Source organism: Roseobacter sp. TSBP12 (assembly GCF_009129705.1).
In the GTDB taxonomy this organism is placed as follows: domain Bacteria; phylum Pseudomonadota; class Alphaproteobacteria; order Rhodobacterales; family Rhodobacteraceae; genus Celeribacter; species Celeribacter baekdonensis_A.
Genome location: NZ_PYIB01000029.1, coordinates 1 through 57,236, shown reverse-complemented (window position 1 = coordinate 57,236; position 57,236 = coordinate 1). Strand labels below are relative to the sequence as shown.

At 58.2% G+C, this 57,236-nt stretch carries 49 protein-coding genes and 6 pseudogenes (1 of these 55 running past the window's edge); 35 read left to right on the top strand and 20 right to left on the bottom strand.

The features are described from left to right. Positions 1–337: the 3' portion of a DUF1489 family protein gene (locus C8029_RS09805; protein ID WP_040402835.1), read on the top strand. The gene continues 83 nt to the left of window position 1, outside the view; 337 of the gene's 420 nt are visible here — the last part of the coding sequence; its start codon lies beyond the left edge, outside the window; it ends in the stop codon at positions 335–337. A gap of 25 nt (positions 338–362) precedes the next feature. On the opposite strand, the gene hisG is transcribed toward C8029_RS09805, so the two are convergent. From hisG to hisS, 3 genes are read right to left on the bottom strand one after another with little or no spacing between them, the layout of a single operon-like run. Next, entirely contained in the window at positions 363–1,061 is a 699-nt protein-coding gene (gene hisG, locus C8029_RS09800; protein ID WP_009573309.1) for an ATP phosphoribosyltransferase, read from the bottom strand. After that, positions 1,061–2,158 carry an ATP phosphoribosyltransferase regulatory subunit gene (locus C8029_RS09795; RefSeq protein ID WP_009573310.1) on the bottom strand — a complete coding sequence of 366 codons (1,098 nt, stop codon included), beginning with the start codon at positions 2,156–2,158 and terminating at the stop codon, positions 1,061–1,063. Before C8029_RS09795 ends, hisG begins: the two co-directional genes overlap by 1 nt. Further along, positions 2,158–3,657 (bottom strand): histidine--tRNA ligase, encoded by a 1,500-nt coding sequence (hisS, locus tag C8029_RS09790; RefSeq protein ID WP_152002829.1) that lies wholly within the window; start codon positions 3,655–3,657, stop codon positions 2,158–2,160. The genes C8029_RS09795 and hisS overlap by 1 nt, the downstream gene beginning before the upstream one ends. Positions 3,658–3,815: 158 nt before the next feature. On the opposite strand from hisS, the gene C8029_RS09785 reads away from it, so the two are divergent. Continuing rightward, entirely contained in the window at positions 3,816–4,028 is a 213-nt protein-coding gene (locus tag C8029_RS09785; RefSeq protein ID WP_009573312.1) for a SlyX family protein, read from the top strand. A gap of 44 nt (positions 4,029–4,072) precedes the next feature. Here C8029_RS09785 and C8029_RS09780 read toward each other — a convergent pair whose 3' ends face one another. Genes C8029_RS09780 through dnaE form a run of 3 tightly spaced genes read right to left on the bottom strand, consistent with a single transcriptional unit; the run spans position 4,073 to position 8,720 of the window. Beyond that, positions 4,073–5,206 (bottom strand): hypothetical protein, encoded by a 1,134-nt coding sequence (locus tag C8029_RS09780; protein ID WP_009573313.1) that lies wholly within the window; start codon positions 5,204–5,206, stop codon positions 4,073–4,075. Continuing rightward, the gene (locus C8029_RS23105) at positions 5,206–5,697 is read right to left on the bottom strand and encodes a single stranded DNA-binding domain-containing protein (protein WP_502707592.1); all 492 of its coding nucleotides are present in this window, start codon (positions 5,695–5,697) and stop codon (positions 5,206–5,208) included. The genes C8029_RS09780 and C8029_RS23105 overlap by 1 nt, the downstream gene beginning before the upstream one ends. Beyond that, the gene (gene dnaE, locus C8029_RS09775) at positions 5,673–8,720 is read right to left on the bottom strand and encodes a DNA polymerase III subunit alpha (RefSeq protein ID WP_502707591.1); all 3,048 of its coding nucleotides are present in this window, start codon (positions 8,718–8,720) and stop codon (positions 5,673–5,675) included. Before dnaE ends, C8029_RS23105 begins: the two co-directional genes overlap by 25 nt. Before the next feature lie 240 nt (positions 8,721–8,960). Between dnaE and xdhA the strand changes: the two genes are divergently transcribed. The 9 genes and pseudogenes from xdhA (at position 8,961) to C8029_RS09730 (ending at position 19,154) form a co-directional block, all read left to right on the top strand. Then, positions 8,961–10,322 (top strand): xanthine dehydrogenase small subunit, encoded by a 1,362-nt coding sequence (gene xdhA, locus C8029_RS09770; protein WP_152002828.1) that lies wholly within the window; start codon positions 8,961–8,963, stop codon positions 10,320–10,322. After that, positions 10,322–12,723: pseudogene (gene xdhB / locus C8029_RS09765) on the top strand (xanthine dehydrogenase molybdopterin binding subunit). Before xdhA ends, xdhB begins: the two are co-directional and overlap by 1 nt. Further along, the gene (xdhC, locus tag C8029_RS09760; RefSeq protein ID WP_009573317.1) at positions 12,720–13,643 is read left to right on the top strand and encodes a xanthine dehydrogenase accessory protein XdhC; all 924 of its coding nucleotides are present in this window, start codon (positions 12,720–12,722) and stop codon (positions 13,641–13,643) included. Before xdhB ends, xdhC begins: the two are co-directional and overlap by 4 nt. After that, the gene (locus C8029_RS09755) at positions 13,640–15,154 is read left to right on the top strand and encodes an ABC transporter ATP-binding protein (protein WP_009573318.1); all 1,515 of its coding nucleotides are present in this window, start codon (positions 13,640–13,642) and stop codon (positions 15,152–15,154) included. Before xdhC ends, C8029_RS09755 begins: the two co-directional genes overlap by 4 nt. Next, entirely contained in the window at positions 15,151–16,236 is a 1,086-nt protein-coding gene (locus C8029_RS09750; RefSeq protein WP_009573319.1) for an ABC transporter permease, read from the top strand. The genes C8029_RS09755 and C8029_RS09750 overlap by 4 nt, the downstream gene beginning before the upstream one ends. Further along, a complete protein-coding gene (locus tag C8029_RS09745; protein ID WP_009573320.1) occupies positions 16,236–16,550 on the top strand; it encodes a DUF2834 domain-containing protein in 315 nt (104 codons plus the stop codon). Before C8029_RS09750 ends, C8029_RS09745 begins: the two co-directional genes overlap by 1 nt. Continuing rightward, positions 16,550–17,479: an ABC transporter permease gene (locus C8029_RS09740; protein ID WP_152002827.1), complete on the top strand. Its 930-nt coding sequence runs from the start codon at positions 16,550–16,552 to the stop codon at positions 17,477–17,479. The genes C8029_RS09745 and C8029_RS09740 overlap by 1 nt, the downstream gene beginning before the upstream one ends. A gap of 54 nt (positions 17,480–17,533) precedes the next feature. After that, positions 17,534–18,616, top strand: a complete 1,083-nt coding sequence (locus C8029_RS09735) for a BMP family ABC transporter substrate-binding protein (RefSeq protein ID WP_152002826.1) — start codon at positions 17,534–17,536, stop codon at positions 18,614–18,616. A gap of 199 nt (positions 18,617–18,815) precedes the next feature. Beyond that, a complete protein-coding gene (locus C8029_RS09730) occupies positions 18,816–19,154 on the top strand; it encodes a carboxymuconolactone decarboxylase family protein (protein ID WP_009573323.1) in 339 nt (112 codons plus the stop codon). A 69-nt stretch (positions 19,155–19,223) separates the two neighbouring features. Here the strand turns inward: C8029_RS09730 and C8029_RS09725 are convergent, their stop codons facing one another. Beyond that, a complete protein-coding gene (locus tag C8029_RS09725) occupies positions 19,224–19,526 on the bottom strand; it encodes a hypothetical protein (protein WP_152002825.1) in 303 nt (100 codons plus the stop codon). 380 nt (positions 19,527–19,906) lie between these two features. Between C8029_RS09725 and panC the strand changes: the two genes are divergently transcribed. The 3 genes from panC to C8029_RS09710 all read left to right on the top strand — a co-directional run bounded on the left by panC (position 19,907) and on the right by C8029_RS09710 (position 22,916). Then, on the top strand, positions 19,907–20,755 hold the full coding sequence (gene panC, locus C8029_RS09720) for a pantoate--beta-alanine ligase (RefSeq protein ID WP_152002824.1): 849 nt from the start codon (positions 19,907–19,909) through the stop codon (positions 20,753–20,755). Positions 20,756–20,789: 34 nt separating this feature from the next. Further along, positions 20,790–21,614, top strand: a complete 825-nt coding sequence (panB, locus tag C8029_RS09715; RefSeq protein WP_009573326.1) for a 3-methyl-2-oxobutanoate hydroxymethyltransferase — start codon at positions 20,790–20,792, stop codon at positions 21,612–21,614. A 384-nt stretch (positions 21,615–21,998) separates the two neighbouring features. After that, positions 21,999–22,916 carry a pirin family protein gene (locus C8029_RS09710; protein WP_152002823.1) on the top strand — a complete coding sequence of 306 codons (918 nt, stop codon included), beginning with the start codon at positions 21,999–22,001 and terminating at the stop codon, positions 22,914–22,916. Positions 22,917–22,966: 50 nt separating this feature from the next. On the opposite strand, the pseudogene C8029_RS09705 reads toward C8029_RS09710, so the two are convergent. Beyond that, positions 22,967–23,952 (bottom strand): annotated as a pseudogene (locus C8029_RS09705) (2-hydroxyacid dehydrogenase). Positions 23,953–24,088: 136 nt separating this feature from the next. On the opposite strand from C8029_RS09705, the gene C8029_RS09700 reads away from it, so the two are divergent. The 3 genes from C8029_RS09700 to C8029_RS09690 are packed head-to-tail and all read left to right on the top strand — an operon-like array spanning position 24,089 to position 26,597. Further along, positions 24,089–24,688 (top strand): SH3 domain-containing protein, encoded by a 600-nt coding sequence (locus tag C8029_RS09700; RefSeq protein ID WP_009573329.1) that lies wholly within the window; start codon positions 24,089–24,091, stop codon positions 24,686–24,688. A 6-nt stretch (positions 24,689–24,694) separates the two neighbouring features. Beyond that, positions 24,695–25,684 carry a capsular polysaccharide export protein, LipB/KpsS family gene (locus C8029_RS09695; protein WP_009573330.1) on the top strand — a complete coding sequence of 330 codons (990 nt, stop codon included), beginning with the start codon at positions 24,695–24,697 and terminating at the stop codon, positions 25,682–25,684. A 34-nt stretch (positions 25,685–25,718) separates the two neighbouring features. Then, a complete protein-coding gene (locus C8029_RS09690) occupies positions 25,719–26,597 on the top strand; it encodes a cation diffusion facilitator family transporter (RefSeq protein WP_009573332.1) in 879 nt (292 codons plus the stop codon). Positions 26,598–26,602: 5 nt separating this feature from the next. Here the strand turns inward: C8029_RS09690 and C8029_RS09685 are convergent, their stop codons facing one another. The 5 genes and pseudogenes from C8029_RS09685 to C8029_RS09665 form a co-directional block, all read right to left on the bottom strand. After that, positions 26,603–28,624 carry a M3 family metallopeptidase gene (locus tag C8029_RS09685; RefSeq protein ID WP_009573334.1) on the bottom strand — a complete coding sequence of 674 codons (2,022 nt, stop codon included), beginning with the start codon at positions 28,622–28,624 and terminating at the stop codon, positions 26,603–26,605. A gap of 52 nt (positions 28,625–28,676) precedes the next feature. Further along, positions 28,677–29,716 (bottom strand): annotated as a pseudogene (locus tag C8029_RS09680) (HesA/MoeB/ThiF family protein). After that, positions 29,716–30,183 carry a dUTP diphosphatase gene (dut, locus tag C8029_RS09675; RefSeq protein WP_040402844.1) on the bottom strand — a complete coding sequence of 156 codons (468 nt, stop codon included), beginning with the start codon at positions 30,181–30,183 and terminating at the stop codon, positions 29,716–29,718. The pseudogene C8029_RS09680 and the gene dut overlap by 1 nt, the downstream one beginning before the upstream one ends. Before the next feature lie 22 nt (positions 30,184–30,205). After that, positions 30,206–31,417 carry a bifunctional phosphopantothenoylcysteine decarboxylase/phosphopantothenate--cysteine ligase CoaBC gene (gene coaBC / locus C8029_RS09670; RefSeq protein WP_009573339.1) on the bottom strand — a complete coding sequence of 404 codons (1,212 nt, stop codon included), beginning with the start codon at positions 31,415–31,417 and terminating at the stop codon, positions 30,206–30,208. A 122-nt stretch (positions 31,418–31,539) separates the two neighbouring features. After that, entirely contained in the window at positions 31,540–32,421 is an 882-nt protein-coding gene (locus C8029_RS09665; protein ID WP_009573340.1) for an RNA polymerase factor sigma-32, read from the bottom strand. 103 nt (positions 32,422–32,524) lie between these two features. On the opposite strand from C8029_RS09665, the gene cobU reads away from it, so the two are divergent. The 4 genes from cobU (at position 32,525) to C8029_RS09645 (ending at position 36,020) form a co-directional block, all read left to right on the top strand. After that, a complete protein-coding gene (gene cobU, locus C8029_RS09660; protein ID WP_339636992.1) occupies positions 32,525–33,079 on the top strand; it encodes a bifunctional adenosylcobinamide kinase/adenosylcobinamide-phosphate guanylyltransferase in 555 nt (184 codons plus the stop codon). Further along, positions 33,076–33,645, top strand: coding sequence for a histidine phosphatase family protein (locus C8029_RS09655; RefSeq protein ID WP_152002822.1), 570 nt, complete (start codon positions 33,076–33,078; stop codon positions 33,643–33,645). The genes cobU and C8029_RS09655 overlap by 4 nt, the downstream gene beginning before the upstream one ends. A 79-nt stretch (positions 33,646–33,724) precedes the next feature. Beyond that, on the top strand, positions 33,725–34,411 hold the full coding sequence (locus C8029_RS09650) for a glutathione S-transferase (protein WP_152002821.1): 687 nt from the start codon (positions 33,725–33,727) through the stop codon (positions 34,409–34,411). A 97-nt stretch (positions 34,412–34,508) separates the two neighbouring features. Next, positions 34,509–36,020, top strand: a complete 1,512-nt coding sequence (locus C8029_RS09645; protein ID WP_152002820.1) for a YifB family Mg chelatase-like AAA ATPase — start codon at positions 34,509–34,511, stop codon at positions 36,018–36,020. Here the strand turns inward: C8029_RS09645 and C8029_RS09640 are convergent. The 4 genes and pseudogenes from C8029_RS09640 to rsmI all read right to left on the bottom strand — a co-directional run bounded on the left by C8029_RS09640 (position 36,003) and on the right by rsmI (position 39,230). Then, complete coding sequence (locus C8029_RS09640) at positions 36,003–36,914, bottom strand: alpha/beta hydrolase (RefSeq protein ID WP_009573345.1); 912 nt, start codon at positions 36,912–36,914, stop codon at positions 36,003–36,005. The two genes, C8029_RS09645 and C8029_RS09640, sit on opposite strands and share 18 nt — an antisense overlap. After that, positions 36,911–37,864, bottom strand: coding sequence for a glutathione synthase (gene gshB, locus C8029_RS09635; protein WP_226946296.1), 954 nt, complete (start codon positions 37,862–37,864; stop codon positions 36,911–36,913). The genes C8029_RS09640 and gshB overlap by 4 nt, the downstream gene beginning before the upstream one ends. A gap of 92 nt (positions 37,865–37,956) precedes the next feature. Further along, entirely contained in the window at positions 37,957–38,352 is a 396-nt protein-coding gene (locus tag C8029_RS09630) for a YraN family protein (RefSeq protein WP_193217631.1), read from the bottom strand. Positions 38,353–38,361: 9 nt separating this feature from the next. Further along, a pseudogene (rsmI, locus tag C8029_RS09625) lies at positions 38,362–39,230 on the bottom strand (16S rRNA (cytidine(1402)-2'-O)-methyltransferase). 112 nt (positions 39,231–39,342) lie between these two features. On the opposite strand from rsmI, the gene C8029_RS09620 reads away from it, so the two are divergent. The 3 genes from C8029_RS09620 to murJ are packed head-to-tail and all read left to right on the top strand — an operon-like array spanning position 39,343 to position 44,853. Continuing rightward, complete coding sequence (locus C8029_RS09620; RefSeq protein ID WP_009573349.1) at positions 39,343–40,521, top strand: penicillin-binding protein activator; 1,179 nt, start codon at positions 39,343–39,345, stop codon at positions 40,519–40,521. Further along, positions 40,481–43,303 carry a [protein-PII] uridylyltransferase gene (locus tag C8029_RS09615; RefSeq protein WP_009573350.1) on the top strand — a complete coding sequence of 941 codons (2,823 nt, stop codon included), beginning with the start codon at positions 40,481–40,483 and terminating at the stop codon, positions 43,301–43,303. Before C8029_RS09620 ends, C8029_RS09615 begins: the two co-directional genes overlap by 41 nt. Beyond that, entirely contained in the window at positions 43,300–44,853 is a 1,554-nt protein-coding gene (murJ, locus tag C8029_RS09610) for a murein biosynthesis integral membrane protein MurJ (protein ID WP_152002819.1), read from the top strand. The genes C8029_RS09615 and murJ overlap by 4 nt, the downstream gene beginning before the upstream one ends. Before the next feature lie 14 nt (positions 44,854–44,867). Here murJ and C8029_RS09605 read toward each other — a convergent pair whose 3' ends face one another. Beyond that, the gene (locus C8029_RS09605) at positions 44,868–45,566 is read right to left on the bottom strand and encodes a rhomboid family intramembrane serine protease (protein ID WP_009573352.1); all 699 of its coding nucleotides are present in this window, start codon (positions 45,564–45,566) and stop codon (positions 44,868–44,870) included. 78 nt (positions 45,567–45,644) lie between these two features. Between C8029_RS09605 and trpS the strand changes: the two genes are divergently transcribed. Continuing rightward, positions 45,645–46,661: a tryptophan--tRNA ligase gene (gene trpS / locus C8029_RS09600; protein WP_009573353.1), complete on the top strand. Its 1,017-nt coding sequence runs from the start codon at positions 45,645–45,647 to the stop codon at positions 46,659–46,661. Between the two features lie 72 nt (positions 46,662–46,733). Here the strand turns inward: trpS and C8029_RS09595 are convergent, their stop codons facing one another. Continuing rightward, complete coding sequence (locus C8029_RS09595; RefSeq protein WP_009573354.1) at positions 46,734–47,318, bottom strand: L,D-transpeptidase; 585 nt, start codon at positions 47,316–47,318, stop codon at positions 46,734–46,736. A 383-nt stretch (positions 47,319–47,701) separates the two neighbouring features. On the opposite strand from C8029_RS09595, the gene C8029_RS09590 reads away from it, so the two are divergent. The 10 genes and pseudogenes from C8029_RS09590 to C8029_RS09545 all read left to right on the top strand — a co-directional run bounded on the left by C8029_RS09590 (position 47,702) and on the right by C8029_RS09545 (position 56,383). After that, positions 47,702–48,157, top strand: coding sequence for a universal stress protein (locus tag C8029_RS09590; RefSeq protein WP_009573355.1), 456 nt, complete (start codon positions 47,702–47,704; stop codon positions 48,155–48,157). Position 48,158: 1 nt separating this feature from the next. Beyond that, positions 48,159–48,638 carry a DUF2267 domain-containing protein gene (locus C8029_RS09585; RefSeq protein ID WP_152002818.1) on the top strand — a complete coding sequence of 160 codons (480 nt, stop codon included), beginning with the start codon at positions 48,159–48,161 and terminating at the stop codon, positions 48,636–48,638. Positions 48,639–48,733: 95 nt separating this feature from the next. Beyond that, positions 48,734–49,297, top strand: coding sequence for a NifU family protein (locus tag C8029_RS09580; RefSeq protein ID WP_074642619.1), 564 nt, complete (start codon positions 48,734–48,736; stop codon positions 49,295–49,297). A 9-nt stretch (positions 49,298–49,306) separates the two neighbouring features. Continuing rightward, positions 49,307–49,729 (top strand): GNAT family N-acetyltransferase, encoded by a 423-nt coding sequence (locus tag C8029_RS09575; protein WP_009573358.1) that lies wholly within the window; start codon positions 49,307–49,309, stop codon positions 49,727–49,729. Positions 49,730–49,935: 206 nt separating this feature from the next. After that, a pseudogene (locus C8029_RS09570) lies at positions 49,936–50,924 on the top strand (BMP family lipoprotein). Positions 50,925–50,937: 13 nt separating this feature from the next. Further along, positions 50,938–52,548 carry an ABC transporter ATP-binding protein gene (locus tag C8029_RS09565; protein ID WP_009573360.1) on the top strand — a complete coding sequence of 537 codons (1,611 nt, stop codon included), beginning with the start codon at positions 50,938–50,940 and terminating at the stop codon, positions 52,546–52,548. Beyond that, positions 52,545–53,641 (top strand): annotated as a pseudogene (locus tag C8029_RS09560) (ABC transporter permease). The gene C8029_RS09565 and the pseudogene C8029_RS09560 overlap by 4 nt, the downstream one beginning before the upstream one ends. 2 nt (positions 53,642–53,643) lie before the next feature. Continuing rightward, positions 53,644–54,606 (top strand): ABC transporter permease, encoded by a 963-nt coding sequence (locus C8029_RS09555; RefSeq protein ID WP_009573362.1) that lies wholly within the window; start codon positions 53,644–53,646, stop codon positions 54,604–54,606. Positions 54,607–54,728: 122 nt separating this feature from the next. Next, a complete protein-coding gene (locus tag C8029_RS09550) occupies positions 54,729–55,637 on the top strand; it encodes a sulfite exporter TauE/SafE family protein (protein WP_009573363.1) in 909 nt (302 codons plus the stop codon). Next, positions 55,634–56,383, top strand: a complete 750-nt coding sequence (locus C8029_RS09545; protein ID WP_152002817.1) for a TIGR02186 family protein — start codon at positions 55,634–55,636, stop codon at positions 56,381–56,383. Before C8029_RS09550 ends, C8029_RS09545 begins: the two co-directional genes overlap by 4 nt. Here the strand turns inward: C8029_RS09545 and C8029_RS09540 are convergent. After that, positions 56,384–57,236: ATP-binding domain-containing protein (locus tag C8029_RS09540; protein ID WP_193217630.1), on the bottom strand; the 853-nt coding region annotated here is incomplete at its 5' end.

Here is a 57,236-nt window from a genome sequence, read left to right as displayed (position 1 = left end):
CGGCGAGGCGCGCGGCCATGTCACGCGGATGTGGCCGAAACAAGAGGACGCGCTTTTGAATGGCGGGTCGCTTTATTGGGTCATCAAGGGCGTGATTCAGGCCCGTCAGCACGTCACTGGCCTCGAAGAAGTGATCGGCGCGGATGGCGTGCGGCGCTGTCGCATCGTCTTGGCCAAGCCTTTGATCCGCACCCAAAATGCCACCCGACGCCCGTTCCAAGGCTGGCGTTACCTCAAACCCGAAGACGCCCCCGCAGACCTGCCCAAGGGCCGCGAAAGCGAACAAGAATTGCCGCCAGAACTGGCACAAACCTTGGCCGAGATTGGATTGATTTGAAGCGTCTCAGGCGCAGGCCCCCGCCTCAGTCCCCCATCCCCAACATCTCTTTGAGCGCCACCATGGTTGCCCGCGTGTCATCAGACCAGGCGGCTGTGCGGCTTTTGAACAGGGTCGCTTGGGATTTATGCACCGGCTCGCAATTGAGAATTTTGAGGTGATTGGCGCGCAGAGTTTCGCCCGTTGACGTGATGTCAGCGATGGCTTCCGCAGTCAGGTTTTTCACCGTGCCTTCGGTCGCGCCTTGCGAATCAACCAGTTGATAATCGGCCACGCCGTTGGTTTTCAAAAACTCCCGCACGAGGTGGTGGTATTTGGTGGCAATGCGCATGCGAAAGCCATGACGGGCGCGAAAAGCGGCGGCGGCGGCGTCGAGATCGTCGAGCGTATCGACATCAACCCAGGCTTTCGGCACCGCGATGATCAGATCGGCATGACCAAATCCCATCGGTGCGATTTCGATCACCTTGCTGTCCCACGCGGCCAGTTTATCACGCACCAGATCGGAGCCTGTAACGCCCAAATGAATGCGCCCGGCCGCCAATTCACGCGGAATTTCAGAGGCGGACAACAGAACCAATTCCACTCCCTCAATGCCCTCAACCACGCCGGAATACTCGCGTTCAGCGCCCGCCCGCGACAGGGTCACCCCCGCCTGCGCGAACCATTCAAAAGTCTTTTCCATCAACCGGCCCTTGGAGGGCACGCCCAGTTTGACAACCATCACGCGTCTCCTTTCAGAGCCAACATCAAGCCGGGGCGCATCACCCCACCCACGGCCGGAATAGAGCGCCCCTGCCCCAAAACGGCGGTGAGCGCATCATAGCGCCCGCCGGTGGCCACGGGCGGCAAATCCGGGCGGCCTTCGGCGTAAAAGCCAAAGACAAACCCATCGTAATATTCCATCGAGGTGCGGCCATAGGAGGCCTCGAATTCGAGATGTTCGACATCGACACCACGCGCCGCCATCGCATCGGCGCGACGGCTCAACCGGATCACGGCCTCAGAGATCGCGGGCATATCCACCACGATGTCGCGCAACGCAGAAAGCACATTAGGCACGGTTTCTTTCAACGAAAGAATGTCGTCGAGCAGCTCAATTTCGGTCTCGGAAATTGACGGCTCATTGGCGTCTTCTTTCAACGCCAGAATACGCGCGTCAATCTCGGATTGGGTGCGCAAGCCGATAAAGGGCGCCTCAGCCTCCGCCAGATTGGCGGTCACACGTTCGAGGTTTTGCTGACGCAAATCTGTACCGCCCTCGGAAAACCGGGTCATCAGCGCGCGAAACCGGCGGGGCCGCCAGATGTGGCGCAACAGGGCCGCGCGTCGGCGTTCGGTGGTCTTAAGACCCCGCACGGCGGCCACCAGAATGCCAATGTCGCCTGTAGCAGCACGCAGATCATAGCCCGCAAGCGCATCGGAAAAAGCGGCAAAGACTTCGGCATCGGCATCGGCGGGATTGGCGCCGTCAAAGACCTCATAGCCGACCTGAATATACTCATTGGCGCGCTCGGGCATCACCTCTTGTTTGCGAAACACTTCGCCCGCATAGGTGTAACGCGCCGGTTCGGCGCCGTCCGACATATGGGCCTGCACCACGGGCACGGTAAAATCCGGGCGCAGCATCATTTCGCCGCGATCCGGGTCCGAGGTCATGTAAGCGCGGGCGCGGATATCTTCGCCGTAGAGGTCCAAAAGCACCTCTGCAGGCAGCAGAACATCCATCTCGACCGGATGCGCGCCCTTGGCCTCAAACCCCGATTTCAGGCGTGCGGCCTCGGCGCGCACGGCGGCTTTTGGAATGTCTGTACGGGGCATCAGGAATAGCCTTCAATGATTTCGCGCACCTTGGCGACCATCTCGCCACGGGGCACTTCGAATTGGTTCGGGCGATCTTTCCATTCCTCAAGCGAGGCGTTTTCCGCCAGTTTGGTGCCAAGGATCAGGTCCTTGATCTGCACCACGCCTTTGGCCTCTTCATCGCCACCTTGAATGATCGCCACCGGGCTCATCCGTTTGTCGGCGTATTTGAGTTGGTTGCCAAAATTCTTGGGATTGCCAAGGTAGACCTCGGCGCGAATGCCCGCTTGGCGCAATTCCGTGACCATCGCCATGTAATCATTCATCCGGTCGCGATCCATCACCGTGACCACAACCGGGCCTTGCGCGGTTGCACCCATCCGGCCCTTGGCGGTCAGTGCGGCCAAAAGCCGATCGACGCCGATGGACATGCCCGTGGCCGGGACCTCTTGGCCGGTAAAGCGTTTGACCAGATCGTCATAGCGACCGCCGCCCGCAACCGAACCAAAATCGCGCACCCGGCCTTTTTCATCTTCGATTTTAAAGGTCAGTTCGGCCTCATAAACCGGGCCAGTGTAATAGCCCAAGCCCCGCACAACCGCCGGATCAATCACGATACGATCCGCGCCGTAGCCCTGCCCGGCCAGAAGATTGGCGATCTGCCGCAGTTCATCAACGCCATCAATGCCGGTTTGTGCCCCTTCGACCAACGCGCCAAGACGCGCAATCGTCGCATCGTTGTCCGCTTGGCGACCGTTGACGAAGCCCAAGATCAGCTCGACCTGTGCACTCGTAAGACCTGCACCTTTGGTGAAATCGCCGCTTTCGTCTTTGCGGCCTTCGGTCAAAAGCGCCATAACGCCCTCGTCACCAAATTTGTCGTGCTTATCAATCGTACGCAACACGATGCCGCGCACATCAGAGAATTCCTCGGTGTCGGGCAGCCCTGCCGCCTCCAACACGCCGTCCAAAACCTTGCGGTTGTTGACGCGGATGATGTAATCGCCGCGGGGAATACCAACGGCCTCAAGCGTGTCCGACAGCATGGCGCAAATCTCGGCATCCGCGGCCACGGACGGCGCGCCCACCGTGTCCGCATCGCATTGATAAAACTGACGGAACCGCCCCGGACCGGGCTTTTCATTGCGCCACACCGGCCCCATCGCATAGCGGCGATAAGGCGATGGTAACTCATTGCGGTATTGCGCGGCCACGCGGGCCAAAGGCGCGGTCATGTCATAGCGCAGCGCCAGCCAATCGCCGGGCTTTTCCGCCTCGGGTTCCTCTTGCCAGGCAAAGACCCCCACATTCGGGCGATCCACATCGGGCAGGAATTTGCCAAGCGCCTCCACCGTCTCCACAGCCGAGGTTTCGAGCGCCTCAAAGCCGTAGAGATGATAGACCGCCGCAATCTGATCGAGCATGGCTTTGCGTTCGGTCACCTCGGTGCCAAAATAATCGCGAAAGCCTTTGGGCGTGATCGCCTTGGGGCGTGGGGTTTTCTTGGGCTTGGCCATGGCCTGTCCTTTACGTCTGTCACGGGATGCGGCATAGCCCACGGGGGCCAAAGGGGCAAGCCGGGGACCGCATCCGACGGGTGAAAACCGGGACAAACCGCCGTATCATTGGAACGCAGGTCAGATTACGTAATGATGACGTCACAGGGAGAGCCAGAATGAGCACTGAAAATCGCACCCTCGCGCTTGAGGAACAGGTCGCGCATCTGAGCAAAACGGTGGATGAACTGTCCGATATTGTCGCCCGGCAAGAACGTGAGATCGAAGTGATCGGCCGGCGTCTTGGGATGTTGATGCAGGCGGAGGCGGTGCGTCAGTCCGATGGCGAGGGCACCGTGGCCTTGGCCGATCAACGCCCACCACATTGGTAAAAATCATATTTCCCGAAGGAAAATGGAGCTGAATCTGACGCGCTTCAACGGATTTCTTCGGACATGACATCGCCATTGTGGAGCAACAGTTCCAGCCACCCTTTCGGCGCACCAAAGGTCGGATAGACCGACACAAAGGCCAGTTGTTTTTCCAAAAGCCCGACCTTATTCGCCGGGCAGCGTTGTTTGCGCTTCACGCCACAGGTTGCGGATTTGATCGCCTCATAGCTTTTGTCGGCCTTGGTCCATTCGCGGTCATTGCTCTCGGAATAGCGCAATACCTCATGTAGGTCGGCCGCCCCAAACATCACCAAAGCCGCCGTCACCTGACGCGGACAGCCATCGGCAAAGCCGGTGATAAACTGTGTCCTTGGCCCGGTGTTGGCCGGGTCGGTATCAAAAAGCCGCCAAACGGTCGCGCCCTCACGCGGGAACTGATCGACCTCGCGCCCCATGTTGCGTTTGTTGGCGCCGCACGCGATGCCAACCTCACCAAAGGGCAGGATCTCGCCGGGCTGTACCGTAGCCTTCGGTGAGTCATGGCTGGCTTTGGGCTTCAAAAATCCAAACAGCGGCTTGTTCGGCGCTGCAGAGACTGTGGGCGCTTGGATCTCAGGGGGGGCGCCAAGGGACTCGGGGGTCTCATCTGGCGCGCGAAGCACGGCGGGAACGCCATGCGTCTCTGGCCGCGCCACAAAGGATTCCGGTTCAGCGGGCGCAGCGGGGTGTTTCGGTTTCAAGAACGCAAAGAACCCGCCTGTTTTCGCCTCTTTGGTCACAGCAGATTTGGTCTCAGCCTCCTGCGTCTCTTCCGGCACCTCCAAAACCGCCGCCCCATCGACCGTCTCAGGCATCGCAATCAACGTCGCGCTCTGCTCGGGGGATGTGCCCGTCACCACCTCAATCTCGGTGCCGCTCAAAGGCGAGGCCTCGGGTGATGCAGGCTTCAAAAAGGCGAAAAGTCCCTTTGGCTGACCCGGCTTTTCACCAGTCTCGACGGTGTCCTCGGTTTCGGCGGCCTCTGCGGCGGCGGCAAAGGCACGGGACAATTGCGCCTGAGAGAGGCCAGCGGCGGGGACGTCCGTGTTCGAAATCGGCGGGTCTGTCGGGCTCTGAAGCTGACAGCCAGACAAGGCCACGCTGGCCGCCAGCACATAAACCGAAAGCCTCGCCGCCATCACAGATCCTCCACCATCACAACCCCGTCGAGCGATTTGATCGCTCCTTTGATTTCGGGCGTTATAACAAAGGACTGTGGAATGTCGATGTCCACTTCGTTGGGATAATCCGGCGCCATGATGCAAAAGGCCACAGCCCCGCGCGCCGGTTGCTTGGCTTCGCGGGTGGTGCGGGTCAACAGATCGCCGACCTGCGCAATCGCCACCACATCGTCACAGAAAATCCGCAAGCCCGCGCCCCCCGCATCGGCCACGACGGCTTCCATCGGACCGACCGAGCGAATGGTCGGGTCGAATTGGCCATCGTTGAACCGCCCTTCCAGCGTGACAACGACCTTATCCGTGGTTTCAAACACCTGTCTTGAGCTGTCGAAATCGTCTTTGCGCGGGAACATGGCGATGCCGGACAATTGCCCGGTGCTGTCGGAGATATTCATGCGGAAATAGCGCGTGCCTTTGCCCGATTTCATCTCGCGAAAGCCCGACACCATGACACCGACCTTGACGATGGCGGAGCTTCGGCCTCGGCCTTGGCTTGGGCATCAGCGATAGTGCCGATTTTCTTGCGTCTCAAAGCGCTGGCGTAGTCGTCCAACGGGTGACCGGAGAGGAAAAACCCGATGGCCTTTTGCTCTTCCATCAGTCGCTCAGAGGCCACCCAGTCGCTGACCGGGGACAGCCGCGGTTCGGGCAGGTCGTCACCCGCCTCGCCAAACAGCGACACCTGGTTCGAGGCCTTTTGGTCATGGATCGCAGCGGAATATTGCACCAAAGGATCGAGGCTCTCGAACACCCGGCGACGATTCGGGTCCAAAAGATCAAATGCGCCCGCCCGCGCCAGCATTTCCAACGGCCGCTTGCCAACCCGTTTCAAATCGACCCGGCGGGCAAAATCAAACAGGGTGACGAACGGCTTGCCCGCCTCCCGCGCCCGCACAATCAATTGCATCGCCTCGCCACCAACGTTTTTGAGCGCGCCCAGCGCGTAGACCAGTTTTTGATCGACCACATCGAACGTCGCCAAAGAGCGGTTCACGCAGGGCGGAATGATCTCGATCTCAAGGCCGCGGCGGACCTCTTCGGCATAGATCGCCAATTTGTCGGTGAGGTGAATATCGCAATTCATGACGCCGGCCATGAATTCAACAGGGTGGTTCGCCTTCAACCAGCCGGTTTGATAGGACACTACCGCATAGGCCGCCGCGTGGGATTTGTTGAAGCCGTAGTTGGCGAATTTTTCCAACAGGTCGAAGACTTCAGAGGCTTTTTTCTTATCGACGCCGTTTTGCGCCGCCCCCGCCTCGAATTTCGGGCGCTCGGCGTCCATCGCCTCTTTGATCTTTTTCCCCATGGCACGGCGCAACAAATCCGCACCGCCAAGCGAATAGCCCGCCATGACCTGAGCGATCTGCATCACCTGTTCCTGGTAGACGATGATGCCTTGGGTCTCGGCCAGAATGTGATCAATCGTCGGATGCACCGATTCCAATTTCTTGCGCCCGTGTTTCACGTCGCAGTAGGTCGGAATGTTTTCCATCGGACCGGGACGATAGAGCGCCACAAGCGCCACGATGTCCTCGATACAGGTCGGTTTCATCTGGCGCAGCGCGGTCATCATGCCCGAGCTCTCCACCTGAAACACCGCGACCGTTTTGGCGTCTGAATAGAGCTTATAGGTTTTGTCATCATCCAGCGGGATGAGGTTGATCTCATTTTCCGCGCCCTCGGGCGGCTCATAGAGCGTGGTGCCGTCGGCCGCGATGTGCAAAGGCCGACCCGATTTGAAAATCAGGTTCATCGCCGATTGGATCACGGTCAGGGTTTTGAGACCCAAAAAGTCAAATTTCACCAAACCAGCCTGTTCGACCCATTTCATATTGAACTGGGTCGCGGGCATGTCGGAGCGCGGATCTTGGTAAAGCGGCACCAATTCGTCAATTGGACGGTCGCCAATCACCACACCGGCCGCGTGGGTGGAGGCGTTGCGCAACAGGCCCTCGACCTGTTGGCCATAGGTCAAAAGCCGGTCGACGACCTCTTCGTTTTTGGCCTCTTCGCGCAGGCGCGGCTCGTCGATCAGCGCTTGGTGAATGGAGACGGGTTTGACTCCCTCCACCGGGATCAGTTTTGACAGGCGGTCCACCTGACCATAGGGCATTTGCAACACCCGACCGATGTCGCGCACGGCAGCTTTGGACAAAAGCGCACCAAAGGTGATGATCTGACCGACCTTGTCGCGACCGTATTTTTGCTGAACGTAGCGGATCACCTCTTCGCGGCGATCCATGCAAAAGTCGATGTCAAAGTCAGGCATCGACACACGTTCGGGATTCAAGAACCGTTCGAACAGCAAGGAATAGCGCAGCGGATCAAGATCGGTCACGGTCAGCACATAGGCGACGAGCGAGCCCGCCCCGGAGCCGCGACCCGGCCCCACCGGGATGCCTTGTTCTTTGCCCCATTTGATAAAATCCGCCACGATCAGAAAGTAGCCGGGAAAGCCCATCTGCTCGATGATGCCAAGCTCGAATTTCAGTCGCGCATCATATTCCTCGCGCGGGGCAGCGGGTTCGATCACCGCCAAACGGGCCTCAAGCCCCTCCCACGCCTGTTTGCGCAGCTCCTCGACCTCGTCATCGGCGAATTTCGGCAAAATCGGATCACGCTTATAGGCCTTGAACGCGCATCGTTTGGCGATTTCCACCGTATTTTCAATCGCTTCCGGCAGGTCGGCAAAGAGTGCGGCCATTTCCGCAGGGGATTTGAAATAATGCTGATCGGTCAGCCGCCGACGCGGCTCGGACTGGTCAACATAGGCCCCTTCCGCGATACAAATCAGCGCATCATGGGCCTCATACATCTCCGCTTTCGGGAAATAGACATCATTGGTCGCCACCAGGGGCAGACCCAAATCGTAGGCCCATTCCACGAAAGACCGCTCGGTTGCCCGCTCGGCCTCGGTGTGCTGACCATCTTCGCCCGGATGGCGTTGCAGCTCGACGTAAAGCCGGTTTGGATAAATCTCTTTGAAGCGCTGCAACAGCGCGCGGGCCTGTGGTTGGTGATGCTCGGTGATCATCCGCCCAATCGGGCCCAGTGCGCCGCCGGTGAGACAAATCACCCCCTCAGAATAGCGTTCCAACTCCTCCACCGTAACCTGCGGCAGGGCACCGTGTTTGTCGATGTAAAGGCAGGAATTGAGCTTCATCAGATGCTCATAGCCCTGCTCATTTTGCGCCAGCAACACGACCGGCGCCGGGGGTTTGGCTTTTTCGCCCGGCTCGCCTTCGGCAAAGGCCACATCCACCTGACAGCCAATGATCGGCTGAACCCCGGCACCTTTGGCGTATTCGGAAAACTCCAGCGCGCAAAACAGATTGTTGGTGTCGGTGACAGCCACCGCAGGCATGCCCATATCGGAGACCATGCCGCTTAATTTCTTAAGCCGCATTGCGCCTTCGAGAAGCGAATATTCGGTATGGACCCGAAGATGGATGAAGGAGGGACTGCTCATTTGTGGCATAAGCTAACGCATGGCGACAACCGCCGCCAAGTGCAAAACGCCTCTTGTCCACAGCTCATTCCACGGCCCCAAAGCGCTCAGTTTTTCACCAAACGTTCAAACTCTATGCAGGAGCAGCGTCGGAATCCCTTGCAAATTGCCGCTCATCCCGGTTTCCTTGGCCGGAAGGGCACGCGTTTTCCACCGCATCGGACGCGTCTGTCATAAAGAGAAAGCGGTAGGTCTGACACGATGGAGATCACTTTTCGGCTCAACGGCGAGATTGTTCGCACCCGCGAACCTGCAACCCGCACCTTACTGGATTACCTGCGCGAAGGGCGTGGCCTATGTGGCACCAAAGAGGGCTGCAACGAAGGCGATTGTGGGGCCTGCACCGTGATGGTCGAGGATGAAAGTGGCAAAAAGCCGCTGAACGCCTGTATCCTGTTCCTGCCGCAGCTTCACGGAAAATCCGTCACCACGGTCGAAGGCCTGTCCAAAGGCGACACGTTGCACCCGGTGCAAAGCGCGATGATCGAAGAACACGGCAGCCAATGCGGCTTTTGCACCCCCGGCTTTATCATGTCGATGGCCACGGCGCATGCGCGCGGCGAGACCAGCCACGAAGACATTCTTGCGGGCAATCTGTGTCGCTGTACCGGCTATGCGCCGATCCTGCGCGCCGCTCAAAAGGCCGAATCCGCACCTGTGCCCGAAGGGTTTGAGCATATCCCCTTTGCCGCGCCTGCCGTGGTACAGCGCCCGGAAACGGTGGACGAATTGGCCGCGCTCTACGCCCTGCGCCCCACTGCGTCCTTGATTGCCGGGGCCACCGATGTCGGGCTTTGGGTGACCAAACAGATGCGCGATTTGGACGAGGTGATTTTCCTGAACGGCGTCAGTGATCTCAAGGGCATCACCGAGACGGACGAGGCGCTTGAGATCAAAGCCATGACCCCCATCGCCGATTTGATCGCCCTGTTTAAACCCTATGCGCCCTCGCTGTCGGAGATGTTCCGCCGCTTTGCCTCGACCCAAGTCCGCGCCGCCGCCACTTTGGGCGGCAATATCGCCAACGGATCACCGATTGGCGACAGCCCGCCACCGCTGATTGCGGCAGGCGCATCCGTGACCCTGCGCAAAGGCGAGGATCAGCGCACAATTCCGCTCGAAGCCTTCTTTATCGCCTATGGCAAGCAGGACCGTCAGCCCTCTGAATTTGTCGAAAGCATCACCGTGCCCAAAGCTGGACTGGCCAATCTTGTCGTTTACAAGCTCTCGAAACGCTTCGACCAAGACATTTCCGCCGTCTGCGGCGCATTCAATATCGCGGTTGAGGACGGGATCGTTCGCAGCGCAGTGATCGCCTTTGGCGGCATGGCAGGCACCCCCGCGCGGGCCAGAACCGTTGAAGCGGCTTTGATCGGTCAGCCCTGGAATGAGGCCACGATTGCCGCCGCGCTGCCCGTCTTTGCCGAGGATTACACCCCGATGAGCGACATGCGCGCCTCTGCCGGTTATCGCCTGACAGCAGCGCAAAACATGCTGCGCCGGCTTTATGCCGAACGCTCCGGCCTCGCCACCTCGGTCCTCTCGATCAAGGAGGGCGTGTAATGTCTGTTGGGTCTTCCCATCCCCATGACGCCGCCCGCCTGCATGTCACGGGTCAGGCCCGCTATATTGATGACATCCCGCTGCCCGCAGGCACGCTGCATCTGGCCTTTGGACTTTCCTCAGTGGCCCACGGGGACATCACGGCGATGGACCTGTCGCGCGTGCGCGCCGCCCCCGGTGTGGTCCGCGTTTATACAGCGGAAGATTTTGGCGATCATATCCCCGATTGTTCGCCCTCTCTGGGGGATGAACCTCTGCTCACCGCCACCACTGTCCAATATATTGGCCAGCCGGTGTTCTTGGTGGTCGCGACCTCACATCATGCCGCGCGCAAAGCCGCCACGCTGGGCAAGATCATCTATGATGAGAAACCCGCGCTGTTTGGCTATGACGAGGCTCTGGCGGCGGAGAGCCGGTTTGAAGATGGCCCACGCATTTACAGCTGTGGTGACGCAGCCGAGGCGATCAAATCCGCCGCTCATGTGATCGAAGGCACGCTGCACATGGGCGGCCAAGAGCATTTCTACCTCGAAAGCCAGGCCGCCGCCGCCCTGCCACAAGAGGGCGGGGATATGGTGGTCTATGCCTCAACCCAACACCCGTCCGAAATCCAACACAAGGTCGCCCATGCGCTGCATGTCCCGATGCACGCGGTGCGGGTTGAAACCCGGCGGATGGGCGGCGGGTTTGGCGGCAAGGAATCACAGGGTAACTGGCTTGCCATCGCCTGCGCCATCGCCGCGCGCGACACGGGCAAGCCCTGTAAAATGCGCTATGACCGCGATGACGACATGATCATCACTGGCAAACGCCACGATTTCCGCATCTCCTATACCTGCGGATTTGATGAACACGGTCGCATAGAGGGCATCGAGTTTGTCCAGGTCACGCGGGCCGGATGGTCGATGGACCTGACCCTGCCCGTGGCTGATCGCGCCATGTTGCACGCGGACAACGCCTATTTCCTGCCCAACGCGCGGATTGAAAGCCATCGGTTGAAAACCAATTCGCAATCCAACACTGCCTATCGCGGCTTTGGCGGCCCGCAGGGCGTGTTGGGGATTGAGCGTGTGGTGGATCATATCGCGCACACGTTGGGCCGTGATCCGACCGAGGTGCGGCGGCTGAATTATTATGACGAAATGGTGGTTCCGACGGCGGGCGAAGGTCTGCCGGAAGATCATGTACTCTCGCTGGATGGCGATCCTTTGTCGCGTGGCGGTGCGGAGACGGACACCGGACATGGCGCCCATGCTGGCGGGCAACTCACGCCGCGCGGAAAGCTCACACCCTATGGTCAGGAGGTCGAGGATTTCATCCTTCATGCCATGACTGAACGGCTTTTGAAGGACGCCGATTATGCCGCGCGCAAAAAGGCGGTGGCGAAATGGAACGCCGAAAACCCGATCGTCAAAAAGGGCCTTGGGATTTCGCCGGTGAAATTCGGCATCTCCTTCACCCTCACCCACCTCAATCAGGCGGGCGCTTGGTGCATGTCTATAATGACGGTTCGATCCATATGAACCACGGTGGCACGGAAATGGGTCAGGGCCTGTTTCTCAAAGTCGCGCAGGTCGCCGCTCAGGTCTTTGGCGTCTCGGTCGAGACCGTCAAAATCACCGCCACAGACACCGGCAAAGTCCCCAACACCTCCGCCACCGCCGCCTCGTCTGGCACCGATTTGAACGGCATGGCGGTCAAGAACGCCTGTGACGCGATCCGCACGCGGATTGAGGTGTTTATCCTTGAACGGTTTGGCGAAAGCGAGGTCACATGGGCCGAGGGACGTGTGCGCTTTGGCCCTCATGACATGGCATTCTCGGAGATCGTCAGCCTCGCCTATATGAACCGTGTCAGCCTGTCCTCGACCGGATTTTACAAAACGCCAAAGATCGAATGGGACCGGATTGCGGGCAAGGGGCGACCGTTTTTCTACTTTGCCCATGGCATTGCGATCACAGAAGTGGCGCTCGACACGCTCACCGGCGAAAACCGCATTTTGCGCGCTGATATTTTGCATGACGCGGGCGCATCGCTCAATCCCGCAATTGACAAAGGTCAGATCGAGGGCGGCTATGTACAGGGTGCAGGATGGTTGACCACCGAGGAATTGTGGTGGGATGCCAAGGGGTTGCTGAAAACCCACGCGCCCTCCACCTATAAAATCCCCGCCTGCTCTGACGCGCCCGACGTGTTCAACGTCGCCCTTTGGGAGGGGCGCAACCGAGAAGATACGATTTATCGCTCCAAAGCGGTGGGTGAGCCGCCGTTTATGTTGGGCATTTCGGCGTTCTTGGCGCTCTCGGATGCCTGCGCCGCCTGTGGGCCGAACTATCCGGCACTCAACGCCCCCGCCACCCCCGAAGAGTTGCTCAACGCCATCGCGCGAGCCCGCGGATGAGTTTTGATCGCGACGCTTTGGCCCAAGCCATCGCCCAACATGGGCGGGTGGCGCGGGTGGTTGTGGCCGAGGTCCAAGGCTCTGCCCCGCGCGAGGTTGGCGCGGCAATGTTGGTTTGGGCCACGCCGGAGGGGTTTGGCCAATCGGGCACGATTGGCGGTGGAACATTGGAATTTGAGGCCGCGAAAGCCGCGTTTTGCGCACCGCGCCTGAACCGTCTGCCACTTGGCCCCGCAATGGGGCAATGTTGCGGTGGGGCGGTGACGCTTTTGACCGAAGTCTTTGACACCGTTGAGGATATTCCACAGGACATTTATGCGCGTGGTCCCGGCGAGATGCCGTTTGCGGTCAAGAAGGTCCTCGGCTTGGCGCGCGCACAAGGGGTTTTGAAACCCGCGCGTCATGGCGACTGGATGATCGAACCGGTCCGACGCGCCACCCGCCCGCTTTGGGTCTGGGGTGCCGGGCATGTCGGTCGTGCCATCGTCAACACCCTCGCCCCCCTGCCCGATTTTGCCATCACATGGGTCGACACCGGGGCTGATCGGTTCCCTGACCATATCCCCGAAACCGTCGATCCCCTGATCGCGGCTCATCCCGAAAACGTGGTGCATCACGCGGCTGCACATGCCGAACATCTGATTTTGACCTACTCCCACGCGCTGGATCTGGAGCTGTGTCATCGGCTTTTGAACCATGGCTTTGGCTTTGTCGGGTTGATCGGCTCACGCACGAAATGGGCGCGATTTCGCGGACGGCTGCACGATTTAGGGCATTTAGATGGCCAAATTGACCGCATTTTCTGTCCAATTGGGCAACCGTCCTTAGGGAAACATCCACAAGCCATTGCGATTGGGGTGGCCGCAAGCCTAATCTCATCCACAGAGATCGCAGACTCTTACGGGGAACAGACAGGGTGACAGAGCTATTGAAACTCTCGGGGCTGACGCGCCAATATCCCGGCGTGCGCGCCAATGATGACGTGTCCTTTTCCATCGGAGCCGGTCAGGTTCACGCGCTTTTGGGCGAAAACGGTGCAGGCAAATCCACGCTGGTGAAAATGATTTACGGGCTGGAAAAACCGGATGCGGGATCAATGCAACTGCGCGGCACGCCCTATGCACCCAACAATCCACAAGCGGCGCGGGCCTCAGGCGTGGCGATGGTGTTTCAACATTTCTCGCTGTTCGAGGCGCTTAATGTGGCCGAAAACGTCGCGCTTGGGATGGAAAACCCGCCGAAAATGCACGCTTTGGCACAGTCCATTCGCGAGGTGTCCGACGCCTACGGCTTGCCGCTCGACCCGGACCGGATTGTTGGCGATTTGTCGGCAGGCGAACGGCAACGGGTTGAGATCATCCGCTGTCTTTTGCAAGACCCCAAACTGTTGATCATGGATGAACCGACATCGGTTTTGACCCCGCAAGAGGTTGAAATCCTGTTCAAAACCCTGCGCAAATTGCAATCTGAAGGCACCTCGATCCTCTATATCTCCCACAAGCTCGAAGAAATTCGGGCGCTCTGTGATGGGGCAACAATCCTGCGTCTGGGCAAGGTGGTGGGAGAATGTGACCCCAAGGTCACGACCGCACGAGACATGGCCGAGATGATGGTGGGGCAGATATTGCATGTACCATCGCGCGAGGGCGGGGAAACGGGTGACGTGTTGCTGGATGTTCAAGGGCTCGATTTTGCTCCGGCCAACCCGTTTGGCACCCGGTTGAAAAACGTGTCTCTGAGCCTGCGCGCAGGTGAGGTGCTTGGCATCGGCGGCGTGGCAGGAAACGGCCAGGACGAGCTTTTGTCGGTGCTCTCGGGCGAGGCGAAAACCAGCAAAGGTGCGATCTCCTATTGCGGTCAAGACATCAGTGGCCTTGGCCCAAATGCCCGGCGTAAAATCGGCCTTTTGGCTGCGCCAGAAGAGCGCCTCGGCCATGCCGCAGCACCCAATATGAGCCTGACGGAAAACGCGGTTTTGACCGGAAATATCCGCAAGAAACTAAGCAAAAACAATTTTGTAAACTGGAAGAAAACCGAAGCGTTTGCCCGCGACATCATCGCGAAATTCGATGTGCGCACCCCCGGCCCCGACTCGGCTGCGCGCTCATTGTCGGGGGGTAATTTGCAGAAATTCGTCATCGGCCGCGAAGTGCTCCAAGACCCGACCGTGTTGGTAGTGAACCAACCGACATGGGGCGTGGATGCGTCCGCGGCGGCGGCGATCCGGCAATCGCTTTTGGACCTCGCGGCCAAGGGCGCGGGGGTGATCGTGATCTCACAGGACCTCGATGAATTGATGGAAATTTCGGACCATTTCGCCGCCCTCAACGAAGGCAAATTGACCGCGCCCCGTGTTGCCAAAGGCCTGACCGTCGATGAGATCGGGATGATGATGGGTGGGGCACATGATTTGGAAGAGGTCGCACCATGATCAAATTCGTCAAACGCCCCGAGCCCTCGAAAGCCTGGACCATCGCGACGCCGATTTTGGCGGTGATCCTGACCATGATCTTGGGCGGGGTTTTGTTTGCGTTGATGGGCAAAGACCCGTTTGCCGCCATTCGCACCATTTTTTGGGACCCGCTGTTCAACGACCAATTCGCCGCCTATTCGCGACCGCAACTTTTGGTCAAAGCCGCCCCGCTGATCCTGATCGCGATCGGGTTGAGCCTTGGGTTCAAGGCCGGGATTTGGAACATCGGCGCCGAGGGGCAATATATCATGGGCGCGCTTGCGGGCGCGGCTGTGGGATTGGCGTTTTACCCGACGGACGCATGGTGGATTTTCCCTCTGATGGTGATCGCGGGGGGAATTGGCGGTTTCTTATGGGCGATGATCCCGGCGATTTTGAAGACCCGGTTCAACACCAACGAAATCCTTGTGTCCTTGATGTTGGTCTACATCGCCGAACAGCTTTTGGCCTCGGCGGCGCTGAGTTGGCTGCGCAACCCGGAGGGCAACGGCTTTCCCGGATCGCGCAACCTGAGCCAGATCCCGGCAATGTCGAACCCGGAATTGATCGCGGGCACGGGCACGCATTGGGGCGTCGTCGCAGCCTTTGCCGCCGTGGTTGCGGCCTATGTGTTGATCAACAAACATATGTTGGGATTTCAAATTCGCCTGACCGGCGAAAGCCCACGCGCGGCGCGGTTTGCAGGCGTCAAAGACAAACTTTTGGTGTTGTTTTGCCTCGGCACGGCAGGCGTGCTGTCGGGCTTGGCCGGGTTGTTTGAGGTCACCGGCCCCGCCGGGCAAATCTCCATCGACTTTGGCGCAGGCTACGGCTTCACTGCCATCATCGTCGCCTTCCTGGGGCGCTTGCACCCGGTTGGCATCCTCTTGGCGGGGCTGTTATTGGCGCTGACCTTCATCGGCGGCGAATTGGCGCAATTCATGTTGGGCCTGCCCTCTGCCTCGATCCAAGTGTTCCAAGGCATGTTGCTGATGACACTTTTGGGGATGGATATTTTCGTCAACTACCGCTTGATGGTCGTCAAAAAGGAGGCTCTGTGATGCCCTCTTCTCGTGTCTGGTTTTTACTTGCGGCCTTAGGGACCCTGATCCCGTGGATCTTTTTCGGAAGCTGGTTTGCAACCAACGGCTTTGCCCCGATCTCTTTCTTGCTAGACCTATTCGCCAATGGGGCCGCAGGCGGTTTTTCAGCCGACGTGCTGATCTCCATAGCTGTTTTCTGGATTTGGTCCTATTTCGATGCACGTCGTGAAGGCGTGGCACGATGGTGGCTGGTCTTGCCTGCGGGCTCCACTGTTGGGCTTTCATTGGCCCTACCGCTCTATCTTGGTTTGCGTGAAAAGGAGGCCATGTGATGGATTTCGGCTCAATCAATCCCGTCGTCCTATTGGCCTCTCTCATGGTCGCCTCAACTCCGATCCTATTGGCGGCTTTGGGCGAAATGGTGGTGGAAAAATCCGGGGTGTTGAACCTTGGGGTCGAGGGCATGATGATCACCGGCGCGGTCTGTGGATTTATTGTGGCGGTCGAGAGCGGATCACCAACTTTGGGCTTTATCGCCGCAGCTATTGGCGGCATGGCCCTTTCCATGGTGTTTGCGCTTTTGACCCAGGTGTTTTTGACCACACAGGTGCCCGCTGGGCTTGCGCTGACCTTGATGGGCGTGGGCTTGGCCTCGCTTCTAGGACAGAATTATCAAGGCCTTAAACCGCCTCCGGTGACCGACCTGAACATTCCCGGCCTGGATCACATCCCGGTCATTGGCCCGATCCTGTTTCAACATGACATGATAGTTTATGTGAGCCTCTTGTCGATTGCCGGCGTCTGGGCGTTTTTGAAATATAGCCGGGCTGGGCTGATCCTGCGCGCGGTGGGCGAAAACCATTCGGCGGCCCATGCGCTTGGCTATCCGGTGCGGATGGTGCGGATCGTCGCGATTGGATTTGGTGGCGCAATGGCCGGGCTTGGCGGCGCGTACATCAGCCTTATCCGGGTGCCGCAATGGACCGATGGGATCACCGCGGGCTATGGCTGGATCGCTTTGGCGATTGTGGTGTTTGCCAGTTGGAAAGCCTGGCGGATTTTAATCGGCGCTTATCTTTTTGGTGGGATCACGGTGTTGCAATTGAACCTGCAAGCCGCGGGGGCGAAGGTTCCGGTGGAGCTTTTGTCGATGTCACCCTTTCTTGCGACGATTGTGGTTCTTGTTGTTATTTCCGCGCGCAGGCATGGTGCGAGCAACGCGCCCGCCATGTTGGGCCGGATTTTTCACGCCTCGCACTGAGGCACAGGTTTAGCCTCCGCGTGAGGTGATTTTAAACGAACAGGGAGTTCAAAGATGAAACGTAGAACCTTGCTGACCGCAGCCACTGCCTCCGTGCTGGCGCTCGGTCTTGCCGCACCGTCCTTTGCCGCAGACAAAGTCAAAGTTGGCTTTATCTATGTTGGTCCGAAAAATGATGGCGGCTGGTCGCAACACCACCACGAAGCGGCGGAGGAAATGGCCGCGCATTTTGGCGATGCGGTTGAAATCGTCGTACAAGAGTCCGTGCCAGAAGGGGCCGATTCCGAGCGGGTCTTGACGCAAATGGCGCTGTCCGGTGCCGATCTGATTTTCACCACCTCGTTCGGCTATATGGACCCGACCGTCAACGTGGCGGCGAAATTCCCGAACGTGAAGTTCGAACACGCAACCGGATATAAAACCGCGCCGAACCTCGGAGTCTACTCCGCACGTTTCTATGAAGGCCGCGCGGTTCAGGGTTATTTGGCCGGGAAAATGACCAAGTCGAACAAGGTCGGCTATATCGCCTCCTTCCCGATCCCCGAGGTTATTCGTGGCATCAATTCCGCCTATATCCATGCCAAAAAGGTTAACCCGGATGTCGAGTTTAACGTGGTCTGGGCCTACACATGGTTCGATCCGGCAAAAGAATCCGATGCGGCACAGGCCCTGATCGACCAAGGCGCGGACGTGATTTTGCAGCATACGGATTCGACCGCCCCGCAAGCCGCCGCCCAAAAGGCCGGCAATGTCTACACCTTTGGCCAAGCCGCCGACATGGCCGAATATGGCCCGATGCCGCGGATTTCTTCGATCATCGACGTCTGGGCTCCCTATTACATCGAACGCGTTCAGGCGGTGATGGATGGCACATGGGAAACGGACAACACATGGGACGGCATCGGCGCGGGCATGGTCGGCATTGGCGAGATTTCCTCCGCCGTTCCCGCCGACATCAAAGCCGAAGCCGAAGCCCTGCGCGACAGCATTGCAGCGGGCGAGTATCACCCGTTCACCGGGCCTCTGAACAAACAAGACGGCTCTGTCTGGCTGGCCGATGGCGAAGTGGCCGATGATGGCACGCTCGCAGGCATGAACTTTTACGTCGAAGGCCTGAGCGGCGACATTCCGCAATAAGCCTTGCGCGATTGACGGATTATGGCCCGCGCCGAGAGATCGGCGCGGGCTTTTTATGGTAAGATCTGCGCGAGGGGACCCGCAAACCGCGCAAATCTCATTCAATTCCCCGAATTTGATTGATGCGGATCAAGGTCGCGCCACGACTCTCATGCCACAGATAGCACCAATATAAGACCCGCGAACAAAGGAGAGTCCCATGTCTTGGGCTGAAAAAAACGAATCCATGCGCGAAGCATTGCGCGCCCTCAACAAAGCCAATCGCAACATCCCGGTGGGATTTGGCGCGATGTCAAAAGCGGCAATGGAAGGCGATGCGCTTGACGCCAAAACCAAGGAATTGGTGGCGCTGGCCATTGCCATAGGTGTGCGTTGCGAACCCTGTGTCGGCTTTCACGTCGAGGCATTGATGAAACATGGCGGCACCCGCGAAGAATTGTCCGAAATGTTGGCCATCGGCGTCCAGATGGGCGGTGGTCCGGTGTTGATGTATGCGGCCAAGGCTTTGGAATGTTGGGACGAATTGTCTAACGCCTAAGCTACTCAAAAACAAAACGGCGCGGGAATCCCGCCTCGCGCCATTTTCGTTTCTCCCGCACCACCGGCTTTAGCCGCGCGACACATTACAGACCTTGCCACCGCCTTCTTTGGCTTTGCAGTCCATTTTCAACGTGTCTTTAGGCTCGCCAAACAACCAGATGCTCGCCATTTCAAAATAGTATTTCGCCAATTCACCAAAGGTGGCGTCTTCGGGTGCACCAAGCCCTTCTGGCTCAGCGGCGTCCACGTCTTCGCCAAACGCTCCGGTGCCATCATCATAGACAATCGTCCCGGTCTCCGTAGACGCATCGACATGCTCAATCTCAAAGGTTTTCGCCGCAGATCCGCCTTTCGGCGCGGCAACCCGCATTGTGGACAGGTCGGTGCCTCATCCTCGTCATCGCCCTGCCAATACGAGCCCGTCACCGACATATTGCTCGAGACGGCTTTCATCATCCCGCTTTGCGCCTCAGAATACTGCAAATAAACCAAGATCGAAATCGTGATCCCGACCACAAAACTGATCAGACTGAGTGCTTTACCAAAGGTTCCCATTGGACAATTCTACCGTTTTAACCGCTATCGTCATCAATATCGCAACAAAACATGGCGAGAATTGGGAAGGCTTAGGGACATTTGATGAAACACAGTGAGAACCCAACGCGCACAGAAAACGGGCAGCCGCTTGCCGCAGTGCCGCAAGCTTTGTAAGGTCTGCGCCAAGTAAGCTGTGGGTTGGGAGGACATCTATTGAAAATTTGTCGAAGCAAACGCGACATCCGCGAGGCCGTCGCCGCGTTTCACGGCGCGGGCGAGACGGTCGGATTGGTGCCAACCATGGGCTATTTGCATGACGGGCATCTGACATTGGTGCACGCGGCGCAGGCCGCCTCTGACCGGGTGATTGTATCGATTTTCGTCAATCCGACCCAGTTTGGCGACCCCTCCGATCTTGACGCCTACCCGCGCGACGAGGCCCGCGATTTCGCGCTTTTGGAAGCGGCCGGTGTGGATGCGGTGTTTTGCCCCAGTGCGGAGGAAATGTATCACCCAGAGAAACAGACCACCGTTGTGACCGAGCAGCTCGAGCACCTGTTGATGGGCGCGCTTCGGCCCGGCCATTACAAAGGTGTCTGCACGGTGGTGACGAAACTTTTTAACATCACCGGCGCAGATCACGCGTTTTTTGGCGAAAAGGATTACCAACAGCTTTTGGTGATCAAAACCATGGTCCGCGATCTTGATATGCCGATTGAGATTCACGGCGTGCCCACGGTGCGTGAGGTCGATGGGCTGGCAATGTCGTCGCGCAATGTCCGCCTGACGCCTGAGGATCGCCAAGCGGCACTGATCCTCAACAAAGCGCTGGCTTATGGCGCCTATGAGGCGTCGGACGGGCGCACGGCGGATCAGCTTGAGGCGGACATCCGCACCTTTATCTCTCGCGAACCGCGCGCCACCATCGAGAGCGTCGATGTGCGCGACGCCGCCACGCTGGAACCGATCGAGGGGCTGATTGAACGCCCCGCCGTGATCTTGCTCGCCGCGCGCTTTGGCGATGTGCTATTGATCGACCAACGGGTCGCAGACCCGACGTAAGTTCGGCCCAGATCCCCGAACTCAGGAGGAACCCATGTCCATACAGACCGAAACCATCCGCCGCGTGACGGTGCCGCAAATCCGAGACCGCAAAGGCGGCGAGCCCATCGTGTCGCTTACCTCATATCATGCGCACACCGCCGCAATTGCCGAAAAACATTGTGATTTTCTGCTTGTCGGCGACAGCCTCGGCATGGTGATGCACGGGATGGAAAGCACCGTTGGCGTGTCTTTGGAATTGATGATCATGCATGGCAAGGCCGTGGTGCGCGGCACCAAACGCGCGTTGATCGTGGTCGATATGCCCTTTGGTTCCTATGAGGAAAGCCCGTCGCAGGCGTTTCGCAATGCCGCCACGATCATGAAAGAAACCCAATGTCAGGCCGTCAAACTCGAAGGCGGCGCGCGCATGGCAGAGACGGTTAAATTCCTGACCGAACGTGGCATTCCGGTGATGGGCCACATCGGCTTGACCCCGCAATCGACCAACGTCATGGGCGGGTTCAAAACCCAGGGCCGCGACGAAGACACCTGGCAAATCCACATTGATGACGCGATCGCCGTGGCCGAAGCAGGCGCTTTTGCCATCGTGGTCGAGGGTGTCGTGGAGCCGCTCGCGGACAAAATCACCAAAGCCATTGACGTGCCGACCATTGGAATCGGGGCATCAAAGACCTGTGACGGTCAGATCCTTGTTATGGAGGATATGTTGGGCCTCAACGAATGGGTGCCAAAATTTGTCAAAAAATATGGCGCCATGGGTGATGCAATCAACGAAGCCGTGGCGGAATATGCCGCCGAGGTCAGATCGCGGGCCTTTCCGGGAACGGCCAACGTCTACGGCTCCAACAAGAAATAAGCCCAGAAAAAGACAGAGCGCCCTTCGGGGCGCTTTTGTTTGAGTATTTGGGCTACAATGAAGCCTGTGTTAGGCGTGCGCTAAGGTTAACGTGTCAGGCTGAAGGCGCGGTACAGGCTGGAGAGCCGATGACCGCCTGCGATGAAGATGACCGCCTGCGGTGAAGACTCCCGGCCCGTGGGCCCAAACCGTTCTGGTGACGCCACAGCGCCATGAACCAGCGGCCGGGACACAGCTTCGCTTTTCTGGCACCGTTTTCATTGCAGTGAAAATACTCCGCCCGGCCTGATCTGCGCACAGACGCACACAGCCAGTTCGCGCGCGGATATTTACGCACAGACAAAAATCACCACATGATGAGGCAACAGAACAAGGAGACTCATCATGACGTTTCGTCCCGTAAAATCGACATCCCTTGGCCAGGCGACCCTAGAGGGCGCAGGCGTTCATCTTTACCGTGCATTCGGGTTTCACAAACCGCGCGAGTTTGACCCGTTTTTGTTGTTCGACGACTTTCGCAACGACGATCCGAAACAGTTTGAAAAGGGCTTTCCCTGGCACCCGCACCGCGGCATCGAGACCATCACCTATGTTTTGGATGGCGAGGTCGAACATGGCGACAGCCTTGGAAACAAAGGCGTTTTGGGCGCAGGATCGGTGCAATGGATGACGGCAGGCTCCGGCATCATGCACCAGGAAATGCCGCGCGGGAATGCCCGTGGTCAGATGCATGGGTTTCAGCTTTGGGCCAACCTGCCCTCCAGTTTGAAAATGACTGCGCCGCGCTATCAGGACATTCAGGCCCATGATATTCCCGAGATCATTGACGATGACGGCACCAAGGTGAAAATTGTCACCGGCTCATTTTGGGGCAAACACGGACCTGTGGATGGGGTGGCGGCGGACCCGCTGTACCTCGACATTTCCGTGCCGCCGAACACCCGCAAAGTGTTGCCGGTTGATACCTATGCCAACACCTTTGCCTATGTGTTTGCCGGCGCTGGCTCCTTCCGCGATGCGTCCAATCCCTACGGCGTGCGGGTGGAGAAAGAGGTGAATGGCGCGGAAATCAACATCCGCGACATGTCGGGCAACCGCACCTTGGTGACTTTCGACACCGGCAATGAGATCGTGGTAAACGCCGGGCCTGAGGGCGTGCGGTTTCTGTTGGTTTCGGGTCAGCCGATTGAGGAACCTGTGGCCTGGCATGGACCGATCGTGATGAACACACGCGAAGAGTTGATGCTGGCGATGCAGGAGCTCAACAACGGCACGTTTATCAAGGATCAGCGCGATCATTGATCTGCTATCCGAGACACCGCGCCCTTCACCGAGGGGCGCGGTGAGACCACTCAAAGCATGGACGGCAACACCATATCCGGCGGCCGGTGACCATCGGCAAAGGTGTGAATGTTCAGCAGCACCTTTTCCCCCATTTCGATCCGCCCTTCGACCGTCGCCGAGCCCATATGGGGTAGCAAAACCACATTGGGCAGTTCGCGCAGGCGCGGATTGATCTGGTGGCCATGCTCAAACACATCCAAGCCCGCGCCGCCAATATCGCCAGAGCGCAAGCCCCGCGTCAGGCGTTTTCGTCAATCACTTCGCCGCGCGAGGTGTTCACAATCACCGCCGTCGGCTTCATCAATTTTAACCGCCTTGCATTGATTTGGTGAAAGGTTGAGGGCGTGTGCGGGCAGTTGATCGAGAGGATATCGACGCGGCTCAACATCTGATCAAGGCTGTCCCAATAGGTGGCCTCAAACCGCGCTTCAACATCGGGGTGAAGTCTGCGCCGGTTATGATACTGTACCGAGAGGCCAAAGGCATGGGCCCGGCGCGCGACAGCTTGTCCAATGCGACCCATCCCCAAAATCCCAAGCCGCTTGCCAGACAAGCGTTGCCCCATAAAGGCGGTCGGAGCCCAACCGCCCCAATTGCCCGCCTGCATCACCGCCTGCCCTTCGGGGATACGCCGCGTGACGGCGAGGATCAGCGCCATGACCATATCGGCGGTGTCCTCCGTCACCACGCCGGGCGTGTTGGTGACAAGGATGCCGCGATTATGGGCGGTGATCGTGTCGATATGATCGACACCCGCGCCGTAATTGGCGATCAGTTTCAACCGCTCCCCCGCCTGCCCCAACATCTCCGCATCCAACCGATCCGTGACACAGGGCACCAAAACATCGGCCCGCTGCATCGCCGCAATCAGCGCCTCACGCGACAGTTTGACGTCATCTTGATTGAGCTCCACATCGAAGAGTTCCATCATCCGCGTCTCGACCACTTCAGGCAACGCGCGCGTGACCACGACCTTTAGCCGACCCTGCACCATAACCGCACCTCTTCCTTTCTTTTTCGCCCCCATACTGGCAAACTGGATTGCATCCCGGCAAGGCGTAAAGGATAAGTTCCGTGACACGCTGGCGCGCAAGGCACGCCTTCTTTTCATGAGCAGGTCAGATTTCACAATGGTATCCAGTGGCTCCTCTTATGGGTTTCATCGCCTCACCCCGCTTTTACGCGGGGTTTGCCTCATGACATTGACATGTTTCCTCGGTTTGGCCCCGGTTTCTGCCGCCGAAGATACCGTGCAAAATCCAACCGCCCCGCCGATCGAGCAGATGCCACAAACAGGCCCAACGCGCGGATCGGCCACCAACCTGCCGTTGCCGCGCTTCGTCTCGCTCAAGGCCAATGAGGCCAATGTGCGTCGTGGGCCATCGCTGTCGCACCGGATTGACTGGATTTTCACAAAACGCAACTACCCGCTTGAAGTCATTGCCGAATATGGTCATTGGCGGCGTGTCCGCGACATGGAAGGCGCGACTGGATGGCTGCATTACTCGCTGATTTCCGGGGTGCGGACAGCGCTCGTGACGGATGGCACTGTAGATTTGTTTTCGCGGCCTGACACCGGATCGCGTTTGACGGCACAGGCCGAGAAAGGCGTGATTTTGCGACTGTTGGAATGCAACATCTCATGGTGCAAAGTCTCAGCCTCGGGCTATAAGGGCTGGGTGTTGAAATCGGGCCTTTGGGGTGTGCGTTCAAACGAAATTTTGGAGTGAGCCGGTATGGAACAGCTCAAATCCCCCCTCGCCGCCCGCAACATTCCAAAGGGCGTTAAATCCTGTGTCGTGCATGGTTTTGGCAGTTGGTTTGACGCGATTGGCCACGAGCGTCACGATTTTTTCACCAAACTTCTGCCAAAGCTGACCCGTGAGGGCATCACCCCCTATTTGGTGGAGGGCGACAGCCGCACCTCTCGTGCGCTTTTGCTGGAAAATCATCTCCATATCATCGTCGGTGGCCCGGCGATGTTTGGCCCGACGGTTCTTCATGCCTATCCCTCTTATCTGTGGGGATTTTGGTATTTCGACGAGCTGGGCCATGGCGCCAACAGTTCGCTGCGCTTTTCCCGTTTTCCCGAACATGAGGTGGATCGGGAACAGGCGGATTATTTTTTCAATGGCGTGACTGGGTTTATGTTGCGCGAAAATGTCTCCAAATTGGGTCAGGAGCCGCGCATGGATGCGCCTTTGCGGCCCGCGACGGCGACGATCCTGTGTCAGGCCATCGAAAATGAGACCCCGCGCACGCATTATCTCACGACGAAAGAGATGATTGTCACCGCCGCTGAATTTGATCGCGATGCGGTGGTCTATGTGAAACCGCATCCGCATCAGGGTAAATTGGGACGCAGGCACATCCTTGAAATCTGTGCCGATCATCCGAATGTCAAAGTGAGCGACGCCTCGGTTCACGATCTGATCGAAGCGGCGCGCGTCGTGATCACGCAAAACTCCTCTGCCGGGTTTGAAGCCTTGATGCAACGAAAGCCGGTGGTCACCTGTGGCAAAAGCGATTATTGGCACGCCACGCTTACCCCACGAAACATATCTGAATTGCGGGATGCGATAGGTTTTGGCCCTGAAACAATGTCCTCTTTTGACTATTCAGGGTTTTTCAACTGGTTCTTGGAAAAGCAGTGCCTTGAACCCGCCAAAGACAATTTCGCTCCCCGTGCTTGGGCGCGTGTGCGTGACAAGCTGATGCTCGACTAACGCCTTCTAAGCCTTAGGGCGAAAGGACAATCCTATGCGCGACACGCGTTTGAATATTTCGGCGGGGCTGGCCTCTGTCTCTGTCGCGACGATTTTGATCATCGCAAAGCTCTGGGCCTTGGGGCAAACCGGCTCGCTCTCAATTGCGGCGTCTTTGGCCGACAGCGGCATGGATTTGATGATCGCCTTGGGCGGATTGATGGCGATTTATTACGCCTCGCGCCCGCCTGACGACGACCATGCCTTTGGTCACACCTCCGCCGAAGACCTCGCAGCGCTGGCCCAATCCGCGTTCATTTTGGTCTCTGCCGCGATCATCGCCGTGACCTCAACCCGGCGTCTGCTCTCCACTGCCCCGGTCGAAGTTCAGGCCGAAGGCGCGGGCATTGCGGTCATGGTCTTGTCGATCGTTTTAACCATCGCGCTTGTGCTCTGGCAAAGGCGCGTGGCGCGGCTGACCAAATCGAAAGTCGTCAGCGCCGACAGCCTGCATTACGTCGGGGATCTGGTGCCAAACATCGGGGCGATTGTGGCGCTTTTTGCCGCCAAAGCCTTTGGCATGCATCAGATCGACTCTGTCGTCGCCTTGGCCGCCGCTGGGATTTTGGTGGTCGGCGCTCTGCGCATTGGCAAATCGGCTTGGGATGCGTTGATGGATCGCTCGGCGCCTCAGGATATGATCGACAACATCGAAAACATGGCCAAATCCTACCCGGAAATCCACGCATTCCATGATCTGAAAACCCGCATGGCGGGGTCAAAACCGTTTGTGAACATCCATATCGAATTGAATGGCGACCAGACGCTGCGTGAGGCCCACGCGATTTCCGCAAGCCTCAAACACCACATCGTCACCGCCTACCCCAACGCCGATGTGATCATCCACAAGGACGTGTGGGGCGAGGCGGATTAACCCACTCAGGCGGTGAACAACCCCCGCCCTTTCAACAACGCCTCGACGCCTGGCATCCGACCCCGAAACGCAGTGTAGAGAGCCTCTGCGTCTTGTGAGCCGCCTTTGGACAGAATGTGTTCCTCCAAAAGCCGCGCCGTTTCCGGGTCGAACGCGCCCTTTTCCTCAAAGGCCTCAAACGCATCGGCATCCATGACCTCTGACCACATATAGCTATAATATCCGGCGCTATAGCCGTCGCCGGAAAAGATATGAGCGAAATGCGGCGTGGCGTGGCGCATGGTCACCGCGCGGGGCAAACCGATCCGCGCCAAAGTTTCGGCCTGTGCAACCATCGGGTCCGCAGGCGCATCGCCATCATGGAAATCAAGATCAACCAAGGCCGAGGCAATATATTCCACCGTGGCAAAGCCTTGATCATAGGTCTGTGCGGCCAACAACCGATCCAACATGTTGCGCGGCATCGGCGCACCGGTTTTGGCATGGGTCGCGAATTCTTCAAGCACCTCAGGCACTTCCAACCAATGTTCAAAAAGCTGACTTGGCAATTCAACGAAATCACGCGCCACAGAGGTGCCCGAAATCGAGCCATAAGTCACATTTGACAGCATCTGGTGCAGGGCGTGGCCGAATTCATGAAACAAGGTGCGGGCATCGTCATAGGACAGCAATGCCGCTTCTCCTTTTGACGGTTTGGCAAAATTGCACACGTTGAGGACGATGGGACGGATGTCCCCTTCGAGCTTTTGTTGGCTGCGCATTGCGGTACACCATGCGCCCGAGCGCTTCGATCCACGCGCGAAATAATCACCGATAAAGACGGCGATATGTTTGCCATCACGGGTCACATTCCACGCCCGCGCATCGGGGTGATAGGTGGTGACATCCAACGGCTCAAAGTCGAGGCCAAACAGCCGATGCGCACAGGCGAATGCAGCTTCAATCATCCGGTCCAATTGCAAATAGGGCTTCAACTCCGCCTCATCGAGATCATGCTCCGCCTTGCGCCGGATCGCCGAATAATAGCGCCAATCCCACGGCTCCAACGGGCCGTTGATCCCGTCTTTCGCCATCATTTCGGCCAAAATAGCACCGTCGCGCTCAGCGGCTTCTTTGGCTGGGGCCCAGACCCGCATCAACAACTCGCGCACGGCCTCCGGTGTTTTGGCCATTTCGGTCTCTAATTTATAAGCCGCGAAGCTCGGGTAGCCGAGCAATTTGGCGCGCTCTTCGCGCAGACGCAAAATCTCTGCCGCATTTTCACGGTTGTCATTGGCATTGCCATTTTCGCCCCGCGCAGACCAGGCTTTGAACGCCGCTTCACGCAAATCACGACGTGGCGAAAATTGCATGAACGGCACAATCAACGAGCGCGACAAGGTGACGACCGGGCCATCCGCACCTTTTTCCTCGCCCGCCGCCCGTGCCGCGTCGATCACAAATTGCGGCAAGCCCTCAAGATCGGCCTCTGTGAGAGACATGAACCAGTCGCGCTCATCCGCCAAAAGGTTTTGCCCAAACCCAGTGCCCAGAGTGGCAAGCCTGGATTTGATCTCTGCCATCCGCGCCTTTTGCGGACCTTCCAGCTTAGCCCCAGAGCGCACAAAGGAGCGATAGGTCAACATCAAAACCCGCGCCTGCTCTGGCGTTAGGTCAAGCGTATCGCGGGTCTCCCAAAGCGTCTCAATTCGCGCAAACAGCGCCGAATTTGACGTAATTTCAGAAGAGTAAGCCGAAAGCATCGGGGAAAATTCCCGCATCAACGCATCGCGCGTATCATTGGCATCCGCCCCCGCTGAGCCGTAAAACACGCCGAGAACCTTGGACAAGGTGCTGTCCGAGCGCTCCAAGGCCTCGATTGTATTGGCGAATGTCGGGGCCTCGGGGTCGCTTGCGATCAGTTGAACCGCCGCACGCCCTTCGGCCAATGCGGCCTCGACCGCTGGTTTGACATGCGCATCCTCGATTGCCTCAAACGGCGGCAAGTTGAACGGGGTATTCCAGTCGGACAAAAGCGGATTGGTCATGAATATCTCCTTTGAGAGTGAAGCTATGCCGCACCCCCGCAAAGGAAAAGGGCTATCCGTGACTATTTCTCCCGCAAATCGGACAGTCTTCCCGTTTTTTGACCGTGATCACCCGCGTCTCTGTGTAAAGCGCATCATGGATCAACAGCCGCCCGATCAGGCCCTGCCCGGCACCTGTGATCTCCTTGAGCGCTTCCATTGCCATCATCGTGCCCAAAATGCCCGGCAAAGGAGCCGCCACACCCGCCTCGGCACAGGTTGGCACCATGCCCGCCGCCGGACGTTCAGGGAACACGCATTGATAACATGGGCCATTTTTAGCCGCATTATATGTGCTGATTTGACCTTCCCATTGGGTGATCGCCGCCGCAATCAGCGGCGTTTTCTCCGTCACGCAAAGCGCATTCACAAGGTATCGCGTGTCGAAATTGTCCGAGCCATCGAGCACCAAATCATACTCGCGGATCAGCGCCACACAGCTTTCGTCAAAACGGCGATTGTAGGGACGCACCTCGATAAACGGGTTTTGCGCGCGCATTGCCTCGGCGGCGGAAAATACTTTCGGCACACCAAGGTTCGCATCTGTATGAATCACCTGCCGTTGCAGATTTGAGGCCTCGACCACATCATCGTCAATCACGCCAATGGTGCCCACTCCCGAGGCCGCGAGATATTGCAAAATCGGCGCGCCAAGCCCACCGGCCCCGACAACCAAGACTTTGGCCTCTTTGAGTTTCTTCTGGCCCGGCCCGCCGATTTCGCGAAGTAAAATGTGGCGCATATAGCGGTCCAGTTCGGCCGGGCGAAACGGGCCCTCTGCTTCGCTGTCCGCCACAGGTGCAACCCGCGACCGCAGGACGCGCAGGCCAAACCGATAGGCCATTATCACAGCGGCAAAACCGCCCAAAAGCAGCCACTCGCCAAGCTTCCGCCCAGAGTGGTTCGCATCGGATGCGCGTCTGGCAGCACGGCCAGCGCCAAGATCACCGCGACATACAAAATGCCGATCATTGCCCAGCGCGCGCGTTTGGGGGCATGAGTCACCGCCCCAACACCCCAAAGCACCACAGCCATGATCAGAAACGGGATCATTATTGACGACCCGTCGAGCCAAATCCGCCCGTGCCACGCACGGTATCGCCCAAGGTCTCAACCACCGAATAGACCCCCTGCACCACAGGTGCGACGACCATTTGGCCGATGCGCTCGCCATGTTGGATGTGGAACGTTTCCGAGCCGTGATTGATCAACAAAATGCCAATGGGGCCACGATAATCGGCATCGATGGTGCCCGGCGTGTTGACCATGGAAATCCCATGTTTGAGCGCAAGCCCCGAACGGGGCCGGACCTGCACCTCAAATCCGGGCGGGATTTCCATCGCAAATCCAGTCGGGATCAAGGCGCGCGCACCGGGTTCCAAGACCAAACCAACGTCTCGCGTCTCCGGCGGAAAATTCGCCCGCACATCGGCACCAGCGGCGTGTTCGGTTTCGTAAGATGGCGGCTTGATCGCCGGATCAGCGCCTTCAAGCCATTGAATTTTAATATCAACTGTCATGTTTTCATCGCTGTCCAAATACTCATTCAACGGCAAATGCCGCGCTCAAACGGTCGGCGATCTTATGGGCCAACTGGCGCGCCACCTCCGCCTTGCTCATCCGTGGCCAGACATCCGTGCCCGCGTCCGAGATCAATACAACCGCATTTTCTGTGCCGCCCATGATGCCAGTCGCGGGCGAGACGTCATTGGCCACAATCCAGTCGCAACCTTTGCGCAGCCGTTTGGCGGTGGCGTGGGCCACAACATTGTCGGTTTCGGCGGCAAAGCCGACCACAAGCCGGGGGCGCCCCGTGCTCATCTGGCTGACCGTCGCAAGGATGTCAGGATTCTCAGTGAAACTCAGACTGGGCAATGTGCCTTTTTCTTTTTTAATCTTCGATCCGCTCTCCGAGCTTACACGCCAATCCGCCACTGCGGCGGCAAAGACGGCGGCATCGGCGGGCAAAGCGGCCTCCACGGCGGCTTTCATTTCGCGGGCGGTCTCGACGCGGATCACAGTGACGCCCTGCGGCGGCGGCACATCGGCGGGGCCGGTGACGAAACTCACCTGCGCGCCAAGATCGCGCAGCGCAACGGCGATGGCCGTGCCCTGCGCACCAGACGAACGGTTGGCGATGTAACGCACCGGATCAATCGGCTCATGGGTCGGACCAGAGGTGACAAGGATATGCTTGCCCACCAGAGGGCCTTCGATCAGAGCCGCACGGATCGCGCCGATGATGTCAGGGGTCTCAGAGAGCCGCCCGGGGCCAAATTCACCACAGGCCATTGTGCCCTCTTCGGGACCGACAAACAGCACGCCATCGGATTGGAGTGTTGCCACATTGCGCTGGGTTGCGGGGTGTTCCCACATGCGGACATTCATCGCCGGGGCGACCAGCACGCGTTTGTCCGTCGCCATCAACAGCGTCGAGGCCAGATCGTTTGCCAAGCCATTGGCCATCTTGCCCAAAAGATCGGCCGTTGCCGGAGAAACCACAACCAAATCGGCGGCGCGGGACAGTTCTATATGACCCATTTCGGCCTCATCAGTGAGATCAAACAGGTCGCGGTAAACCTTTTCGGCGGCAAGGGCAGAGGCCGAGAGAGGTGTCACGAATTCTTCCGCCGCTTTGGTCAGAACCGGCACGACACGCACGCCCTCTTCGCGCAAGCGGCGGATCAGATCGAGCGATTTGAACGCCGCGATCCCGCCGCCGATGATTAAAAGAATGGTCTTTCCGTTCAACATCACACGCCCCTTTGCCCCGATCTGCCGTGAGACCGCCCTGTGTTCAAGGCGCTGTCCCAAGGCGCTCCGGTGGGCAAAGGTGTAGGGTGCGCGTTTGACAAACTCAAGCCAAACTCAAACCCTCAGCTCAACAGCAGCGAGAGCGCTTCGCCGTGACGTTCCAAGGATTTGCGCATTTTGACCAAAGCCCCGGCCTCCAATTGCCGGACGCGTTCTTTTGACAAAGCCAACTCTTCCCCAAGACTTTCAAGCGTGCGCGGCTCATCCGAAAGCTTACGCGCGTGTAAAATGAATTGCTCGCGGTCGCTAAGTTCGCTCATGGACTCTTTGAGCCATGTTTTCAGTTGCTTTTGATCATGCTCTTCCCCCACCATTTCGGCGGCGGTGTCGCCCTCATCGGCCAAAAGGTCGATCCATTCGCGACCATCCTCATCACCGGATTGTTGCGCGTTGAGCGAGAAATCAGAGCCGGACAGCCGCCCGTCCATCATCTCCACATCGCGAAGGGGCACGCCCAAATCCATTGCGATCATCTGTAACAATTGCGCATGATCCAGTTGCTCGCCCTGTGTCGAGGCTTCGCGTTCCAGCCGTGCCTGAACCCGGCGCATATTGAAAAACAACGACTTTTGCGCAGAGGTCGACCCGGTGCGCACCAAGGACCAATTGCGCATCACATAGTCTTGGACCGAGGCCTTGATCCACCACGCGGCATAGGTCGAAAACCGCACGCCGCGGTCGGGATCAAATTTCTCCGCCGCTTTCATCAGGCCCAATCCGGCCTCTTGGATAAGATCGTTCATCGGCGCGCCGTAACGTTTGAATTTGGCCGCCATCGAAATCGCCAAGCGCATATAAGCGGTGATCAAACGGTGCAAAGCCGCCTCATCGCCATGATCGCGCCACGCGCGTGCCAATGCCTGTTCTGTTTCAAGATCAAGCATTTCCGCTTTCATTGCCCGGCGTGGCAATGCGTTGTCTGATACAGTCATATCGAGTGCCATAAGACCCTCCCGAGGTTTGGCCGCTCTGCCTCCATGAGTGCGATGTGCGTTGGGCATTTGCGAGCGGTGGCTTCTCCTGTTACGACCACAGTACCCCAATTGGATGACTTTGAGTTTCACGAACATGTGCAGTCCCTTCACACTCGTTCTCGGCGGCGCCTCTTCTGGCAAGTCTGACATTGCTGAAAAATTGTGTTTTCACAGTGGGTTAGATCGCGTTTACTTGGCCTCTTCGCAGGTCTATGACGATGAAATGCGCACAAAGGTTGAGCAACACCGCACAAACAGAGGGCCAAATTGGCGCACAATCGAAGAACCTTTTCGGGCCGATCAGGTGATTTTAGAGGCAAAGGCACATCAAATACTCTTGTTTGATTGTGCCACGCTTTGGCTCACCAACCATCTTTTGGCCGATCACGACATCGCGCAGGAGACGGAGACGCTCTTGGCCGCGCTCAAAACCAGTCTGGCGCAGGTGGTCATTGTCAGCAACGAGGTGGGTCAGGGCATCGTCCCCGAAAACGCCCTTGCCCGTCGGTTTCGGGTGGAACAAGGACGGCTCAATCGGCGTTTGGCCGCAGAGGCCGGGATGGTAGTGGGCGTGATGGCCGGGCTGCCCTTTATGCTCAAAGGCGACAGGCCGGAGGCTTTGACATGAGCACATTATGGTTGATCCGTCACGGCCCGACTCATGCCAAAAGCTTTGTCGGCTGGACAGATCTTCCGGCGGACCTATCGGACAGGGCGGCGATTGCGCGGCTTGAGGCGGCCTTGCCACATGTGCCGCTGATCTCCTCCGATCTCAGCCGCGCGGTCGATACGGGCAGCGCCATTCAGGGCCAGCGCCCGCGCCTGCCCCATGATCCGCGTCTGCGTGAAACCCATTTTGGCGATTGGGAAAATCTGTCTTGGGCTCAGATTGAACAGCGCGACACAGACCTTGCCCGCCGGGTGTTTGAAACCCCCGGCGACATCGCCCCGCCCGGTGGTGAAAGTTGGAACAGGTTTTCTGCCCGCGTTCATGCGGGTGTCGCGGCCTTGCAAGGCGAAACCATTGTGGTCGCGCATATGGGGGTGATTTTGGCGTTGTTGCAAAGGGCGCTCGGATGCACGGCCTATGAAGCGCTGGGGCATCAAATTGATCCGCTGTCCTGTACGGTGATCGACTGTCCTGAGGGGCTGGAGGGCGCGTGGAGTTGCACACGCATAAATCACAAATATTGATAAAAACTATGAAAAAATATCCCTTCTCGTGATTCATCAAGCCCATCTAAGATAAGCTCTGACACACAAGGAGTTTCATATGGCTTACGATCTGTTCATTGGTGACAAAGGGTTTTCAAGCTGGTCGCTGCGCGGCTGGCTTTTATTTGAAAAATTCGGCATCCCGTTTCGCGAACACATGATCGGCCTTTACACTGGCACGATGCAACAGGACCTTGCGCCCCTTGCCCCCGCCCGCTTTGTGCCCACCGCGCGCACGCCCGAAGGCTGGGTGATCGGGGAAAGCATCGCCTTGGCCGAAACCTTGGCGGAGCGTCATCCCGAGGCAGGGATTTGGCCCACCGATCCTGAGGCGCGTGTGTTTGCCCGTTGGCTTGTGTCCGAAATGCACGCCGGGTTTACCGCCCTGCGCTCTGCCTGTCCGATGCAGCTTTTTCATCAATATCAGGGATTTGTTGTCTCCGACGCGGTTCAGACCGATCTGGATCGCCTTGAGACGATGCTGGGCCATGCCTTTGCGCATTTCTCTGGCGCTGGCCCTTGGCTGTTTGGTGCTTACTCTGCCGCCGATGCGTTTTACGCCCCGGTCGCGGCACGGATCGCTGGCTATGATCTCCCGGTGTCTGAGCGCCTCACAGCCTATGTTGCCGCGCATCTGAACGATACGGCGTTCAAAGCCTGGCGCGCGGAGGGGATCAAACTCAGCTATGATCCGATGCCCTATGCGCTCGATCTGCCCAAAACCGACTGGCCGGTTGCGCCATAATTCTCTCGAAACCCGGAGCGTATTAACCATTTGCTAACCATGCACGTCGTAGCACTGGTTAAGATTGGTTAATGCGTTTCGCACGGGAGAGTAGATCATGGTCGCACGGACCTTTAGCGTCGCATTCGAAGGCGTCGAGGCCCGCCGGGTCGAGGTTCAATGTGCCATCGCACCCGGTCTACCCAGTTTCACCATCGTCGGCCTGCCGGACAAAGCCGTCACAGAGGCCCGCGAACGCGTCCGCGCGGCTTTGGCGTCAATGCAAATCGCCCTGCCTTCGAAAAAATTGGTTATCAACCTCTCCCCTGCTGATCTGCCGAAAGCAGGCTCGCATTTCGATTTACCCATCGCCTTGGCCATCCTCGCCGCCACCGGATTGATCCCTGAAGAACAGGCCGAAAAAACCCTCTCGTTGGGCGAATTGGCCCTTGATGGCTCACTCGTCGCGGTCAATGGCGCACTGCCCGCCGCGTTGAAAGCCGCCGAGTTGGACTGCGTTCTGGCCTGCCCCGAGGGGTGCAGCGCCGAGGCCGCTTGGGTTGGCGCGACGCCGGTTTATGGGGCCAAAACGCTGGCACATTTGCTACGCCATTTCACTGGCGACCGTCCGCTGCATGCCGCAGAGCCGGGCGAAGTGTCCATGCCCGAGCATCGCAAAGACATGCGCGATGTGAAGGGGCAGGAAAAGGCCAAACGCGCGATGGAAATTGCCGCTGCGGGCGCGCATCACCTATTTTTGGTCGGCACGCCGGGGTCAGGCAAGTCGATGCTGGCGGCTCGATTGCCGTCGATTTTACCCCCCTTGTCGGCGCAAGAAGCGCTTGAAACCTCGATCATTCATTCGCTCGCGGGTCTCTTGTCCGAAGGCGGTATTTCCCGCGCCCGACCGTTTCGCGAACCGCATCACACCGCCTCCATGGCGGCCATCGTCGGCGGTGGGCGCGGCGCGCAACCGGGCGAGATTTCCCTGGCGCATAACGGGGTTTTGTTTTTGGACGAATTGCCCGAATTTCCGCGCGCCGTCTTGGAAACCCTGCGCCAGCCGGTTGAAAACGGTGAGGTCATGGTGGCGCGCGCCAATGCCCATATGCGCTATCCGGCGCGGTTCATGTTGGTGGCGGCGGCGAACCCGTGCAAATGCGGCTATCTGCCCGATCCGGCCCGCGCCTGCGCCAAGGTGCCTTTATGTGGCGAGGATTATTTGGGGCGCATTTCCGGGCCCTTGATGGATCGGTTCGATCTGCGGCTCGAAGTGCCCCCGGTGCAGTTTATGGACCTCGATGTGCCGCCGTCGGGTGACAGCTCCGTTGAGATTGCCGCGCGCGTGGCCGAGGCGCGCAGGCTGCAAACTGTGCGGCTGGAGGGCACAGGCATGCGCACCAATGCGGAGATCGAAGGGAAAATGTTGGAGGAGACGGCCACGCCCGATGCGGAGGGTCGCACTCTTTTGACCATGGCGGCCGAGAAACTGGGCCTGACCGCGCGCGGCTATCACCGGGTGATGCGGGTGGCGCGTACCATTGCCGATCTTGCCGGCGAAACGAACGTGCGCCGCCCACATGTGGCCGAGGCACTGAGCTATCGGGTGGTGTCAAATACGCTCAATTAGCGGCGGATCATGGGCGATGATGAACGCGGCGGTCTCCGATATGGCCTGTCGCGCCTCCGGGAAAAACCCGTCAAACATGTGCCACACATGCGGCGCACCATGGGTCAGGCTGAGGGTCGCCTCCACGCCTTGTCGGTTCAAATGATCCGCCATACGCACCGCATCATCGCGCAGGATTTCGCATTCAGACGCCTGAAGCAGTACCGGCGGACCATCGGGGAAGCTGGCAAAAAGTGGCGAAACCTGTGGCTGATTTGGGTCCGTGTCGCCCAAAATCATTTGAGTGAGATCACGGGCGCGTTCGACCGGAAAAAAATGGTCGCGTTTGGCATTTGAGACAAAAGATGGGCTTGAAAGAGTCAGGTCGGTGAAGGGCGACCATGCGAATGCAGACGCCGGCGGAGTGCCGCGTTGACAGAGTTCGGACAACAGCGAGAGCGCCAAACCGCCCCCCGCGCTGTCACCGCCGAGGCTGATGTCTTGGGGGGCATAGCCCGACGCCAAAAGCGCGTCCCAGACCAGACAAGCGTCCTCAAACGCTGCCGGCAGAGGATGTTCAGGGGCCAAACGATAGGCCGGAAGAAACACGGACCGGCGCGCCAATTGCGCCAAGCGCGACGCCAAGCGTTTATGGGTCTGCGGGCTCCCGGCGACATAGCCGCCGCCGTGGAAAAACAGAATCACCCGCTCCTCATCCGCGTCAGGCGGGTGAATCCACAGACCCGGAAATCCCAGCGCATCATGGCGCACTTCGGTGGACAAGGTGACCGGTACGGACAACCGCGCGGCCAGATCTATGCCGTCACGCAGGGGCACTGGGTTTTGCGCATGGGTAAACGCGGCGCGCACGATGGGGCTCAATGCACTGGCAAGGACCCGCATCCTGTAGCTCATGCGCGTTTGGCCTCAATCGCCAGCCAAATCAACTCCGCCGTGTTGGTTCCGTCAAAACGCTCAAGCTCCTGAATGCCCGTGGGCGAGGTCACGTTGATCTCGGTGAGGTAATCACCGATCACGTCAATGCCGACAAAAACCTGACCTTTTTCTTTCAAAAGCGGGCCGATTTTGGCGCAAATCTCACGATCGCGATCAGTCAATCCGACCTTTTCGGGCCGACCACCGACATGCATGTTAGACCGGGTTTCGCCCTTTTGTGGCACGCGGTTGATCGCGCCCACAGGTTCGCCATCGACAAGGATGACCCGTTTGTCGCCGTTTGACACATCGGGCAAAAATTTCTGAACGATCATCGGCTCGCGAGACAGGCCGGTGAAAAGTTCATGCAGGGACGATAGATTGCGATCATTTGGGTCCAGACGGAACACGCCCGCGCCGCCATTGCCATAAAGCGGCTTCAAAATAATATCGCCGTGCTTTTCTTTGAAAGCGCGGATCGTCCCGAGATCGCGCGCAATGGCTGTCGGCGGGGTCAGCTCTGGGAAATTCAGAACAAGCAGTTTTTCCGGGTAATTGCGCACCCAAAACGGGTCGTTGACCACCAATGTGCCGGGCGTGATCATGTCGAGCAAATGGGTCGTGGTAATATACCCCATATCGAACGGCGGATCTTGGCGCAGCCAGACCACGTCATAATCAGAGAGATCGACCTCCGTCATTTCGCCCAATGTGTAGTGATCGCCCTCAACCCGGCGCACCTCAATCGGCCAGCCGCGCGCGGTGATCCGTCCCTCTTGGAAGGCAAGATGGTCCGGCGTGTAGTAAAACAACGTATGCCCGCGCTTTTGCGCCTCTTCCATGATGCGGAACGTGCTGTCGGCGTTGATGTTGACCGGACCGATCGGGTCCATCTGAATTGCGACTTTTAACGATTTCGGTGTGGGCAAGGCTCGTCTCCCGAGAATGGTTTTCTCTTAGATGGACCAGCCCCGCCGCGCATTCAATGGGAATGTCCTGTGCGGGAATTCACATGAGCCTTTTACATCAGAGCGTTTTCAAGAATTTCGACATGGCCCGACGCATCGACCAGAGCCACATCAATGCGCATATCGGTGAGCAGCCCCTTGGGCTGTTGGCCAATGTAATCTTCGGCACTGGCGCAAATGCGCGCGATTTGTTTTGGACGCAGATGTGCGGCGGCGGCGCTGAGGGTTTTTGAGGCTTTGACCTCGACAAAAATGAAACCGTCGCCGTCGCGGAAGATCAAATCAATTTCCCCACCCGCGCCGCGCCACCGCGCATGTGCCAAGTCATGGCCTTGGGCCTCATAGTAGCGCGCTACGCAAGCTTCGGCGGAGTGACCAAACTCATAGGCCATGCGCCCGCGCGTTTGGCGGGCGGCAACCGGGTCATATCCGACAAAATCAAAGGACACGCTTTTCTCCTACTGCGGCGAATTTTGATCCGTGATCGCGAGCGCCATTTGATAGGCATCGCGTTTTTTCAATCCATGTTTTTCGGCCACCTCCGCCGCGGCGTCTTTGACCGACATCGTTTCCAAGGCCCGCCTCAAATCCGCCTCAAGATCGGCCTCGGATATCTCTTCATGCTCTGCGCGTCCGACCAAAAGCACAATTTCGCCTTTCACCGGACTGTCGCGCAGGCTTTCCTCAAGCTCCGCCAGACTGCCCTTTCGCACTTCTTCAAACCGCTTGGTCAACTCGCGACACAGGCCGCCGGTCGGTTTCCCCCCAAAGTCTCACACAATTCTCCTAACGTTTTATGAATCCGCTTTGGGCTTTCATAAAACCCAAGCGTGGCCTGAACCGGAGCGAAGGAGGTAAAGAATTTCAACCGAGCCCCACGAGAGGACGGGGGAAATCCGGCAAAAAGGAACCGATCAGAGGGCAATCCCGAAATGGTCAGAGCCGCAATCATCGCGGAGGGACCGGGCGCAGAGGTCACAGGAATGCCTTGAGCGAGCGCCTCGCGGCACAGCACAAAGCCGGGGTCGGCCACCAAAGGTGTGCCGGCCTCAGACGCATAGGCCACGGATTTGCCTTCTTGCATCAAAGCGATCAACCGAGGCCGGGCCTGAGCACCGTTGTGATCATGATACGCATAGATGTGGCGGCCATTGAGAGGAACGCCATGGATTTCCATCAATTTGCGCAAAGTGCGTGTGTCTTCGGCGGCCAAAACATCCGCAGAGGCGAGAATATCGAGCGCACGCAGGGTGATATCGCGCGCATTCCCGATCGGAGTGGCGAGAAAATGAAGGCCAGCGGGAAGATGCTTGACTTGGTAAATCACATGAGTTCCGGGTCTTTGCGGCGTTTACTCTTTGGGGCGTGTCGCATAGTCTGCGAAGGTGTCTAAAAGACCCAAGTTACCAAGAGTTCGCCGTCAGGAGTGAGGTTCCCCTATGTTCGCTGTTCTAAGCGCCGCCCGCAAGTCCATCAAGAAACTTGCGCTGGCTTTGTCTTTTACCGCCCTTGCCGCCTGTGACCCCGGCGCGCTTCAGGTTGGTGGCGGTCCGACCATCAACACAAGCAAACCCGTGCCGGTCGCACTTTTGGTGCCTTACGAATCGCAACAGGGCGGCGACGTTGCCCTGGCGCAGTCCCTGGAGAACGCGGCTCGTTTGGCGATGGCGGATCTTCAGGGCGTGACGATTGATTTGCGGGTCTATGCCACCGGTGGTCAAGCCGAACGTGCCTCGGCGGTCGCTTCGCAAGCGGTCAAAGACGGGGCCAAGATCATCCTTGGTCCGGTGTACGGCGGCTCGGCCAAACTGGCGGGCATTCCGGCCGCCAACGCGGGCATCAATGTCTTGTCCTTCTCCAACAATCCGGACATTGCAGGCGGCAACGTCTTTATCCTCGGCGATACCTTTAGCAACACGGCCAACCGTCTTGTGTCCTATGCCAAGGCCAATGGCAAAACCCGGATCATGGTTGTGAACGGCCAAAGCCCGGCGGAGAATTCCGGCGCGAGTGCGATCAAAACCGCCATCGCCCGCGAAGGTGCGACATTCGCCGGAGAACAGAGCTTTGAGTTGAGCCAACAGGGGGTAGTGCAATCCATCCGTCCCATCGCCGCCACCGCGCGCAGCTCTGGTGCGGATGCGATTTTCTTTACCTCGGGCAATGACGGCGCCATGCCGCTTTTGGCGCAGATGTTGCCGGAAAACGGCATCAAATCGCCGCAGCCGCAATTCATCGGCCTGCAACGCTGGAATTTCCCCGCCTCCGCGCTGAGCCTGCCAGGTCTGCAAGACAGCTGGTTTGCCATCCCAGACCAACGCCTCGTCAACAGCTTTTCCAACCGCTACTCCGCCCAATACGGCACAGCACCACATGCTTTGGCGGGCCTTGCCTATGACGGGATTGCGGCAATTGGAGCCTTGGTGCAGTCCGGCAACCAAAACGCTCTCACCACTCAAGGCCTGACCCGCGGCTCCGGCTTTGTCGGTGTGAACGGGATTTTCCGACTTCTGCCCGACGGGACCAACGAACGCGGCCTCTCCGTGGCGACCATCCAAAACAATCAGGTAATCGAGATTGACCCTGCACCAAGATCCTTCGCGGGCGCTGGCTTCTAACGACCCCGCCCTTGCTGACTTTGTTCCGGCCCCGGCCGGCAGCCTGATTTGCTCTGAAACGGCAATTTTCGACGTCTCCGCCGTGGCGGAGGCGTTGGATGCCGCTTGGGTGGGGGCAAAAGATGCGGCGGCCCTGCGCAAAGCCACCGTGAGCGTCCTCAATGCGGCGCAAGACAAAGGCCGCGCCACCATTGCCGCCGCCATTGCCGAAGCCCCGCGTAATGCCCGCCCGGCAGTACGGTCCTACGCTTGGCTTACCGATTGCCTCGTCACCTCGGTGTTGTTCACGGCGCAAACCAAGCTGCACCCAAACCCCAATCCGACCGAAGGCGAACGCATCGCGATTTTGGCCGTGGGCGGGTATGGGCGGGCCGAAATGTCGCCGCACTCCGATGTCGATCTGTTGTTTTTGGCCCCCCATAAAATCAGCGGCTGGATCGAAAGTCTGGTCGAGAGCATGCTCTATATGTTCTGGGATCTGCATCTCAAAGTCGGCCATTCCACCCGCACGATCCGCGATTGTATCCGTCTGGGACGCGAAGATTTCACCATTCGCACCGCGATGTTGGAGCTGCGCTATTTGGCGGGAAACCGAGATTTGGCCACTGAACTCCATGTAAAATTGCGCGACGAATTGTTTCGCACCACGGCGCGCGAATTCATCGAAGCCAAATTGCAAGAACGCGCCGAACGCCACCGCAAACAGGGCGGGCAGCGTTATGTGGTGGAACCCAATATCAAAGAGGGCAAAGGCGGGCTGCGCGATCTGCATACGTTGTTTTGGATCGCCAAATACGTCCACGGCGTGCGCAACACCGCCGATTTGGTCAAAGCGGGCGTGTTCACCGCCGAGGAGTATCGCCAGTTCGAGGAGGCCGAAACCTTTCTTTATGCCGCGCGCAATGCGCTGCACCTGATCGCCGGACGCCCTATGGATCAACTCACCTTTGATTTGCAGGTCGAGGTGGCGGATCGGTTGGGCTATATCGACCATTCCGGTCGCCGCGCAGTCGAACATTTCATGCAGGATTTCTTTCGCCATGCTACCCGCGTCGGCGAATTGACCCGGATTTTCCTGACCTCACTTGAGGCGCAACACGTCAAACAGGAACCGGCACTGCAACGGCTGTTCAAACGTCGGCGCAAGATTGACGAGCAATATGAGCTGGTCCACAACCGGCTCAATGTCCTCGATCGCAAGGCGTTTTTGGCGGACAAGCTCAATCTCCTGCGCGTCTTTGAAGAGGCGCTGCGCACCGGCTATCTGTTGCACCCGGATGTGATGCGGCTGATTTCGGCCAATCTCGATAAGATCGACAATGAGATGCGCAACACCCCCGAAGCACAGCGGATTTTCATGGATCTCCTGCTCAAACACGGCAACCCGGAACGCGCGCTGCGCCGGATGAACGAACTGGGCGTTCTGGGGGCGTTTATCCCGGAGTTTCAGTACATTGTCGCAATGATGCAATTCAACATGTATCATAGCTACACGGTGGATGAGCACACGATTCAGGTGATTTCCAATCTGGCGCAAATCGAGCGCGGCGAGTTGACCGACCCGCTGCCTTTGGCGACGAGCATCCTGGAGGCTGGCGTCAATCGCAAAGTGCTTTACGTTGCGATGTTGTTGCATGACATCGGCAAAGGCCGTCCCGAGGATCATTCGATCATCGGCGCACAGATTGCGCGCAAAGTGGCACCGCGGCTTGGCCTAAAACCGGCGGAATGCGAGACGGTGGAATGGCTGGTGCGCTATCACCTGTTGATGTCGGACATGGCGCAAAAACGTGACATTTCCGATCCGCGCACGGTGCGCGATTTTGCCAAGGCTGTCAAAACCCGCGAGCGGCTTGATCTTTTGACCGTGCTGACGGTCTGTGACATTCGCGGCGTTGGCCCAAATGTGTGGAACAATTGGAAGGCGGTGTTGTTGCGCAACTTGCACGCGCAGACGGCCTATGCGCTGGAACACGGGCTGGAAGAGGTCAACCGCGACGCACGCGAGGGTGAGGCGAAAAAGGTTCTGCGCGACAAACTGTCGAATTGGGATGCGAGCGAACGGCGCAAAGAAATTCAGCGCCATTATGGCCCCTATTGGCAAGGCCTGCCTCTGTCCGCGCATCTGGTCTTTGCCGAGCTTTTAAAGGGCATCAAAGCCGATGAAATCCGCGCTGATCTTCACCCCGATGAGGACCGCGATGCCACCCGTGCCTGTTTCGCGCTAACGGACCATCATGGCATTTTCTCACGGCTTGCTGGCGCTTTGGCTTTGGTTGGCGCCAATGTCGTGGACGCGCGCACCTATACCTCGAAAGATGGCTATGCGACCGCCGTGTTTTGGATTCAGGACAACGATGGCAATCCGTTTGAACAGGCCCGCCTGCCGCGTCTGCGCCAGATGATCGACAAGATTTTGCGCGGTGAAATGGGCGCGCGTCAGGCGCTCGATTCCCGTGACAAAATCAAGAAACGCGAAAGCAAATTCCGGGTGCCGACCTCCATCAGCTTTGACAATGAGGGTTCGGAGATCTTCACCATCATCGAAGTGGACACCCGTGATCGCCCCGGTCTTTTGTACGATTTGACCCGCGTTTTGGCCGCCAACAACGTCTCCATCGCCACCGCTCAGATCGCCACATATGGCGCACAGGTTGTGGACGTCTTTTATGTCAAGGACATGTTCGGAATGAAATTCCACAGCGAATCCAAACGCCGCACCTTAGAAAAGAAGCTGCGTGAAGCGATTGATCAGGGCGCGGAACGGGCGCGCAGCGCATGAAACCCATTCGTCTTGTGCGCGGCTTTGTGACCGTGGGTGGCTGGACCTTGATGAGCCGGGTGCTTGGGTTTGTGCGCGACGCGTTGATCGCGGCCTATTTGGGCGCGGGACCGGCGGCGGAAGCCTTTGTCGTGGCCTTCTCCCTGCCCAATATGTTCCGCCGTTTTTTCGCCGAAGGCACGTTGAACGTGGCCTTTGTGCCGCTGTTCTCAAAGAAACTTGAGACCACAGGGGCTGCCGAAGGGGATGCCAAACGCTTTGCCGAGGACACGCTCTCGGTCCTTGCCACGGTGCTGATCGTCTTGACGCTTTTGGCAACACTGTTCATGCCTGCTTTGGTCGCGGCCATGGCCGCCGGGTTCATTGGCGATGCGCGGTTTGATTTGGCGGTGGATTTCGGACGGATCGCCTTTCCCTATGTGGTCTTCATCTCACTCGGCGCACTGTTTTCGGGGATTTTAAACGCCACCGGACGCTTCGCGGCCGCGGCCGCGGCCCCGGTTTTGCTCAATGTTGTGCTCTCGGTCGCGATGATCACGGCGGCCAAACTGGGCTGGCCGGTGGATCGCGCGCTGATCTGGGCCGTGCCTGTGGCGGGTTTGGCGCAGCTTGTCGTGGTCTGGCGCGCGGCGGCCAAGGTGGGGTTTGGCCTGCGCCCACGCCTGCCGCGTCTGACGCCCGAACTCAAACGTTTGTTTCTTTTGGCGGGTCCTGCCGCCTTGGCGGGCGGCGTGGTTCAGATCAACCTGTTGATCGGGCGGCAAGTCGCCTCTTTCTCCGAAGCTGGCGCATTGCAATATCTCAATTTGGCGGATCGGCTGTATCAACTGCCCTTGGGCGTTGTCGCCATTGCCATTGGCGTTGTGCTTTTGCCGGACCTGTCGCGACGGCTTCAGGCGGGCGACGGACAGGGCGCGCGCGATGCCTATAACCGGGCGTTTGAATTTGCGCTGTTGCTGACCGTGCCCGCCGCGATTGCGCTGATCGTGATCCCTGAGCCGTTGATTTCGTTTTTGTTTCAACGCGGTGCCTTCACACCGGAAGACGCCCATAAGACTGCCTATGCGGTGGCGATTTACGGCCTCGGCCTTCCGGCCTTTGTGATGCAAAAGGTGTTGCAGCCGCTGTATTTCGCCCGCGAAGACACCAAAACCCCGTTTCGCTTTGCGCTTTATTCGATGGTGATCAATGCGGCTGCGGCCATCGGCCTGTCTTTTTTCATCGGCTATCTTGCGGCGGCGGTCGCGACCACATTCGCCGCTTGGGGCATGGTCACGCTGTTGTGGTTTGGCAAGTCCGATATGGGTGTCGAGGTTCATGCAGACCCGCGTCTGGTCCGGCGCGCGCCGCGTATTCTGATTGCCTCTCTGATGATGGGCGCACTGCTTTATGGTGCCAATATTGCGCTCTCACCCGTGTTCGAGCTGTCGCGCGGGCTTGGCACGCTGATCTTGGTTAGCCTTGGTATCGCAGGCTATTTCGCCTTGGCCCAAGCGATTGGCGCGGTGCGATTTGTCGAACTAAAAGGCGCGGTCAAACGGCAAAATTGATGCGAATGCGGCGGTTAACGCCGCCGCAACCGCGCGATAATCCGCCCCAAAGCCCCTGGCACCAAAAGCGCCGCCGTTCCAAAGCCCGCAACAAAGCCCGCGAGTTTTGCGACCCAATCGAGAGAGCCGCCGAACAACAGGCCAAAAACCAATTGCAGCCCCATCAACAATCCGATCAGGGTGAAGGCCCGCATCCGGTTTTCCTGCATCCGACCAAGGCCAAGCCAGAGGATAAACGTGTAGGCACCGATGAAACCGTACGCCGCAGGGTAAGCGCCCAAAAGCGGCTGAGCTGTGCTTAAAACCAGACCATAGATCAGCGCGCCGAACAGGGTCGAGGCGAAGAAAATCACGAAGACCGCGACATTGCCAAAGGTCTCGCCGACCATTTTGCCCAGAGCCAAAATAAAGACGATCGCCATCAGCGCATGGGTCAAGGAATAATGCACAAATGCGTAGCTCAGGAACCGGATCACATGCTCAAGCGGCCAAGTGCCTTGCGTGCGCATCGCCTCAAAAACGGTGTCAAAGAACCCGTAATCCTCCATTGCGGCAATCCGCCAGCCCACCGCATCGGGACCACCGATGATGCCATAAGAGCCGATTTGAAACAGCGCCTCGATGCCACCCAGCACCAAAGCCAGCGCCACCACCGCAGGCGGCAAAGTGTTAAACGGCAATTCGGGACGATGCTCGGAGGGGGTGTCATTCATTTTCGGGGGCTTTCCTTGACGCGTTCGTCCTGCATAGGTAAGCGATGATCACCTAACAATCCAGTGACGGAGTTCCAGATGGAGAAGCTCGCCTTCACCCCCCGTGTTTTTTCGGGGATCAAGCCTTCGGGCGGGCTCACACTCGGCAACTACTTGGGCGCGATCAAGCGTTTCGTAGATATGCAGGGCGGTGAGTTCGAAACCATCTATTGCGTGGTGGACATGCACGCGATCACTGTTTGGCAAGACCCCGAGGATCTGCGCCATGCGACCCGTGAAGTGGCCGCAGGCTACCTTGCGGCGGGCATCGACCCGGAGAAATCGGTCTTGTTCAATCAGTCTCGTGTGTCGGCCCATGCGGAGCTCGGTTGGCTGCTCAACTGTGTCGCCCGCGTCGGGTGGATGAACCGGATGACGCAGTTCAAGGACAAGGCGGGTAAAAACGCCGAAAACGTGTCGCTTGGGCTCTATGCCTATCCTTCACTGATGGCTGCGGATATTTTGCTCTATCACGCGACCCATGTGCCCGTGGGCGAGGATCAAAAGCAACACGTCGAATTGACCCGCGACATCGCCAACAAGTTCAACCACGATTACAAGGTCGATTTCTTCCCGGAAACCATCCCGGTGATCGAAGGCCCGGCGATGCGTGTGATGAACCTGCGCGATGGGACCAAGAAAATGTCCAAATCGGGTGAATCAGACATGGAACGCGTCAATATGACCGACGACGCCGACACGATTGCGAAAAAGTTCAAAAAGGCCAAATCAGATGCGGATGTGTTGCCCGAAGAGATGGAAGGCCTTGCGGGCCGCCCGGACGCGCGCAACCTGGTGAACATCTACGCGGGTCTGTCCAATATGACTGGCGAAGAGGTTTTGGCGGTCTATGGCGGCCAAGGGTGGGGCAAGTTCAAACCCGATCTGGCCGAGCTTGCGGTCGAAAAACTCGCGCCGATTTCAAGCGAAATGAAACGCCTGATGAATGACCCGGCAGAGATTGACCGGATCATGGCGAAAGGCGCGAACAAGGCCAATGAGATCGCCCAGCCGATCCTCAATAAGACCTTTGAGATCATGGGCTTCGTGCGCTAAACAACGCGTCCCACTCAAAACAAAAGGGCGCCCAATGAGGCGCCCTTTTCGTTTTCATTGCGGTCCAAAACCTCAAACCAGCTTCACCTGTGTGCCCACTGCCACGCGGGGGTAGAGATCGGCAATCATCTCGTTATAGAGGCCGATACAGCCATCCGACGAGCGCCGCCCGATCTTGCGTGTGTCATGGGTGCCATGGATGCGGTAATATTGCCACGACAGGTACAAAGCATGGGTGCCAAGCGGGTTTTGCGGTCCGGCGGGCACAGTGACCGGCAGGCTCGGGTCGCGCTCGCGCATCGACGGCGTCGGGGTCCAGGTCGGCCCCTCCACCTTTTTGATCACCTCTGTGTAGCCGCGTTTGGTCAGTTCCTCAGAGATCGGCACCGAGGTTGGATAAAGTTTATACGACCCATCCGCAGCCCAAAAATGCAGAGCACGGCTCACCGTATCGGCGACAATCGCACCCTTTCCCAAGCTGTCGAAATGCTCGTGCCAATCAATCCGGCGAAAACTTGAGATATTGCGGCGGGCATTTTGAGGCGCTTGCAATTCATCTGGCAGGGTCAACCCGATCTCTTGGGCAAAGGCGGCTTTGGCGAGAAAGGGCGTCGCGAAGCTCAGCGCCAAAAACTTACGTCTTTTCAAATCGCTCATGTGAATGTCCTCGTCTTTTGTGCGTTGTGGGCACAAAACAGACCCATGCGGCAAAGCTCAAATCACGATAGGGTTAACTGGCCGATGAGCGGCGCAAACGCGGCTCTGATGTCACAGAAGGGATTCAAACCTGCCCTAAGTTAGGCTTGCAGCGCATCAGAATCATGGCCCGTCCCCGCCAAAGCGCATGCCCTTGCGCGTGATGTGCGCGGCTTGATCCGTTTCCCCGACAGATCAGCACCCGTTGACCCTCGGCTCTTAGGAGCCGGGGGTTTTTGGGGATCATCCCTCCATTGTATCGCGCACTGGCGGTTGCGTCGCGCGCGTAGCTCGGTCATCATCCGGCAAAGCCCAAAGATCGGGCGCCACTCAAAGAGGCCAGTATGCGCAAGTTTCTCGTCATCCTTGATGACAGTCGCGAATGTCTCAATGCCATGCGGTTTGCGGCGATGCGCGCCGCGAAATCGAACGGTGGTGTGACAATCCTCTCAATCATTCCGCCCGAGGAATTCAACCATTGGATCGGTGTCGCGGATTTGATGCGCGAAGAGACCCGTGACCGCATCATCGCCCATTACGAAGTCTTCGCCAAATGGATGCGCGACCGACAGGGCATTGATCCGGAATTGGTGATCCGCGAAGGCGAAGCGGTGCATGAAATCCTGTCTCAAATCAAGGAAGACCCATCCATCGGCGTGTTGGTTTTGGGCGCGGGCACAGAGAAATCCGGCCCCGGTCCGCTCATTTCGGCGATGATGAAACAGGCGGGTTTTTTGCCGATCCCGATGACGCTTGTGCCCGGCGAGATGTCGAAAGAGCGGTTGGAGGCGGTGACCTGAGATGTCGATGCCATGGACGTACCGACATTCCGAAAAAGAGTTTAAATCCTTTCTCAAGGATGCAAAGGACCGCATGGGACCGGTTCTTGAGAGTGACAAGATGGCCTATACTGTGGTCGACGGCGTGCTACATGTGTTTCGCCGCCGCCTGACCCCGCCGCAGGTGATTGCCTTTGGCGATGTCTTGCCCTCCAGCTTGCGCGCGATGTTGGTCTATGGCTGGAATGTCGACGCAGTGCCTTTGCCCTTTGGCTCTCGTTCAGAGATGATCCGCGAGGCGCAGGAGTTGCGCCAAGCCCACAATATCATGCCGCTCAATATCACGCCGCTCAATGTGATCGAAGCCACGGGGTACGCCCTATGGCGGCATGTAAGCCACCGCGATTTGGCGCGGGTTTTGGCCCAGATTGGTCCCGAGGCTGTGGCGTTTTGGCATGTGCCGGGGGTTGCGGAGATCGAGTTGCAGCAACAGATCATTTAGGCGTTCTGACCAAGCGCATTGTTAGAATCATTCTAAAACTTGACTTTTGCGGTCCGAACGCGCATATCCGACTATGATCCTAAGGAATATCCGAAATGTTCATTCAGACCGAATCCACACCGAACCCCGCAACCTTGAAATTCTTGCCCGGTCAGACCGTGCTTGAGGCCGGAACTGCAGACTTTCCCACAGCAGACTCTGCCGCTGCATCGCCATTGGCGCAGCGTGTGTTTGCGGTCGGCAATGTCACCGGCGTGTTTTTGGGCTCCGATTTCGTCACCGTGACCAAAGAGGACGCCACAGATTGGGACCATATCAAACCCGCCATCCTTGGCGCGATCATGGAACATTTCCAATCCGGCGCGCAGGTCATGGACACACATGCCAGCGCCGCAGGCGGCCACGCCGACCATGACGGCCCTGACGGCGAAATCGTCAAACAGATCAAAGAATTGCTCGACACCCGTGTGCGCCCCGCCGTGGCCCAGGACGGCGGCGACATCACGTTCCATGGCTTTGATCGCGGCATCGTTTACCTGCATATGCAGGGCGCTTGCGCCGGGTGTCCCTCCTCGACTCTGACGTTGAAAATGGGCATCGAAAACCTGTTGCGCCATTACATCCCCGAGGTGCTCGAAGTGCGCCCCGTCGCGGCCTAAGTGTCTGAGATGACAGCCGAGGAGCTTGCCGCGCTCCACTCTGCCAGTTTTCAAACGCCCCGCCCATGGTCTGCCAAAGACTTCGCGGGGCTTTTGTCTATGCGCGAGAATTTTATCATCACAGGCGATGGCCCCTCTTTCATCATGGGACGCTATGCCGCCCATGAGGCCGAAGTTTTGACCCTCGCCGTCCATCCCGAAGCACGGGGCCGTGGCTTGGGCCGGGTGATGTTGCGCGCCTATGAGGAAGAGGCAAGATCGCGCCTCGCCTTGATGTCATTCTTGGAAGTGGCGGAGAATAACACCGTCGCCATTTCGCTCTATCTTTCCGAAGGCTATAGCGAATCTGGTCGGCGTCCGCACTACTACACCACCTCCAAGAATGAGAAAATCGACGCATTGGTCCTGTCCAAGCCTCTAAAACATACGTGACCCCACGTCACAAAGCGCTGGAATGCCCAATCTCCCTCCATTGCGCGACCAAACGGTCAAAAATGGTAAAATGTGTATTGACCCTCCCTCTGTGACGCGCCCTAATCTCGCTATACTGCGAGACGATTTGCTCGCTCCATGGGCATGTGACTTGTTTTCAGACGAGGGACTGCCCCAATAGTTTAAATACCCAACGGGAGATACCCATGACCCTGACCAAAACACTCCTCGGCGCAGCTGCTGCTCTGGCCCTGACCTCTGGCGCAGCTTTGGCCGATCCGGCGATCATTTTTGACCTTGGCGGCAAATTTGACAAATCTTTCAACGAAGCCGCGTTTAATGGTGCCGAGCGTTGGGCCAAGGAAACGGGCGGGAGCTACCGCGACGTCGAGCTGCAATCGGACGCGCAGCGCGAACAGTACCTGCGCAACTTCGCTGAAAAGGGCTTTAACCCGATCGTGATGGCAGGCTTCTCCTTCGCCACCGCGCTTGAAACCGTTGCCGCCGATTTCCCGGACACCAAATTCGCCATCATTGACATGGTCGTGGATGCGCCGAACGTGCGCTCCGTGGTGTTCAACGAACAAGAGGCTCCTACCTGGCCGGGATCGCCGCAGCTTATGCCGCCAAAGGCGACACCGTGTCCTTTGTGGGCGGCATGGACATCCCGCTGATCTCCAAATTCGCATGTGGCTATGCCGAAGGCTTCAAATCCGTGAAACCTGAAGGCAAGGTCATCGTCAACATGACCGGCACCACGCCTGCGGCTTGGAACGATCCGGTGAAGGGCGGCGAATTGACCCGTGCGCAAAAATCCGCGGGTTCTGAAGTTGTGTTCGCAGCCGCTGGCGGGACCGGTCTTGGTGTTCTGCAAACCGCAGCCGATGAGGGCATGTTGTCCATCGGCGTCGATAGCAACCAAAACTACCTCCAGCCCGGCTCGGTTCTGACCTCCATGGTCAAACGCGTCGACAACGCTGTGTATGATGCCTTCACCCAAGGCGAGAACCTTGAGACTGGCATCAATGTCATGGGCCTGTCCAACGACGGTGTTGCCGTTGCGATGGATGAATATAACGCTGCCCTGATCACGCCTGAGATGAAAGCGGCCATCGACGAGGCCACCGCAAAAATCATTTCCGGCGAAGTTGTGGTGCACGACTACATGTCCGACGAATCCTGCCCGGCGTTTTAAGGGCAGCTGTCGCATGAGCGTCCAGTCTGAAGCGGGGCGGCAGGCAACTGCCGCCCCCACCGCTTCCACCGCCCCCATTGACGCGCCAGCGATTGAACTGCGCGGGATTTCCAAAGCCTTTGGCCCGGTTCAGGCCAATAAGGACATCTCGATCACGGTCAAAAAAGGCACGGTCCACGGCATCATCGGCGAAAACGGCGCGGGAAAATCCACGCTGATGTCGATCCTCTATGGCTTTTACAAAGCCGATGCGGGGACGATCCACATCAAGGGCCAAGAGGTCCAGATTGCCGACAGCCAAGCCGCGATTTCCGCTGGCATCGGCATGGTGTTCCAGCATTTTAAACTGGTCGAAAACTTCACCGTACTCGAAAATGTCATTCTGGGCGCAGAAGATGGCGGATTGCTCAAACCCTCGCTGGCGAAAGCCCGCACACTTTTAAAGCAACTCTCTGATGAATATCAACTTTCAGTCGATCCAGACGCTTTGATCGAAGATCTCTCTGTGGGCCATCAGCAACGGGTTGAGATCCTCAAAGCGCTCTATCGGCAGGCGGACATCCTGATTTTGGACGAACCCACTGGGGTGCTGACCCCAGCCGAGGCGGACCATTTGTTTCGCATTCTCGAAGGGCTGAAAGAACAGGGCAAAACCATCATCTTGATCACCCATAAACTACGCGAAATCATGGAGATCACCGATACGGTGTCCGTGATGCGCCGGGGGGAGATGACCGCAACAGTGCAGACCGCCGACACCACCCCCGAAGACCTGGCCGAACTGATGGTCGGGCGCAAAGTCTTGCTTCATGTTGAGAAAAAACCCGCCACACCGGGCGCGCAGATTCTGGAAATTGAAAACCTGCATGTTGTTGATGAGCAGGGTGTGGAACGGGTAAAAGGCATTGATTTGCATGTGCGCGCCGGTGAAATCCTTGGGATTTGTGGCGTGGCGGGCAATGGTCAAACCGAACTATTGGAGGTTTTGGGCGGCTATCAAAACGGCACGGGCACGATCCGTCTCAACGGCGAAGAGATCGACCTGACGGGCAAAAACTCCGACGGCCAATCGCGCCGTGCCCGCGGGATTTCGCATGTGCCGGAGGACCGGCATGATGAGGGGCTGATCCTGAACTTCCAAGCCTGGGAAAACATGGTGTTTGGCTATCACCACGCACCTGAATATCAAAAAAACCGCTTTTTGATGGACAATGCCGCAATCAAGGCAATGACCCAAGAGAGCATGACCAAATTCGACGTGCGCCCGCCGAACCCCAAGCTGGAGGCCAAAAGTTTTTCCGGCGGCAACCAGCAAAAAATCGTGTTGGCCCGCGAAATCGAGCGCAACCCCGACCTGTTGTTGATCGGCCAGCCGACGCGCGGGGTCGATATTGGCGCCATCGAATTCATTCACCAACAGATCGTACATCTGCGCGACGCGGGCAAAGCCATCCTATTGGTGTCGGTGGAACTCGATGAAATCCTGTCGCTGAGTGACCGGATTGCGGTGATGTTTGACGGTAAGATCATGGGCGAACGCCTGCCCTCTGAGACCAATGAAGGCGAGCTTGGCCTGATGATGGCCGGGATTGCCGAAGAAAACCCGGGGGAGGCAGGTCAATGAACAAAATGCCAAAATGGGCGGACGCCGTCCTCATTCCGTTGATCTCGATCCTCTTGGCCTTTTTGCTGTCGGGCCTCGTGATCATGGCCATCGGCAAAGACCCGGTGATGGCTATCAAAACCATGGTGCAAGGCGCGTTTGGCAACTCAAACAACATCGGTTACACGCTTTATTACACCACCAATTTCATCTTCACCGGCCTCTCGGTCGCCGTCGCCTATCACGCCCGCTTGTTCAACATCGGCTCTGAAGGTCAGGCCGCATTGGGCGGTTTGGGGGTGGCACTTGTGTGCCTTTATGTGCCTTGGCCGCATTGGGCGATTGCCCTGCCTGCGGCGATGATCGGTGGCGCTGTGTTTGGCGCAGCTTGGGCGTTTATCCCCGCCTATCTTCAGGCCAAACGCGGCAGCCATATCGTCATCACCACCATCATGTTCAACTTTATCGGCTCCGCGCTAATCGGCTACATCCTGTTGAATTACCTCAAAGTTCCGGGGTCCATGTCGACGGAAAGCGCACGTTTTGGTGCTGGGGCGCATTTGCCGACTTTCCATGAAATGTTGGCGCCCTTTGGCATCGAGTTCAACAAAAACGCCCCCGTCAACGTGTCCTTCCTGATCGCGCTTTTGGCGGCTGTTGGGTTCTATTTCCTGATCTGGCGCACCCGGCTCGGCTATGAAATCCGCGCCTATGGCCAATCGGAAACGGCGGCGAAATACGCTGGCATCAACCGGTGCGCATCGTCGTCATCGCCATGCTGATCTCGGGCGCTTTGTCCGGCCTGATGGCAATCAACAACGTGATGGGCGAGGCCGAACGGTTGATCGACAACGCGGTCGAGGGCGCGGGCTTTATTGGCATTGCCGTGGCCCTGATGGGTCGCAACCACCCGATCGGGATCGTCTTGGCCGCGCTTTTGTTTGGCTTTTTGTACCAAGGCGGCGGCGAGCTCTCATTTTGGGAATCGATCCCGCGCGAACTGGTCGTGGTCATTCAGGCTTTGGTGATCATGTTCACCGGCGCGCTCGACAATATGGTGCGCGCGCCGCTTGAAAAACTGTTCATCGCCCTCAACAAGAAAAAGGAGGCGTGAGCATGGACTATCTCACGATCATCCAAATCCTCGACAGCACCGTGCGCCTTGCCACGCCTTTGCTTTTGACCTGTCTCGCCGGGCTGTTTTCCGAACGCGCAGGCGTCGTTGACATCGGGCTTGAGGGCAAACTCTTGGCGGCGGCCTTTTTGGCCGGGGCTGCGGCCTCTGTCACCGGGTCGATTTGGATCGGCCTTTTGGCAGGCGTGGCCGGGTCTTTGGCGTTTTCCATGATCCACGGGCTGGCCTCGATCACCTTCAAAGGCGATCAACTGATCTCCGGCGTGGCGCTGAACTTTCTCGCCGCCGGTCTGACCGTTGTCGTGGGCCAAAGTTGGTTTAAGCTCGGCGGACGCACGCCCTCGCTCCCCACGGATGCGCGGTTTGGCGAATGGAACCTGCCGTTTTCCGATGCCTTGGCGAATGTGCCCTTCATCGGGCCTCTCTACCATGAGCTGATTTCTGGCCACACCGCATTGACCTATATGGCGCTGCTTGCTGTGCCACTGTCGTGGTGGGTGCTTTATCGTACCCGCTTTGGTCTGCGCCTGCGCGCCGTGGGGGAAAACCCCTCAGCGGTCGATACGGCGGGCGTGTCGGTGGTCAGACTGCGCTTTGCGGCACTGGTCATCGCGGGCGTGTTGTGCGGCATGGCCGGCACTTACCTTGCCTCTCTCGCGGCGGGTTTCGTCAAAGACATGTCGGCAGGACGCGGCTACATCGCCCTGGCTGCGTTGATTTTCGCCAAATGGCGGCCTTGGTATGCGCTCTCCGCCACGATGTTGTTCGGCCTGCTGGAGGCCATTGGCAACCGTTACCAATCCATCACCATGGGAGATTTCACCATCCCCGTGCAGTTCATGCAGGCCCTGCCATACATCCTGACGGTGATCATTTTGGCGGGCTTTGTGGGCAAAGCCATCCCGCCACGCGCGGGCGGCACACCCTACGTGAAAGAGCGATAAGCATCCGTAAATGACACGAAAGCGGGCCTTCGGGTCCGCTTTTCTGTCTCATACGCCGCGGATCATTTGACGCGCGCGCCAAATCACTGCATTGCTGAAGAAAGACGTCGCGAAAGTCCCCCATGCAAATATTCCTCCCCATCGCAGAAGTTTCGGTGAACGCCTTCACCCTGCTCGGCATCGGCGGGATTGTGGGCGTGTTGTCGGGCATGTTTGGTGTGGGCGGCGGATTTTTGATCACGCCGCTGCTGTTCTTTGTCGGCATCCCACCCGCCGTGGCCGTCGCCACCTCCGCCAACCAAATTGTCGCCTCCTCGGTCTCCGGTGTGCTTGCCCATTTCAAACGCAAGACGGTGGATTTGAAGATGGGGCTTGTGCTATTGGGCGGCGGCCTTGTCGGCTCCGCCATCGGCATTCAGATCTTCAACATGCTCAAAGCCATGGGTCAGGTCGATTTGCTTGTGACCCTTTGTTACGTGGTATTTCTGGGCATTATCGGCTTTCTGATGCTGATCGAATCCATCCGCGCCATCAAACGCGCCAAGGGCCGCCCCGGTGGTCGTCCGGAGCGTAAAAAACACCTTTGGGTTCACAATCTGCCGCTGAAGATGAAGTTCCGCGCCTCTGGGCTATATATCTCCGCCATTCCGCCGATTGCAGTGGGCATGATGGTGGGCATGTTGGGCGCGGTTATGGGCGTGGGCGGCGGGTTCATCATGGTGCCTGCGATGATCTATCTGCTTGGAATGCCCACCAAGGTTGTGATCGGCACCTCGCTGTTTCAGATCATTTTCACCGCCGGGTTCACCACATTGCTGCACGCCTATACCAACCATACGGTGGACGTGCTTTTGGCGTTTCTGTTGCTGGTCGGCGGCGTCATTGGCGCGCAAATCGGCACCCAAATCGGGCTGAAAATGAAGGCCGAGCAATTGCGGATTTGGCTTGCGCTTTTGGTCCTGGCCGTCTGTCTCAAACTGGGTTTCGATCTGTTGTTGCCGCCCAAAGAACTCTACTCGCTGGGGGCATGATGACGCGCGTTTTTGCCCTGCTGTTCGCTTTGTTGATGCTGCCCGGTGCGGGCCGTGCCGAAGAAGTCGTCGCCGCGCTGAGCCAAAGCCGGATTTCCATCACGGCCAATTTTGACGGCTCTGAAATTTTGATTTTTGGGGCTGTGAAGCGCAACCGACCGACGCCGGAGGGAGAGCCGCTCGATGTCATCATCACCGTCGCGGGGCCTGAAAAGGTCGAAACCATCCGCCGCAAAGACCGCCGTTTTGGTATTTGGATCAACGTCGAGGCACAGGTGATTGGCCACACGCCCACCTTTTACACGGTCACCTCGACGCGGGAGCTGGCCGATATACTGCCGCCCTTGACCGACAGTCTTTGGAAAATCACCGCCGACAAACGGATTTTGCCCGGAATGCGCGGGCTTCCGGCGCGCGAGGCTTTGATCCGGCTGCGCAAGGCGGATGACCTGTACCGCACCCGCGAAGGCGTGGTCACCCTGAGCGAAGACACGCTGTTCCAAACCTCGATCACGCTGCCCTCCAATATCGTTGAAGGCGGCTACACCACGCGGATCTTTTTGCTGCGTGGCGGTGAGGTGATCGACAGTTATGGCACTACGATCAACGTGCAAAAAGTTGGCATTGAGCGCTGGCTTTATAATTTGGCCTATCAACATGCGTTGATTTATGGCGTGATGGCGCTGGCGATTGCCGGGCTGTTTGGCTGGGGGGCCTCAGAGGCGTTTCGCATCCTGCGCCGTTGATTACAGCAGCGCGTCGGCCTGTGCCTCAAGCGTCAAAGGCGCTGCCTCTTTGGCGGTCAAATCCGCAACAGACAGCGGCGCGGTCGGTTTGGCCAATCGCGCCATCGTCACCCACAACAGCCGCGTTTCGGCGCGGGTGATGGCAACATAGGTCAGCCGTTTCCAAAGCGGTATCCCCGCTTCCATCCGACCCGCCCGCGCCGCCGCCATAATGTCGGGGGCAAAGACCTGAACGCTGTCCCATTGCGAGCCTTGCGCCTTGTGAATCGTCACGGCCGCTCCATGCAAAAACGCCGCCCCCATGCGCGCGGCATAGGGGATAAACGGTTCTTCTTCATCGGGAATTTCGATTTTAACAATGGAGGCCGCCGAGATATTCGGATCCTCCGCACCGATCACATGTAGGCGCGAAAAGCCGGGTTTGCGCCCTGGGCCGAGGTAGACGACCTGCGCGCCTTTGATCAAGCCTCGCGCCTCAAGGTCCAACCGTTTTTTACGATGTTTCGCGGGTAATTCGATACCGTCACAGATCAAAGGCTCGCCGGGCAACAGCGCATCGACAGGTGCGTCATGGACATTACGAAACGCTTGGATCAGCCGGATGCGGGTCGCATTGCGCCAGACCAGAACGGGCGAGCGCGCCATCAGATCGCTTTCGACCCGGCTGGCATAGACCACCCGCTCGTCGCGCGCGGCGGCCTCTTGGATCATACGGTCAAACTGATCAAAGCCCAACTGCGGATCGGCCAGAGCATGGGCCAGATCGAGGATTGGATTGTCTTGGGTTTGGCGGTGAATACGGTGCAGCACATGGGTGTTTTCCGCGCCCAAGGTTTCAAACACCATCTCGCCG

What these genes read in the sequence shown, in the direction of transcription:
- hisG (WP_009573309.1), bottom strand. Translation starts at nt 1,061, where the DNA reads ATGGTTGTCAAACTGGGCGTGCCCTCCAAGGGCCGGTTGATGGAAAAG.
- C8029_RS09795 (WP_009573310.1), bottom strand. Translation starts at nt 2,158, where the DNA reads ATGCCCCGTACAGACATTCCAAAAGCCGCCGTGCGCGCCGAGGCCGCA.
- hisS (WP_152002829.1), bottom strand. Translation starts at nt 3,657, where the DNA reads ATGGCCAAGCCCAAGAAAACCCCACGCCCCAAGGCGATCACGCCCAAA.
- C8029_RS09785 (WP_009573312.1), top strand. Translation starts at nt 3,816, where the DNA reads ATGAGCACTGAAAATCGCACCCTCGCGCTTGAGGAACAGGTCGCGCAT.
- C8029_RS09780 (WP_009573313.1), bottom strand. Translation starts at nt 5,206, where the DNA reads ATGGCGGCGAGGCTTTCGGTTTATGTGCTGGCGGCCAGCGTGGCCTTG.
- C8029_RS23105 (WP_502707592.1), bottom strand. Translation starts at nt 5,697, where the DNA reads ATGGTGTCGGGCTTTCGCGAGATGAAATCGGGCAAAGGCACGCGCTAT.
- dnaE (WP_502707591.1), bottom strand. Translation starts at nt 8,720, where the DNA reads ATGAGCAGTCCCTCCTTCATCCATCTTCGGGTCCATACCGAATATTCG.
- xdhA (WP_152002828.1), top strand. Translation starts at nt 8,961, where the DNA reads ATGGAGATCACTTTTCGGCTCAACGGCGAGATTGTTCGCACCCGCGAA.
- xdhC (WP_009573317.1), top strand. Translation starts at nt 12,720, where the DNA reads ATGAGTTTTGATCGCGACGCTTTGGCCCAAGCCATCGCCCAACATGGG.
- C8029_RS09750 (WP_009573319.1), top strand. Translation starts at nt 15,151, where the DNA reads ATGATCAAATTCGTCAAACGCCCCGAGCCCTCGAAAGCCTGGACCATC.
- C8029_RS09745 (WP_009573320.1), top strand. Translation starts at nt 16,236, where the DNA reads ATGCCCTCTTCTCGTGTCTGGTTTTTACTTGCGGCCTTAGGGACCCTG.
- C8029_RS09740 (WP_152002827.1), top strand. Translation starts at nt 16,550, where the DNA reads ATGGATTTCGGCTCAATCAATCCCGTCGTCCTATTGGCCTCTCTCATG.
- C8029_RS09735 (WP_152002826.1), top strand. Translation starts at nt 17,534, where the DNA reads ATGAAACGTAGAACCTTGCTGACCGCAGCCACTGCCTCCGTGCTGGCG.
- C8029_RS09730 (WP_009573323.1), top strand. Translation starts at nt 18,816, where the DNA reads ATGTCTTGGGCTGAAAAAAACGAATCCATGCGCGAAGCATTGCGCGCC.
- C8029_RS09725 (WP_152002825.1), bottom strand. Translation starts at nt 19,526, where the DNA reads ATGCGGGTTGCCGCGCCGAAAGGCGGATCTGCGGCGAAAACCTTTGAG.
- panB (WP_009573326.1), top strand. Translation starts at nt 20,790, where the DNA reads ATGTCCATACAGACCGAAACCATCCGCCGCGTGACGGTGCCGCAAATC.
- C8029_RS09710 (WP_152002823.1), top strand. Translation starts at nt 21,999, where the DNA reads ATGACGTTTCGTCCCGTAAAATCGACATCCCTTGGCCAGGCGACCCTA.
- C8029_RS09700 (WP_009573329.1), top strand. Translation starts at nt 24,089, where the DNA reads ATGGTATCCAGTGGCTCCTCTTATGGGTTTCATCGCCTCACCCCGCTT.
- C8029_RS09695 (WP_009573330.1), top strand. Translation starts at nt 24,695, where the DNA reads ATGGAACAGCTCAAATCCCCCCTCGCCGCCCGCAACATTCCAAAGGGC.
- C8029_RS09690 (WP_009573332.1), top strand. Translation starts at nt 25,719, where the DNA reads ATGCGCGACACGCGTTTGAATATTTCGGCGGGGCTGGCCTCTGTCTCT.
- C8029_RS09685 (WP_009573334.1), bottom strand. Translation starts at nt 28,624, where the DNA reads ATGACCAATCCGCTTTTGTCCGACTGGAATACCCCGTTCAACTTGCCG.
- dut (WP_040402844.1), bottom strand. Translation starts at nt 30,183, where the DNA reads ATGACAGTTGATATTAAAATTCAATGGCTTGAAGGCGCTGATCCGGCG.
- coaBC (WP_009573339.1), bottom strand. Translation starts at nt 31,417, where the DNA reads ATGTTGAACGGAAAGACCATTCTTTTAATCATCGGCGGCGGGATCGCG.
- C8029_RS09665 (WP_009573340.1), bottom strand. Translation starts at nt 32,421, where the DNA reads ATGGCACTCGATATGACTGTATCAGACAACGCATTGCCACGCCGGGCA.
- cobU (WP_339636992.1), top strand. Translation starts at nt 32,525, where the DNA reads ATGACTTTGAGTTTCACGAACATGTGCAGTCCCTTCACACTCGTTCTC.
- C8029_RS09655 (WP_152002822.1), top strand. Translation starts at nt 33,076, where the DNA reads ATGAGCACATTATGGTTGATCCGTCACGGCCCGACTCATGCCAAAAGC.
- C8029_RS09650 (WP_152002821.1), top strand. Translation starts at nt 33,725, where the DNA reads ATGGCTTACGATCTGTTCATTGGTGACAAAGGGTTTTCAAGCTGGTCG.
- C8029_RS09645 (WP_152002820.1), top strand. Translation starts at nt 34,509, where the DNA reads ATGGTCGCACGGACCTTTAGCGTCGCATTCGAAGGCGTCGAGGCCCGC.
- C8029_RS09640 (WP_009573345.1), bottom strand. Translation starts at nt 36,914, where the DNA reads ATGAGCTACAGGATGCGGGTCCTTGCCAGTGCATTGAGCCCCATCGTG.
- C8029_RS09620 (WP_009573349.1), top strand. Translation starts at nt 39,343, where the DNA reads ATGTTCGCTGTTCTAAGCGCCGCCCGCAAGTCCATCAAGAAACTTGCG.
- murJ (WP_152002819.1), top strand. Translation starts at nt 43,300, where the DNA reads ATGAAACCCATTCGTCTTGTGCGCGGCTTTGTGACCGTGGGTGGCTGG.
- C8029_RS09605 (WP_009573352.1), bottom strand. Translation starts at nt 45,566, where the DNA reads ATGAATGACACCCCCTCCGAGCATCGTCCCGAATTGCCGTTTAACACT.
- trpS (WP_009573353.1), top strand. Translation starts at nt 45,645, where the DNA reads ATGGAGAAGCTCGCCTTCACCCCCCGTGTTTTTTCGGGGATCAAGCCT.
- C8029_RS09595 (WP_009573354.1), bottom strand. Translation starts at nt 47,318, where the DNA reads ATGAGCGATTTGAAAAGACGTAAGTTTTTGGCGCTGAGCTTCGCGACG.
- C8029_RS09590 (WP_009573355.1), top strand. Translation starts at nt 47,702, where the DNA reads ATGCGCAAGTTTCTCGTCATCCTTGATGACAGTCGCGAATGTCTCAAT.
- C8029_RS09585 (WP_152002818.1), top strand. Translation starts at nt 48,159, where the DNA reads ATGTCGATGCCATGGACGTACCGACATTCCGAAAAAGAGTTTAAATCC.
- C8029_RS09580 (WP_074642619.1), top strand. Translation starts at nt 48,734, where the DNA reads ATGTTCATTCAGACCGAATCCACACCGAACCCCGCAACCTTGAAATTC.
- C8029_RS09575 (WP_009573358.1), top strand. Translation starts at nt 49,307, where the DNA reads ATGACAGCCGAGGAGCTTGCCGCGCTCCACTCTGCCAGTTTTCAAACG.
- C8029_RS09565 (WP_009573360.1), top strand. Translation starts at nt 50,938, where the DNA reads ATGAGCGTCCAGTCTGAAGCGGGGCGGCAGGCAACTGCCGCCCCCACC.
- C8029_RS09555 (WP_009573362.1), top strand. Translation starts at nt 53,644, where the DNA reads ATGGACTATCTCACGATCATCCAAATCCTCGACAGCACCGTGCGCCTT.
- C8029_RS09550 (WP_009573363.1), top strand. Translation starts at nt 54,729, where the DNA reads ATGCAAATATTCCTCCCCATCGCAGAAGTTTCGGTGAACGCCTTCACC.
- C8029_RS09545 (WP_152002817.1), top strand. Translation starts at nt 55,634, where the DNA reads ATGATGACGCGCGTTTTTGCCCTGCTGTTCGCTTTGTTGATGCTGCCC.